General features: G+C 72.9%; 47 protein-coding genes and 1 riboswitch (1 of these 48 running past the window's edge). Of the genes, 14 read left to right on the top strand and 33 right to left on the bottom strand.

Annotated elements, in window-relative coordinates:
- A protein-coding gene (locus IXW69_RS09315) for an ABC transporter permease (protein ID WP_194786068.1) crosses the window boundary here: on the bottom strand, window positions 1-63 show its start. It extends 1,089 nt beyond the left edge of the window; only the first 63 of its 1,152 coding nucleotides appear in the window; its start codon is at window positions 61-63; the stop codon falls past the left edge of the window.
- Window positions 64-309: 246 nt separating this feature from the next.
- On the opposite strand from IXW69_RS09315, the gene IXW69_RS09310 reads away from it, so the two are divergent.
- Window positions 310-783, top strand: coding sequence for a hypothetical protein (locus IXW69_RS09310; protein WP_194786067.1), 474 nt, complete (start codon window positions 310-312; stop codon window positions 781-783).
- Between the two features lie 458 nt (window positions 784-1,241).
- Here IXW69_RS09310 and IXW69_RS09305 read toward each other — a convergent pair whose 3' ends face one another.
- The 3 genes from IXW69_RS09305 to IXW69_RS09295 all read right to left on the bottom strand — a co-directional run bounded on the left by IXW69_RS09305 (window position 1,242) and on the right by IXW69_RS09295 (window position 3,411).
- The gene (locus IXW69_RS09305; protein ID WP_194786066.1) at window positions 1,242-1,613 is read right to left on the bottom strand and encodes a VOC family protein; all 372 of its coding nucleotides are present in this window, start codon (window positions 1,611-1,613) and stop codon (window positions 1,242-1,244) included.
- Window positions 1,614-1,664: 51 nt separating this feature from the next.
- Complete coding sequence (locus IXW69_RS09300) at window positions 1,665-2,480, bottom strand: GNAT family N-acetyltransferase (protein ID WP_194786065.1); 816 nt, start codon at window positions 2,478-2,480, stop codon at window positions 1,665-1,667.
- Window positions 2,481-2,628: 148 nt separating this feature from the next.
- Window positions 2,629-3,411: an acetoin reductase gene (locus tag IXW69_RS09295; RefSeq protein ID WP_194786064.1), complete on the bottom strand. Its 783-nt coding sequence runs from the start codon at window positions 3,409-3,411 to the stop codon at window positions 2,629-2,631.
- Between the two features lie 185 nt (window positions 3,412-3,596).
- Here IXW69_RS09295 and IXW69_RS11750 point away from each other — a divergent pair, with 185 nt between their 5' ends.
- The 4 genes from IXW69_RS11750 (at window position 3,597) to IXW69_RS09285 (ending at window position 6,563) form a co-directional block, all read left to right on the top strand.
- Window positions 3,597-4,298 (top strand): excinuclease ABC subunit UvrA, encoded by a 702-nt coding sequence (locus IXW69_RS11750; protein ID WP_228525216.1) that lies wholly within the window; start codon window positions 3,597-3,599, stop codon window positions 4,296-4,298.
- A gap of 194 nt (window positions 4,299-4,492) precedes the next feature.
- A complete protein-coding gene (locus tag IXW69_RS11745; RefSeq protein WP_228525214.1) occupies window positions 4,493-4,711 on the top strand; it encodes a hypothetical protein in 219 nt (72 codons plus the stop codon).
- Window positions 4,712-4,714: 3 nt separating this feature from the next.
- Window positions 4,715-6,004 (top strand): ATP-binding cassette domain-containing protein, encoded by a 1,290-nt coding sequence (locus tag IXW69_RS11740; RefSeq protein WP_228525213.1) that lies wholly within the window; start codon window positions 4,715-4,717, stop codon window positions 6,002-6,004.
- A 49-nt stretch (window positions 6,005-6,053) separates the two neighbouring features.
- The gene (locus IXW69_RS09285; RefSeq protein ID WP_194786084.1) at window positions 6,054-6,563 is read left to right on the top strand and encodes a GNAT family N-acetyltransferase; all 510 of its coding nucleotides are present in this window, start codon (window positions 6,054-6,056) and stop codon (window positions 6,561-6,563) included.
- Between the two features lie 198 nt (window positions 6,564-6,761).
- Here the strand turns inward: IXW69_RS09285 and IXW69_RS09280 are convergent, their stop codons facing one another.
- The 4 genes from IXW69_RS09280 to IXW69_RS09265 form a co-directional block, all read right to left on the bottom strand.
- On the bottom strand, window positions 6,762-8,267 hold the full coding sequence (locus tag IXW69_RS09280; RefSeq protein WP_194786063.1) for an APC family permease: 1,506 nt from the start codon (window positions 8,265-8,267) through the stop codon (window positions 6,762-6,764).
- 191 nt (window positions 8,268-8,458) lie between these two features.
- Entirely contained in the window at window positions 8,459-9,469 is a 1,011-nt protein-coding gene (locus IXW69_RS09275; RefSeq protein WP_194786062.1) for a zinc-binding alcohol dehydrogenase family protein, read from the bottom strand.
- 134 nt (window positions 9,470-9,603) lie between these two features.
- Window positions 9,604-10,617 carry a GNAT family N-acetyltransferase gene (locus tag IXW69_RS09270; RefSeq protein ID WP_194786061.1) on the bottom strand — a complete coding sequence of 338 codons (1,014 nt, stop codon included), beginning with the start codon at window positions 10,615-10,617 and terminating at the stop codon, window positions 9,604-9,606.
- 178 nt (window positions 10,618-10,795) lie between these two features.
- A complete protein-coding gene (locus IXW69_RS09265) occupies window positions 10,796-11,923 on the bottom strand; it encodes a 6-phosphofructokinase (protein ID WP_194786060.1) in 1,128 nt (375 codons plus the stop codon).
- A gap of 240 nt (window positions 11,924-12,163) precedes the next feature.
- On the opposite strand from IXW69_RS09265, the gene IXW69_RS09260 reads away from it, so the two are divergent.
- Window positions 12,164-12,517, top strand: coding sequence for an RNA polymerase-binding protein RbpA (locus tag IXW69_RS09260; RefSeq protein ID WP_194786059.1), 354 nt, complete (start codon window positions 12,164-12,166; stop codon window positions 12,515-12,517).
- Between the two features lie 192 nt (window positions 12,518-12,709).
- Here the strand turns inward: IXW69_RS09260 and IXW69_RS09255 are convergent, their stop codons facing one another.
- From IXW69_RS09255 to IXW69_RS09220, 9 genes are all read right to left on the bottom strand, one after another.
- Window positions 12,710-13,495, bottom strand: a complete 786-nt coding sequence (locus IXW69_RS09255; RefSeq protein WP_194786058.1) for a polyprenol monophosphomannose synthase — start codon at window positions 13,493-13,495, stop codon at window positions 12,710-12,712.
- A 30-nt stretch (window positions 13,496-13,525) separates the two neighbouring features.
- Window positions 13,526-15,094, bottom strand: a complete 1,569-nt coding sequence (gene lnt, locus IXW69_RS09250) for an apolipoprotein N-acyltransferase (protein ID WP_407646561.1) — start codon at window positions 15,092-15,094, stop codon at window positions 13,526-13,528.
- A gap of 212 nt (window positions 15,095-15,306) precedes the next feature.
- Window positions 15,307-16,212, bottom strand: coding sequence for a DUF808 domain-containing protein (locus IXW69_RS09245; protein WP_194786057.1), 906 nt, complete (start codon window positions 16,210-16,212; stop codon window positions 15,307-15,309).
- 101 nt (window positions 16,213-16,313) lie between these two features.
- Window positions 16,314-19,265, bottom strand: coding sequence for a DEAD/DEAH box helicase (locus IXW69_RS09240; RefSeq protein ID WP_194786056.1), 2,952 nt, complete (start codon window positions 19,263-19,265; stop codon window positions 16,314-16,316).
- Between the two features lie 76 nt (window positions 19,266-19,341).
- Entirely contained in the window at window positions 19,342-19,473 is a 132-nt protein-coding gene (locus IXW69_RS11935; RefSeq protein WP_267240562.1) for a hypothetical protein, read from the bottom strand.
- Between the two features lie 47 nt (window positions 19,474-19,520).
- On the bottom strand, window positions 19,521-20,474 hold the full coding sequence (gene tatC / locus IXW69_RS09235) for a twin-arginine translocase subunit TatC (protein ID WP_194786055.1): 954 nt from the start codon (window positions 20,472-20,474) through the stop codon (window positions 19,521-19,523).
- 124 nt (window positions 20,475-20,598) lie between these two features.
- Complete coding sequence (tatA, locus tag IXW69_RS09230; RefSeq protein WP_228525211.1) at window positions 20,599-20,904, bottom strand: Sec-independent protein translocase subunit TatA; 306 nt, start codon at window positions 20,902-20,904, stop codon at window positions 20,599-20,601.
- A 119-nt stretch (window positions 20,905-21,023) separates the two neighbouring features.
- Window positions 21,024-22,019 carry a helix-turn-helix transcriptional regulator gene (locus IXW69_RS09225; protein WP_194786054.1) on the bottom strand — a complete coding sequence of 332 codons (996 nt, stop codon included), beginning with the start codon at window positions 22,017-22,019 and terminating at the stop codon, window positions 21,024-21,026.
- 1 nt (window position 22,020) lies between these two features.
- Window positions 22,021-22,992 (bottom strand): helix-turn-helix transcriptional regulator, encoded by a 972-nt coding sequence (locus tag IXW69_RS09220; protein WP_323745264.1) that lies wholly within the window; start codon window positions 22,990-22,992, stop codon window positions 22,021-22,023.
- Window positions 22,993-23,179: 187 nt separating this feature from the next.
- Between IXW69_RS09220 and IXW69_RS09215 the strand changes: the two genes are divergently transcribed.
- From IXW69_RS09215 to hisG, 7 genes are all read left to right on the top strand, one after another.
- Window positions 23,180-24,400 (top strand): DUF3866 family protein, encoded by a 1,221-nt coding sequence (locus tag IXW69_RS09215; RefSeq protein WP_194786052.1) that lies wholly within the window; start codon window positions 23,180-23,182, stop codon window positions 24,398-24,400.
- A 7-nt stretch (window positions 24,401-24,407) separates the two neighbouring features.
- Window positions 24,408-25,796, top strand: coding sequence for a sensor histidine kinase (locus IXW69_RS09210; RefSeq protein ID WP_194786051.1), 1,389 nt, complete (start codon window positions 24,408-24,410; stop codon window positions 25,794-25,796).
- Window positions 25,793-26,554 carry a response regulator gene (locus tag IXW69_RS09205; RefSeq protein ID WP_194786050.1) on the top strand — a complete coding sequence of 254 codons (762 nt, stop codon included), beginning with the start codon at window positions 25,793-25,795 and terminating at the stop codon, window positions 26,552-26,554. Before IXW69_RS09210 ends, IXW69_RS09205 begins: the two co-directional genes overlap by 4 nt.
- Before the next feature lie 102 nt (window positions 26,555-26,656).
- Window positions 26,657-27,430, top strand: a complete 774-nt coding sequence (locus tag IXW69_RS09200) for an ABC transporter ATP-binding protein (RefSeq protein WP_194786049.1) — start codon at window positions 26,657-26,659, stop codon at window positions 27,428-27,430.
- Entirely contained in the window at window positions 27,427-29,052 is a 1,626-nt protein-coding gene (locus IXW69_RS09195; RefSeq protein WP_194786048.1) for an ABC-2 family transporter permease, read from the top strand. The genes IXW69_RS09200 and IXW69_RS09195 overlap by 4 nt, the downstream gene beginning before the upstream one ends.
- Window positions 29,053-29,162: 110 nt before the next feature.
- Window positions 29,163-29,426 carry a phosphoribosyl-ATP diphosphatase gene (locus tag IXW69_RS09190; RefSeq protein ID WP_194786047.1) on the top strand — a complete coding sequence of 88 codons (264 nt, stop codon included), beginning with the start codon at window positions 29,163-29,165 and terminating at the stop codon, window positions 29,424-29,426.
- Window positions 29,427-29,509: 83 nt separating this feature from the next.
- Window positions 29,510-30,355 carry an ATP phosphoribosyltransferase gene (gene hisG, locus IXW69_RS09185; protein WP_194786046.1) on the top strand — a complete coding sequence of 282 codons (846 nt, stop codon included), beginning with the start codon at window positions 29,510-29,512 and terminating at the stop codon, window positions 30,353-30,355.
- Between the two features lie 116 nt (window positions 30,356-30,471).
- Here hisG and IXW69_RS09180 read toward each other — a convergent pair whose 3' ends face one another.
- From IXW69_RS09180 to IXW69_RS09130, 11 genes are all read right to left on the bottom strand, one after another.
- Window positions 30,472-30,813 (bottom strand): PRC-barrel domain-containing protein, encoded by a 342-nt coding sequence (locus tag IXW69_RS09180; RefSeq protein ID WP_194786045.1) that lies wholly within the window; start codon window positions 30,811-30,813, stop codon window positions 30,472-30,474.
- Between the two features lie 334 nt (window positions 30,814-31,147).
- Complete coding sequence (locus IXW69_RS09175; RefSeq protein WP_194786044.1) at window positions 31,148-31,963, bottom strand: DUF2382 domain-containing protein; 816 nt, start codon at window positions 31,961-31,963, stop codon at window positions 31,148-31,150.
- Between the two features lie 292 nt (window positions 31,964-32,255).
- On the bottom strand, window positions 32,256-33,290 hold the full coding sequence (locus tag IXW69_RS09170) for an ABC transporter substrate-binding protein (protein WP_194786043.1): 1,035 nt from the start codon (window positions 33,288-33,290) through the stop codon (window positions 32,256-32,258).
- 76 nt (window positions 33,291-33,366) lie between these two features.
- A complete protein-coding gene (locus tag IXW69_RS09165; RefSeq protein WP_194786042.1) occupies window positions 33,367-34,209 on the bottom strand; it encodes an ABC transporter permease in 843 nt (280 codons plus the stop codon).
- 149 nt (window positions 34,210-34,358) lie between these two features.
- Window positions 34,359-34,497: riboswitch (FMN riboswitch) on the bottom strand.
- A 214-nt stretch (window positions 34,498-34,711) separates the two neighbouring features.
- Window positions 34,712-36,181, bottom strand: coding sequence for a sodium/proline symporter PutP (gene putP / locus IXW69_RS09160; RefSeq protein ID WP_194786041.1), 1,470 nt, complete (start codon window positions 36,179-36,181; stop codon window positions 34,712-34,714).
- A 142-nt stretch (window positions 36,182-36,323) separates the two neighbouring features.
- The gene (locus IXW69_RS09155; protein ID WP_194786040.1) at window positions 36,324-37,844 is read right to left on the bottom strand and encodes an NAD-dependent succinate-semialdehyde dehydrogenase; all 1,521 of its coding nucleotides are present in this window, start codon (window positions 37,842-37,844) and stop codon (window positions 36,324-36,326) included.
- Window positions 37,845-37,947: 103 nt separating this feature from the next.
- Window positions 37,948-38,457: a holo-ACP synthase AcpS gene (acpS, locus tag IXW69_RS09150; protein ID WP_194786039.1), complete on the bottom strand. Its 510-nt coding sequence runs from the start codon at window positions 38,455-38,457 to the stop codon at window positions 37,948-37,950.
- 19 nt (window positions 38,458-38,476) lie between these two features.
- Window positions 38,477-39,025: a GNAT family N-acetyltransferase gene (locus IXW69_RS09145; RefSeq protein WP_194786038.1), complete on the bottom strand. Its 549-nt coding sequence runs from the start codon at window positions 39,023-39,025 to the stop codon at window positions 38,477-38,479.
- Between the two features lie 215 nt (window positions 39,026-39,240).
- Entirely contained in the window at window positions 39,241-48,801 is a 9,561-nt protein-coding gene (locus tag IXW69_RS09140; RefSeq protein ID WP_228525209.1) for a type I polyketide synthase, read from the bottom strand.
- Between the two features lie 52 nt (window positions 48,802-48,853).
- Entirely contained in the window at window positions 48,854-50,515 is a 1,662-nt protein-coding gene (locus IXW69_RS09135) for an acyl-CoA carboxylase subunit beta (RefSeq protein ID WP_194786037.1), read from the bottom strand.
- Window positions 50,516-50,517: 2 nt separating this feature from the next.
- Complete coding sequence (locus IXW69_RS09130) at window positions 50,518-52,410, bottom strand: acetyl/propionyl/methylcrotonyl-CoA carboxylase subunit alpha (protein WP_323745263.1); 1,893 nt, start codon at window positions 52,408-52,410, stop codon at window positions 50,518-50,520.
- A 600-nt stretch (window positions 52,411-53,010) separates the two neighbouring features.
- Here IXW69_RS09130 and IXW69_RS09125 point away from each other — a divergent pair.
- Entirely contained in the window at window positions 53,011-53,787 is a 777-nt protein-coding gene (locus IXW69_RS09125; protein ID WP_194786035.1) for a DUF364 domain-containing protein, read from the top strand.
- A gap of 123 nt (window positions 53,788-53,910) precedes the next feature.
- Here IXW69_RS09125 and IXW69_RS09120 read toward each other — a convergent pair whose 3' ends face one another.
- The 5 genes from IXW69_RS09120 to IXW69_RS09100 form a co-directional block, all read right to left on the bottom strand.
- Window positions 53,911-54,084: a hypothetical protein gene (locus IXW69_RS09120; protein WP_194786034.1), complete on the bottom strand. Its 174-nt coding sequence runs from the start codon at window positions 54,082-54,084 to the stop codon at window positions 53,911-53,913.
- A 4-nt stretch (window positions 54,085-54,088) separates the two neighbouring features.
- Window positions 54,089-54,769 carry a ribulose-phosphate 3-epimerase gene (gene rpe / locus IXW69_RS09115; RefSeq protein ID WP_194786033.1) on the bottom strand — a complete coding sequence of 227 codons (681 nt, stop codon included), beginning with the start codon at window positions 54,767-54,769 and terminating at the stop codon, window positions 54,089-54,091.
- 80 nt (window positions 54,770-54,849) lie between these two features.
- Window positions 54,850-56,565 (bottom strand): RsmB/NOP family class I SAM-dependent RNA methyltransferase, encoded by a 1,716-nt coding sequence (locus tag IXW69_RS09110; RefSeq protein WP_194786032.1) that lies wholly within the window; start codon window positions 56,563-56,565, stop codon window positions 54,850-54,852.
- Window positions 56,565-57,530 carry a methionyl-tRNA formyltransferase gene (gene fmt / locus IXW69_RS09105; protein ID WP_194786031.1) on the bottom strand — a complete coding sequence of 322 codons (966 nt, stop codon included), beginning with the start codon at window positions 57,528-57,530 and terminating at the stop codon, window positions 56,565-56,567. The genes IXW69_RS09110 and fmt overlap by 1 nt, the downstream gene beginning before the upstream one ends.
- Window positions 57,531-57,562: 32 nt before the next feature.
- The coding region (locus IXW69_RS09100) for an integrase core domain-containing protein (RefSeq protein WP_194784358.1) at window positions 57,563-57,671 on the bottom strand (109 nt) is incomplete at its 5' end.

The following is a 57,671-nucleotide window of genomic DNA, read 5'->3' as shown; positions in this document are numbered from 1 at the left end:
GACCGCGACGATGAGCGCGAACCTCGCGGGCTCATGCCGAATCTCGCGCAGGGCCAGGAACAAGCGGGCTCCTCGGGGGGGGCGGGGTGGTCGGACTCGGGTGCGTACCTCCAGGTCAGGGAGCCTATCCCAGAGCGCGATCCCGTGACCACGGGCAGTGCGGGCGCCTCGCACGCGTGGCGCGGAGAAGGACGCAGCACGTGAGTCGGCGACGGCGACCGACGGGGGGTCGCCTGCCCAGTCCAGAGGCTCAGAGTCCTCACAGGGAACACGGGGGAGCGGCGCAGGTCGGCTTCCTAGGGTCAGAGCATGTCCACGGAGCAGAGCACCTCGCAGAGCACCACCCAGCGGCGGCCCACGAGCCGTTCCAGGAGCGCGGTCGAGTACATCGACGAGAACGGGAACCCGCTGACCGGACCCGATGCTGCCCGCTCCGCCGGCGGCGCCGCCGGACCCGAGGGACAGCCGGCCTTCGTCGTCCGTTCCTTCACGATCGGCGGTGCGTCAGCCGGGGCGCCGCGCAGCAGGATCCTGGGCAGCGTGTGGCGCGTCGGCATCGCGACGGGGATCGCGGTCATGCTCATCGGTCTGGCGATGATCGCCCTGACGAGCGGCATCGCGGCGGTCGTGTGCTGGCCGCTCGGCGCGTTCACGATGGTGACGGGCGGGTCCGTGCTCTGGGCCACGGTGGCTGCACGCCGCGCGACTCAGTCGTTCCAGGAGCAGATGAGCTTCGTGGGTGCGGGTGCGACGACGACCCGCATCCAGCACGAGCAGCGCTGACGACGAGATCCCATCAGATCGAGTCCAGACGGCCGGACTCCGGCGCAGCCCGTGGTGGAAGAGCGGACCACGTAGCGAGTTTGACATAATGTACATTATCGGCGGAGGGTCTCCGAGTCCCTCTGTCCACCAGGGCGCGTCAGGGACCTCCTCGCTGAATCTCAGTGACAGCAGCAGGCCGATCACTCTCAGTGTCGCACCGAGGTTCCATCTGTGACGCGCTCTCGTGGTCAGCACGTACCGCGGCGGCCAGGACACTCGCCCGGTGGGCAGAGCCCTTGGCGCCCGATCAGGCGCTCGGCCGTCCCTGCCCTCGTCGCCAGGCGCGCGTCACTGTCGGATCCCGGACGCGGACGGCCCTCACCCCTCCTCGGGCTCAGCAGAGCCAGTCAGAAGAGCTCCGGCACGTCGTGTTCTGACATAAGACGTACGAGCTCGGGCCAAGCCGTCGCGCGAACTCAGAGCCCGTAGGTCTCCTGCGTGTGCAGGACGAAGAGGTTGCCGTCGGGGTCGCGCGGGACCGCCTCGCGGCCCCAGACCTCGTCCTTCGGCCCCGAGACGTCGACGCCTGCCGCCTTGAGCCGCTCGCACTCGGCGTCGATGTCCTCGCAGGTGACGATGATGCCCGTGGAGCCGCCCGCGGCGGCACGCGGGAAGGGCTTGTGGAGCGTGAGGCTCGGGCCCTGCTGGGTGCCGACCTCGAGCCAGCGGTAGTCCCCCATCGTCTGGTCGAGCTTGACCTCCATGCCGAGGACGTCGACGTAGAAGTCGCGTGCGCGGTCCTGGTCGGAGACGAAGACGGTGAGCGTCTGGATGCTCGTGATAGCCATGCAACGAATGTTGCGGGCACCGAGGTCCTCCATCAAGGGTCCACGACGCGTTCAATCGGCAGCGCGCCGCCACAGGAACGGCGTCGTGGTCGTGATGGCCAGGAGTCCCGCACGCTCGAGGATCGGTCGGGAGTACTCCGTGCAGTCCGACTGGAGGAGCGAGGCTCCGTGCTCGATCGCCCATCGCGCCCGGGCCGCGGTGACGGCGCGGTAGAGGCCTCTCCCCCGGTGCGCCGGATCGCAAGCACCGCCCCACAGTCCAGCGAATCCGCTACCCGGGACGAGCTCGAGGCGACCCGAGCACACGGCCTCACCACCGGGACCGCGAACCAGCCACATGGTCACGCGCTCAGGATCCGGCCGCATCGACTCCACGAGCTCGTCCGCCATCCGCCCCGGCTCCCCCGGAGAGTCCTCGAAGACCCGCCCGGCGAGCGCCTCACCCTCCCGGACGGTCGCCTCATCGCGGGCTCGCTCGACCATGTAGCCCGGTGGCAGCCCACGGTCGGCGTCGATCGCCGCCCTAGCCTCGCCCGCCATGACCGTCTCGCGCTCCCCGGCCCGCAGACCGTGCTCGTCAAGCGCGCGGGCGAGCCCGGGCAGGGCGTCGTGGCCCCGAGTCTTCCACTCGAAGCGGTCGACGCGGCGATCGGCCTGGAAGTGGGCGACGGCAGCGCCGACGATCACGTCGACGTCAGCTCCGGGCTCGAGGGGCTGATGGCTGCGGAAACCGCGGCGTCGCTTCGGGAAGGTTCCGGCCCAGAGGGCCCCGATCCGGGTGAGCTCCGGGGCGTCCCAGAGCTCGGCGTCGCCGCGCAGCCGCTCGTCGTACAGGGCGAGGAGGTCGTCGCGGGTCCGTGCCGTCACCGGCGCAGTATCCCGCGCTCGCGCGTCGGCTTCGTCCCCTCCGCGGTCGCCTGTGCGCCCCGCGGTGGGTGCCGCGGGGCGCACCGTGGGCGAACGGGTCGGTGCCGCGACATCCGGGCGAGCGGGTGCCGGCGGCGCGACGACCGCGTCAGTTGTAGAGCATCCCGCCGTCGACGAGGATGACCTGCCCGGTCACGTAGTCCGAGTTGGGGCTCGCGAGGAAGGAGACGACGCCGGCCACGTCGTCGGGCGTCTCGACGCGCCCGAGCGCGATAGTGTCGATGTTCTCCTGGAGGTTCTGGCCGAGCGGCTTGCCGTTGATCTCGTGGAGCTCGCGGTCGATCTGGTCCCACATGCTCGTGCCGACGATGCCAGGCGCGTAGGCGTTGACGGTGTGCCCCTTCGGGGCGAGCTCCTGCGCCGCCACCTGGGTGATGCCGCGGACCGCGAACTTCGAGGCGGAGTACGCGCCGAGGATCGGGAAGCCCTGGATGGCGGCGATCGAGGCGGCGTTGATGATCTTGCCCTTGATGCCCTGCTCGTCGAACTTGCGGACGGCGGCCTGGATGCCGAACACGGCCGACTTCACGTTGATGGAGAAGATCTTGTCGAGCTCCTCGCTCGTGACGTCGACGAGCGGCTTGATCTGCGCGATGCCCGCGTTGTTGACCAGGACGTTGAGCCCACCGAGTGCCTCAGCGGCCTCGTCGACCGCGCCGTCAAAGGCCGCCTTGTCGGAGACGTCGATCGTCACGAAGACGCTCTTGCGGCCGAGCGCCTCGATCTCCTTGACGACGCCCTCGCCCTTCTCCTTCTGGAAGTCGAGGTCCGCGATGGCGACGTCGAAGCCGTCGCCCGCGAGCTTGAGCGCGATCCCTCGTCCGATGCCCTGGGCTGCTCCGGTGACGAATGCGACCTTCTGCTCTGACATGTCCCACTCCTTCGTGGTTGCCCCAACGGGAGGCGTCGCCTCCGCCTTGATCGGGGCCACGCACCACGGTAGCAGCGCCGGCAACGGATCGAGCACGTCCCCATCGCGTTCTGCTCGTTCCTGGCTCGTTCTCGCCGAGGCCGAGCCGACGCCGTGCAGACAGGCGAGTCAGGCATGATCACGCGGTGACCACCACGAGCCCCGCCGACCCGGACCTCTCTCCCACGCCCGCCGCACCCGACGCGCACGACGTCATCACCGTCGTCGGCGCGCGCGAGAACAACCTGCGCGGCGTCGATGTCACCATCCCCAAGCGCCGCCTCACCAATGAGACCTACTCCAGCTTCATCCAGGGCTTCATGCCGTCGACGGCTCACCCGGACGTCGACCGCCTCGAGGGCCTCACCCCGGCGCTCCTGGTCGACCAGGAGCGCCTCGGAGCCAATACGCGCTCCACCCTGGGCACCGCCAGCGACGTCAACGGTGCTCTGCGGGTCCTCTTCTCGCACCTGTCCACCCCGCAGATCGGCTCCCCGCAGGCCCTCGCCTTCAACGTCCCCTCCGTCTCCGGGGGCGGCGCCCTCAAGACCGTCAAGAACGGCCGCACCGTCACCGAGCGCAAGCACTACACGGTTCAGGGCGGGATGTGCCCGCGCTGCGACGGCACCGGCCAGGTCTCCGACATCGACCTCACCGAGCTCTACGACGAGACTCTCTCCCTGCGCGACGGCGCCATCAAGGTCCCCGGCTACACCCCCGACGGCTGGTGGGTCCGCGTCTTCATGGAGTCCGCCTTCTTCCCCGGTGACGAGCCCATCAGCACCTTCACCCCCAAGCAGCTCGACGACTTCCTCTACAAGGAGCCGACGAAGGTCAAGATCGACTGACCTACGAGGGCCTCGTCCCCAAGATCCGCAAGTCGATCCTCTCCAGGGACGTCGAGGCCCTCCAACCCCAGACGCGCACCTTCGTCGAGCGCGCCGTCGTCTTCCAGCCCTGCCCCGAGTGCGGCGGCACCCGACTCGCCGAGCTGGCCCGCACCGCCACCATCGCCGGCGTCTCCATCGCCGACGCCTGCGCGATGCAGGTGAGCGACCTCGCGCAGTGGGTGCACCGCCTCGAGGCCGCGGCACTCGGCCGCACTGACGCGCCCGACGACGCCCGCGCCGTCCCCGGCATCGCCGCCGCCGCGCCGCTGCTCACACGCCTGCGCGCCACCCTCGACGGCTTCTGCACCATCGGCCTGGGATACCTCTCTCTGGACCGCACGGCCTCGACGCTCTCCGGGGGTCAGGCGTAGCGCATGAAGCTCGTCCGCCACCTCGCCAGCGCCCTGGCCGACGTCACCTACGTCTTCGACGAGCCCTCGATCGGCCTGCACCCGCACGACCTCGCGCGCATGAACGAGCTTCTCCTGTCCCTGCGCGACAAGGGCAACACGGTGCTCGTCGTCGAGCACAAGCCCGAGACCATCGCCATCGCGGACCACGTCGTCGGCCTCGGGCCCCGCGCCGGCAGCCACGGCGGGCAGGTCACCTACGAGGGAGACGTCGCCGGGCTGCGCGCCTCCGACACGCTCACCGGCCGCCACCTCGCCGACCGCGCCCGGCTCAAGGACACCGTCCGCACCCCCACCGGCACCATCGAGATCCGCGGCGCCTCCACCAACAACCTCGACGACGTCGACGTCGACGTCCCCCGGGGTGTCCTCACCGTCGTCACCGGCGTCGCGGGCTCCGGGAAGTCCAGCCTCATCCACGGCAGCCTCTCCCCCATGGACGGCGTCGCCACCATCGACCAGTCCCCCATCACGGGCTCGCGCCGTTCCAACCCCGCCACCTACACCGGCCTCCTCGACCCGATCCGCAAGGCCTTCGCCAAGGCCAACAACGTCAAGCCCGCCCTCTTCTCCGCGAACTCCGAGGGCGCCTGCCCCGTGTGCAACGGCGCCGGGGTCATCGACACCGAGCTCGGCTTCATGGAGACCGTCACCACGGTCTGCGAGGCCTGCGGCGGGCGCCGCTACAGCAACGACGTCCTCCAGTACCGGCTCGACGGCCCGGCCGACGACGGCGCCACCGGCCCGTCAATCGCCGACGTCCTCGACATGCCCGTCGACGACGCCCTCGAGCTCTTCACTGCCAAGGTGACCAAGGTCGCCGCCGCGACGAGGATCCTCCAGCGGCTCCACGACGTCGGCCTCGGCTACGTCCGCATCGGCCAGGCCCTCTCCACGCTCTCGGAAGGCGAGCGCCAGCGCCTCAAGCTCGCGGTGCACCTCGGCGAGGAGGACGACGTCATCGTCCTCGACGAACCCACCGTCGGCCTCCACCTCGCCGACGTCGAGGCCATGCTCAGCCTTCTCGACCACCTCGTCGAGGCCGGACGGACCGTCGTCGTCATCGAGCACCACCTCGCCGTCATGGCCCACGCCGACTGGATCATCGACATGGGTCCGGGAGCCGGCCACGACGGCGGACGCGTCGTCTTCACAGGTACGCCGGCCGCGCTGGTCGAGCAGGCGCGCTCTGGGGCTGGCGAGGGATCGCCTTCTGTCACGGGCGACTACCTGGCCCGCTACGTCGCGGAGTGAGCTGGGCTGTCGCACCCTGGCCCACCGCGGCTAGCGTGAGGGCGTGAGCATGAGCGACGCCTTCGACATCCGTCCCGCCACCCTCGAGGACTCCCCCGCGATCCGCGACATCCGCAACGCCGTCATCCGGGACTCCCTCGCGATCTGGACGAGCACCGAGCAGGACGAGGACGAGGCGCGAGCCTGGCTGGCTCCGCAGGTCGAGCGGGGCACCGCTCTCGTCGCCGTCACGAGCGCCATGCCCGAGGAGACCATCCTCGGATTCGCCGTCGCCTCTCCGTGGCACGCCTACGAGGGCTACGCCCGCACCGTCGAGGACTCCGTCTACGTCCAGGACGCCGCGCAGGGTCGCGGTCTCGGCGGACGGCTCCTCGCAGCGCTCGTCGAGGCGTCACGCACGGCCGGGGACCGGACGATGGTCGCGCAGATCGAGGCGCGCAACGCCCAGTCGGTGCACCTGCACGCGCGGGTGGGCTTCGGCGTCGTCGGTACCATCGAGGCCGCCGGCGAGAAGCACGGCGAGCTGCTCGACCTCACCCTCATGAGCCTCCGGCTCTAACACCCCCGCCGAGATCGGGACATCCTGCTCGACGGCCTAGCGTGCCACTCACTCCTGCTCGCATTCGTCGCACGCGTTCGCACCCTGTGCGCGCCATTGACCGTGCAACAAGGCGCGCACAGGATGCGAAGGCGAGCAGTAGGTGCACCCGTAGCCCGAGGGTGCGAGCGCGAGCAGCCGGTGCGACCCGGGGCAGCGTCAGCGCTCGCTGCGGATCCGCGCCCCGCGTACGTAGCCGACGAGCGAGAGCAGCACGATGAAGGCGAGGGTGCCCAGCGTGAGACCCTCGAACTGCCCGAAGGGGACGCCCCAGGTGTCGAGGAAGTCGTAGTCGACCCCGAAGAGGCGCTCGAGGCTCCCGGGGACGATCGTCACCCACGAGCCAAGAAGGACCCAAGCGGTGCAGAGGTACGCCATGCCGCGGAAGACCGAGTCGGGCCCGGGCACGCGGAACGGCCGCACGGCGTCGGGGCGGGTGCGGCGCAGCCTGGCTGCCGCCGGGATGATGAGCAGGTAGCTGAAGAGGTAGGTGCTCACCGCGACGTTGAGGACGACGTCGAAGGCCGAGCCGGCGCTTCCGGAGAGCTGCATGGCTAAGAGCATGAAGACGGTGGCGACGGTCGCGGACATGAGGTTGACGCGGATCGGCGTGCCGAGGGTCTTGTGGAAGTAGCCGAAGAAGCCGCCGAAGAAGGAGCCGTCCGCGGCGGTGATCGCCTGCATGCGGTCGGAGAGGATCATCCACGCCGCGCCCTGCCCCGTGTTGGCGAGGATGAACATGACGGTGGCCAGGCCCAGCATGAATCCGTGGGCGCCGCCCCAGACGCGGAAGACGATGCTCACTGCGGTCATGAGGCCGGACAGGCCGTCGATCTGCTCGTTGGGAACGATGAGGAGGATCGTGAGAACGGGGACGACGTAGAGGACGGCGGCGGAGGCGGCGGAGCGGAGGATGCCGAAGGCGACGTCCTTCTGGGCGTCGAGCATCTCGCCGGAGGCCGAGGAGGAGCTCTCGAAGCCGAGAAAGGCGAAGAGGAGGAGCGGGACGATCCCGAAGAATCCGGCGATGGTCGGCTTGAGGGAGGCGGCCGGCAGGCTCTGGAGGCCGTTCTGGAAGGCGTAGACGATCGCCGAGAGGATGAAGAGCGCGAGGAAGGCGACCTTGAAGACGGCGCCGACGCTCGGGATCCACTTGGCCTTCTTGAGGCTCATGATCGCGGCGAATACCGTGACGACGATGAAGCCCAGCTTGAAGGCGTAGTCGCCGACTCCGCCCTCCTCGAAGTGGACGATGCCGGTCCGCGCGGCGTCGGCGCAGAGGAACGACATGGTCCCTCCGACCCACACCGGCTGGGTGATCCACGTGAGCGCGCTCGCGACGGCGGCGGCGGGACGGCCGAAGGCGTCGCGCACCCAGAGGTAGACACCTCCCTCGCCGACGAAGGCCGCGCCGGTCTCGCCGAAGACGAGGGCGTAGGGCATGAGGAAGAGGATGAGGAGAACGAGGAGCCACGTGAAGGTCTGGCCGCCGTAGCTGCTCACCGAGCCGAGCATCTCGAGCCCGACGACGGCGGAGACCGTCATGAGGACGATGTCGAGGCGGCTCAGGGTGCGATGGAGGACCTTCTCCTGGTCCTTGGCGAGCTGGGTCGTCTCGGTCGACGAGGTCGTGCGTGCGGGGGCGTGCTGGTCCGTGTTCGGCATGCGTGGTTCCTAGGCGGGGAGTCGGTCCGGGTGACCGGGGGTCAGCCTAGGGGCGCCGTGTCACTGGCGGTGCACCGGCCCAGTGGATGGCCGGCGTCGTGACGACGACCCCGTGTTGCCTCCCACTCCCACCCGCCGAGGTCGGTCGTTCCCCGCGCCGAGGTCGGTTCAGCGGCGCGCTCCGCCCCGACTCACTCCCAGCCAGACAGGACGATCTTGCCCAGGGTGCGCCCCGACTCGATCCGCTCGTGCGCCGCGCGGAGCGTCGCCGCACTGATGGGGCTCACCCGCTCCTGGATGACCGGGCGAACGCGGCCCTCCTCGACGAGGTCGGCGAGGCGCTCGAGGATCGCGTGCTGCTCGGCCACGTCCGGCGTGCCGAAGACGGCGCGCGTGAACATGGACTCCCAGTGCCACGTGATCGCCTTCGACTTGAGCGCCTCGAGGTTCCCAGGGGCGACGTCGATGGCGACGACCTCACCGAAGGGCTTGACGATCCGCGCGAGGGTCTCGGCCATGTCCTCACTGTGGGAGGTGAAGACCCAGTCGACGCCGTCGGGGGCGAGTGCCTCGACCTGCTCGGCGAGGTCGCCGTGGTGGTCGACCACCTCCTCGGCCCCGAGCTCACGCACGAGGGCGGCACGCTCGTCGTCCGAGGCAGTCGCGATGACGCGCACCCCGGGCAGGAGGGCCTCGGCGAGCTGGAGGAGGACGACGCCGACCCCACCGGTCGCACCGATGACGAGGAGCGTGCCCTCGCTGGCCTCGGTGAGGCCGAGCCTGTCCATGACGGACTCCCAGGCCGTGAGCGTCGTCAGCGGCAGTGAGGCCGCCTCCTCCCACGAGAGCCCAGAGGGACGGCGCCCGACGATCCGCTCGTCAACGAGCTGGAGCCGGGCGTTGGAGCCGTCGCGGTTGACCTGTCCGGCGTAGGCGACCTCGTCGCCGACGCCGAAGAGCGTCACCTCGCTGCCGACGGCGGCGACGGTCCCGGCGGCGTCGAAGCCGAGGACGCGGAAGCCGCCCGAGGGCTGGGCGCGACGGGCCTTCGTGTCGATGGGGTTGACCGACACCGCCTCGACGGCGACGACGAGGTCGTGCGGTCCGGGCTCCGGGAGCTCGACCTCGCGCTCGACGAGGCTCGCGGGGTCGGAGGCGGGCAGGTTGTCGGTGTAGCCGATGGCGGTCGTCGTGCGCGTCATGGGGCCATCGTGGGCACGGCGGGCGCGACGCCGCAACAGCCTGGGCCGATCCGGCCTCCGCCGGGGAGACGTCAGCCCGTGACCTCGCTCGGGGCGCTGCTCCCGACGCGCAGGGCCCGGCGCGGCGAGCGTCCTCAGCAGACCGCCGAGTCCTGCGCCTCGACCTCGAAGCGCCAGCACACCACCGGGGTGTCGTCATCGAGGGCGGGCGGCTCCGCCCCGTGCTCGCGGAACCAGGCCCGCTCCTCGTCGCTGCGCCAGAAGCGCTCGTGCCCGGCGCGCCACTCCGCGACGCTCGCGTGGCCCTCGCCCTCGGCGACGGCGTGCTCGAGCGTGACGTCGCCGAGCCTCACGACGTGGGCCTCCGTCGTGCGGGTGACCGCCACGGGACGGCCGGCCGAGTCGACGACGACCTCGCGCAGCCCGACGTCGTCGCCGGGCGCCTCGCCCTCGAGCTCGAGCTCGGCGAGCAGGCCCGTCGTCGTCCGCTTCGCGCCCGAGAGGACCGCTGAGACGAGCCGGTCGCGCAACGGCCCGGGGAACGCGAAGAGGCTCTCCGGGAGGAGCTCCCAGCCGTCGGGGAGCCACTCGGTGCCGGCCGGGCGCTCGCGGTGGGACCGGAAGAGAACCGTCGTCTCGTCGTAGAAGTCGCGCGACTCCCCCACCCGCTCCATGCCGATGCGCTCGGCGACCGCCTGGGACGCGAGGTTGTCGGGGTGGGTGACGGCGACGACGTCGGTGACGCCGCGGGCGTGGACGGCGTCGAGGACCGCGCGCGCGGCCTCGGTGACGTAGCCGTGGCCGCAGTGCTCGGCCACCTGCCGCCACCCGATCTCGAGGACCGTGGGAGCTCCCCCGCCCGAGGGCGGGATGGGCTTGACCATGATGAGAGAGACCGGTTCGCCGCTGGCGGCGAGCCCGACGAGGCTGAAGCCCTGGACCGGGTGCTCGGCCAGCGACGTGAAGCGCTCGAGCTGCGCGGCCACCACGGCGTCGCCCGCCTCCCCCACGGGCACGGCGGCCGAGGGGATGAAGCGGGCGAGATCCGGGTTGGCGTGGAGGCGCCGGAGGAAGCGTGCGTCGTCGGAGCCGACGCCGCCGGGGCGGAGGGGGCGCAGCCTGAGGCGGTCCGTGGTCAGGGGGATCATGCCCTCAGGCTCTCACGAGCCAGGTGCCCTCGACCGGGCTCACCGGGCGGATCGCACAGGCTCAGCGTCTCTGCTCACCGAGCGCGGGGCTCTCTGGATCCGAAGGGAGATCACGATAGCAGCCCCGGCACCACTGTGGGTGCCGGGGCCGCCGCACTGACGCGGGTCGACTTGATCCTCAGTCACCCAGGGCGGTTCCGACGGCGCGGGCCGCCTGGATCCACTCGTGGTCCTCCGGGACGTACTTGACCTTGCCGGCGACCCGCTTGAGGGGCACGAGCTCGGTGCCCTGGGAGCCGCGGTCGCCGACCATGACGCCGAAGCTGCCGTCCGCGATGGCGGCCGCACCGGCCACACCCAGGCGCGTGCCGAGAAGGCGGTCCGCAGCGTTCGGGGTGCCGCCGCGCTGGACGTAGCCGAGGATCGAGACGCGGGCCTCGAGACCGGTGCGCTCCTCGAGCTGGGAGGCCAACGCGAAGGTGTTGGCCCGGTGGCTGGCCTCGAGGCGCTTGACCCCGCGCTTTGCGGCGGCCTTCGCCTCCGGGGACGAGGCGTCCTTGACGAGCGCCTCGGCGTGCTCGATCTCGAGGCGGTCAGCGACGTTGAGCGCGCCCTCGGCCACGGCGACGACGGAGAAGGTGGAGCCGTGGGAGCGGCGGCGCTCGATCTTCTCGACGATCGCGTCCACGGAGTACGGGATCTCGGGCAGGAGGATGACGTCGGCGCCGCCGGCGATGCCCGCGCCGAGGGCCAGCCAGCCGGCGCGGTGCCCCATGATCTCGGTGAGGATGATGCGGTGGTGCGAGTGCGCCGTCGAGTGGAGGCGGTCGACGGCCTCCGTGGCGATCTCGAGGGCGGTGGAGAAGCCGAAGGAGGAGTCGGTCTCGACGATGTCGTTGTCGATGGTCTTCGGGAGGTGGACGACGTTGAGGCCGGCGTCCATGAGGCGGCGCGCGTTCTTCGCGGTGCCGCCGCCGCCCAGGCAGACGAGGGCGTCGAGCTTGTCCTTCTCGTAGTTCTCGACGATGGTCGGGATCATGTCCCGCTCTTCGCCGTCGACGACCATGCGGTGGACCTTGTCCCGGCTGGTGCCGAGCAGGGTGCCGCCGGTGGTGAGGATGCCCGACAGGGCGGTCGCGTCGAGGTCGGTGTAGCGGTTCTCGGCGAGCCCCCGCATGCCGTCGCGGAAGCCGATGATCTTCCAGCCGTGCTCCTGGATCGCGGCCTTGCCGAAGCCGCGGATCGCGGCGTTGAGTCCAGGGGCGTCTCCGCCGGCGGTCAGGATCCCGATGCGCTTGGTAGCCATGCCCGCAGTATGCCGGTCCCGGCGTCATCTCACAGACTCGAGGGCGGCGGCGACCGGTGGCCGGGACGGAACCGGTACACTCGGCGGCTGGAGCGGCTCGCCCGCCCGGCGTCCGCGCGCCCGTCGTGCGGGAATTCTCCGGGACCCCTGGGCGTTGAGCCGGTCGGTGACTCGTCGCCGCGGGGCGTCCCCGGCGGTCGGCGACCACCGTGCACACACGTCCCCCGAGGAAGGCAGCACATGGCAGACCGCGCACTGCGAGGCATGACCATCGGCGCGAAGTCGATGGAGTCCGAGGACGGCGTCGAGTTCGCCGAGCGCCAGAACGTCACCTACGAGTGCCCGCTCGCCCACGTCACGGTCGTCCCCATGTCGATCGAGGCCGAGGTGCCCCAGACCTGGGAGTGCCCGGAGTGCGGCCAGGTCGCCGCCATCAAGGGCGAGGAGGAGCCGGAGCCGGAGGAGCCCAAGAAGGCTCCCCGCACGCACTGGGACATGCTCCTCGAGCGCCGCGAGATCGATGACCTCAAGGTCCTCCTCGACGAGCGCCTCGAGCTCCTGCGCTCCGGCGAGATCTACCGGCAGCGCTTCTGAGCCGACGACGGCGCGGGCCGGCCCAGCGGCCCGGCCCGCAGCGGCGCCGCGATCAGCACTCATGACGGGGACGCCGTCGCACCACTCGGTGCGGCGGCGTCCCCGTCGTCATGCGGCGTCCGGCCGGGCCGCCGGCACTCCCTCGAGCGGGTGGGGGCGCCGGCGCGGGATGCCGGTGCCCGGTGAGGCGGCTCAGTGGCCCCGGCGCTCCTCGCGGAGGTGCTTGAGGTCGGCGAGGCCCTTGCGGCCCGCCTCCGCGAGCTGGCCGCCGCGCTTGGTGAGGCCCCAGCGCGTGACGAGGGCGAGCTCCTCGGTGAAGATGCCGCCGTCGAGCTTGGACTCGCCGGCGGCGCGCTCCACGAAGGTGATGGGCATCTCGACGATGCGGCCGCCCGCCTCGTCGACGATCTTGGTCATGTTGACCTGGAAGCCGTAGCCGAGGGCCTCGACGTCGTCGAGGTCGATGCGGCGCAGGAGGTCGGCGCGGTAGACGCGGAAGCCGGCGGTGGCGTCCTTGACGCGCATGCCGAGCATCGCGGAGATGTAGAGGTTGCCGGCGCGGGACAGGGCGACGCGCTTGGCGTCCCAGCCGGGGGTTGCGCCGCCGGAGACCCAGCGGGAGCCGATGACGAGGTCCGGGTGGTCCGCCATCTCGGCGCGCTGCACGAGGAGGGCGAGGTCCTCCGCGCGGTGGGAGCCGTCGGCGTCCATCTCGATGATGAGCTCGTAGTCGTTCTCCAGCGCCCAGGAGAAGCCGGCGAGGTAGGCGGGGCCGAGGCCGTTCTTCTCGGAGCGGTGCAGGACGTGGACCTGCTCATCGGCCGCAGCGCGCTCGTCGGCGAGCTCGCCGGTGCCGTCCGGTGAGGAGTCGTCGACGACGAGGACGTGCGCGGTCGGGACGGCGGCGCGCACCCTGTCCAGGGCTCCCGGCAGGGACTCGATCTCGTTGTAGGTGGGGATGACGACGAGTGCCTTCACGGGGCTTCCTCTGCTGTGTCGGTGGGGCGGTCAGCGCCGTCGGCGCGAGCCGCGGGCTCGGAACGCGCCCACGATACCCGCGAGCACGAGGCCTCCTGCCCCCGCCTCGAGGATGATTCCAGGCCACGATCCGATCACGTCGGCGACCGTCCGGGAGGTGCGCAGGTCGACGTCGGCCACGAGGGAGGCCCGCGTGTACGGCTCCGTCTGCTGGAGCACCGTGCCCTTGGGACTGATGATCGCAGTGACGCCGACGGTGGAGACCTGGACGACGCTGCGCCCGTGGACGACGGCCTGGACGCGGCCCTGGGCGAGCTGCTGGGCGGCCTCGGAGGACCGTCCGAAGGAGGCGTTGTTCGTCGGGATGATGATGGCCTCGCCACCGCCGTCGACGCCCGAGCGAAGAGTGTCGTCGTAGGCGACCTCGAAGCAGATGCCCATCGCAAGGGTGACGTCGCGGTGCTGGGTGGCCGCGTGGACCGTGAGGGTCGTGGGCCCGGTGCCGGGGAGCATGTCGACGCCGATGCGGTCCACCTGGGTGGTGATCCGCCGGAGCCAGGACCGCAGGGGGACGTACTCGCCGAAGGGTACGGGCCGGTGCTTGCGGTAGTAGGCTCCGGCGCCCTGGCCCGGGGTCCAGACGACCTCGTCGTTCCAGCGGATGCCGTCGCCGTGGGGCACGGCGCCGACGAGGATCGGCGCCTGGACGGCCTGCGCGGCCTGCTCGACGAGGGAGGCGGCGGCCGGGTCGGTGCGGGGGTCGCGGTCGGCGGCGTTCTCGGGCCAGATGACGACGTCGAGCGTGCCGGCGCCGGTGGCGTCGGCCAGCTCCTCGGTGGCCTCGGCGTGGTTGGCGGTGACCTCGAGGGCCTTGGCGAAGGAGGAGTCGCCGTGGGCGACGTTGCCCTGGACGGCGCCGACGCGGATGGTCCCGTCCTCGGCTCCGGCGGCGATGGGCAGGGCGAGGGGGGTGAGGACGACAGCGCATGCGGCGATGACGGCGGTCGGCGCTCCGACGAGGCCGTTGCCGCGGTGCACCTGGAGCACGGCCTCGGCCAGGCAGGCGCCAGCGAGGGCGACGAGGGCGGTGACGCCGACGGATCCCCCGTAGGCGGCGAAGGACAGGACGGGGGCATCGGCCATCGCGAAGGCGAGCCGGCCGAAGGGGAACCCGCCCCAGGGCCAGGACGAGCGCAGCTCCTCGACGCCGCACCACAGGACGGCGAAGGCGAGGACCCGGGTGACCGCGGGGCGACTCCCCGTCGTGAGGGCGGGCAGCCGGCTCACGAGGGCCCAGGCGGCGCCGAGGGCCGCGAGGTAGAGGGACTCGACGACCGTGAGGGCGGCCCAGCCCAGCAGGTTGCCCATGGCGTCGGCCGTGAACCGGAGCAGGGGCGTGAACATCCCTGCCCCGAAGAGGAGCCCCAGCCCCGCTCCGGCCCATCCGCCGCGCCGGGTGAGGACGAGCTCGAGGAGGGCGACGCCGAGGACGGCGGCCCACCAGGCGTCGACGGGTGGGAAGGCGGCGGCGACGGCCAGGCCCGCGCCGACCGCGAGGAGCGCGAGCAGGAGGCGGCGGCCGCGGGACGGGGTGCTCAGCGGTGCGGAGGCCGATGCCCCAGCGGGCCGTGGCGCTCGCCCACGGCCTCCGCGCGCCCTGTTGGCCCCCGTTCGGCCCGCCCGGCCCGACTGACCGGCGCTCGTCCGGGTGCTCCGCGCGGATCGCGCCGGGGCCTTCGCGCGCTGCCCGGACCGCGACTGCCGCGAGCCGCCCCGGTCCGGGATGCGGGAGCGCGAGGTACCGGCCACGGTCAGTCGGACAGACGGTGGAACAGGGCGACGCCGCCGGCGAGGACGAGTCCGACGAGCGTGCCGATGAGGCAGGCGGTGCCTGTCCCGGCGATCCAGGACAGGACGGCGTTCTCGCTGAGCTCCTCGGCCCAGGTGATGAGGTGGTGAAGGGGCTCGAAGCCGAGCTCGGCGAGATTGGTGGCGAGGATGTGTCCACCGACCCAGACCATCGCGATGGTGCCGATGACGCCGATGACGGTGAAGATCCCGGGTGCCACACGGACGATCCCCCGGCCCAGCGCCCGGCTGCCGCCGGTACGACCGCGCTCGGCGAGGCGGAGGCCGAGGTCGTCGAGCTTGATGAGCGCGCCGACGAGCCCGTACACGGCGAAGGTCATGAGGAAGGCGATGATGACGAGGACGATGACGCGTCGCATCGAGGACTCGCCGGTGACCTCGGCGAGCGCGAGCAGCATGATCTCGGTCGACAGCACGAAGTCGGTGCGCACCGCGGCGCTAACGATGGAGGCCTCGTCCTGCGGGGCCTGCTCCTCCTGCACGTGCTCCTCGCCGCCTGTCACCCGTTCGAGGATCTTCTCACCGCCCTCGAAGCAGAGGTAGGAGCCGCCGACGACGAGGGCCACGGGCAGGAGCGCGGGCGCGACGGCCGACAGCAGGAGCGCGACCGGCAGGATGATGAACAGCTTGTTGCGCAAGGACCCGAGCGTGATCTTCTTGATGATCGGGAGCTCGCGGTCCGGGGTGATGCCCGTGACGTACTGGGGCGTCGCGGCGACGTCGTCGACGGCGGCCGCGGAGACCTTCGCCGAGGTCTTGACCGCCATGCCAGCGGTGTCGTCGAGCGTCGACATCGTCAGCTTCGCGAGCGTGGCGATGTCGTCGAGGAGGGCGAAGAAGCCGGACATGCGTTCCTGGAGGGTCGGGGCCGTGAGCGAGGACGGGACGGGTGCTGCGTGAGCGACGATAGCGGCCCGGTCCCGCGAGCGAGCGCCGGCCGCGCCGTCGCTCAGACGGCGGACCAGGCGACGACGCCGCGACTGACGCCCATGACGCCCTCGGCCGCCGTCATCGACAGCCTGGTGAGCTCCCGCGCCGAGCCCGGGTCAGCGTCCCGGGCGGGCGTCATCGTCGCGAGCTGCCCGAGGACGTCGAGGAGCTGCTTGCACCAGCGCACGAAGTCGCCGGCGGTGAGCTCAGAGGCGTCGAGGACCTCGGCGAGCTCGGCGCCCTCGCACCACGCCTCGACGGCGCCCGCCAGAGCCGGCTCGGCGCCGCGGGTCGGCTCGATCCGGGCGAGCGACTCGAGGTCGTTGATGCGCCGCGACAGGTTCAGCTCCTCGCGCAGGACGGCGCCCAAGCGCGAGCCGGGCGAGACGGGCAGGCCGATGGACTGCGCAGTGAGGCGCGGCTCGTAGACGCAGCCGGAGACGGCGCCGGCCAGCTCCTCCGGGCCCAGGCCGTCCCACGTCCCGCGGCGGAGGCACTCGGCGACGAGGAGGTCGCGCTCGGCGTAGACCCGGGCGAGGACGCGGCCGGCGTCGGTGACGCACAGCTCGCGCTCGGGGTGGCCGCGGTCGACGGGCTCGAGGTAGCCCAGCTCGAGGAGGACCTGGCAGACGGCGTCGAACTGGCGCGCGATGGTGCCGGTACGGGTCTCGATGCGCTTGGTGAGGCGCTCGACCTCGGCGGCGGCCTTGGCCCACTTGCGCCCGGTGCGCGCGTGCTCCTCTCGGTCGGGGCAGGCGTGGCAGGGATGGGCGCGCATCTCGTGGCGCAGGGCCTCGACACGCTCGGCGGCGGTGAGCTCGGTCGCGTGCGGGGCGCCGGCCCCGTCGACAGGCCTGCCGCTGCGGGTGCGTCGCCGCTGGTGGGTGCCGGAGCCATCGAGCTCGCCGGAGCGGATGGCGTCGATGAGTCGCCCGACGAGGCGGTCGCGGTCCTTGGTGCGTCGCACGTCGACCCCCGCGGCCACGCGCATCGAGCCGACCCGCATGACACCGTCGGGTGCGGTGTCCGGGGTCAGGGTGAGGACGCGCGAGTCCTCACCCAGGACGGTGAGCGCAGGCGTGCCCTGGCGGTCCTCCCCGACGGAGAGGACGACGCCGTGCTTCTGGCGCCGACCCTTGCGGTACACGACGACGTCGCCGCGGTGCAGGCCGGTCATCTCGCGGCTGGCGGTGGCGCGGCGGGCCTCGCGCTTCTCGCGGGAGAGGTCCGCCTCGGCGTCGCTGATGCGCTGGCGCAGCATGGCGTACTCGCGGAAGTCCCCCAGGTGGCAGCTCATCTGCTCCTCGAGGCCCGCGAGCGAGCGGCGCTTGCGTCGGGCCTCGGCGGCGATCTCGACGACGCCGCGGTCGGCCTGGTACTGGGCGAAGGAGGACTCGAGGACCTCGCGGGCACGCGAGCGGCTGGTGCGGCCGAGGAGGTTGACCGCCATGTTGTAGGTGGGCCGGAAGGCGGAGACGAGCGGGTAGGTGCGCCGGGAGGCGAGGGAGGAGACGAAGGCGGGCTCGACGTCGTCCGCCGCGAGGACGACGGCGTGGCCCTCGACGTCGATGCCGCGGCGTCCGGCTCGGCCCGTGAGCTGGGTGTACTCCCCCGGCGTCAGCGTCACGTGCGCGGAGCCGTTCCACTTGCGCAAGGACTCGAGCACGACGGTGCGGGCCGGCATGTTGATGCCGAGCGCCAGGGTCTCGGTCGCGTAGACGACCTTGACGAGGCCGGCGGAGAAGAGCTCCTCGACGGTCTCCTTGAAGACGGGCAGCAGGCCCGCGTGGTGGGCGGCGACGCCGCGCTCGAGGGCGTGGGCCCACGAGTGGAAGCCCAGCACCCCGAGGTCGCCCGCGGGGATCTCCGCGGTGCGGCGGTCGATGACCTCGCGGATGCGGCGCGACTCCTCCTCGGTGGTGAGGTCGACGCCGGACTCGACGGCCTGGCGGACGGCCTGCTCGCAGCCGTTGCGGGAGAAGACGAAGACGATCGCGGGCAGGAGGCTCGCCTCTTCCAGGGCGTGGATGACCGTGCCGCGCGACGGCGGGCGCAGGCGGGCGGTGCGTGCCCCGTCGGGCCCGCGCCGGGGCGCGCGTCCTCGGCCCGAGGCTCCGCGCCTCCATGGCTGCTGGTAGCCGCTCCCGCCCTGCGAGGCGCGCGAGGTCTTCGAGCCGCCCGCCTCCCCCGCCGCGGCGCGCCGGGCGTTGCGCACGGCCTTGAGCAGGTCCGGGTTGAGCGGAGGCTGCGCCGCGAGCTGCTTCTCGGAGTCGGCGTCCTCGATGGCGACGGGCACGGAGTAGAGGTCGAGGAGGCGCCGGCCCACCATCATGTGCTGGGTGAGCGGGACGGGCCGGTGCTCGGAGACGACGACGGCGGTCCGGCCGCGCACGTGCCCGAGCCAGTCACCGAACTCCTCCGCGTTGGAGACGGTCGCGGACAGGGACACCACCTGCACCTCGGGGGCGAGGTGGATGATGACCTCCTCCCAGACGGGGCCGCGGAAGCGGTCGGCGAGGTAGTGGACCTCGTCCATGACGACGAAGCCGAGGCGCTCGAGGTCGTGCGAGCCCGAGTAGAGCATGTTGCGCAGCACCTCGGTGGTCATGACGATGACGTCCGCGTGCGGGTTGACGGAGGTGTCGCCGGTGAGGAGCCCGACCTTCTCGGCGCCGTGGCGGGCGACGAGGTCGAGGTACTTCTGGTTCGACAGGGCCTTGATCGGGGTGGTGTAGAAGGTCTTGAGACCCTTGGCGAGGCCGAGGTGGACGGCGAACTCGCCGACGATCGTCTTGCCGGCGCCGGTGGGCGCGGCGACGAGGACTCCCTCGCCGCGCTCGAGGGCCTCGCAGCCGGCCACCTGGAAGTCGTCGAGGAGGAAGTCGAACTCCGTGGCGAAGCGCGCCAGCTCGGTCCGGGAGGCGGCCTGCCGACGGCGTGCGGCCGCGAAGCGTTCTGCGGGCGAGCTCATGAAGCCACCCTACGTGCGCGGGCGGCGGGCCTCCCGGCAGAGCCCGGGCGCTGCGCGCTCAGCGCAAGCAGGCGGCTCAGCGGCCCGCTCGCGCGGGCGCGAGCTCGCTCAGGAGCAGGGAGGTCGCGGCCTCGGGGGCGTGGTGCGGGATCCCGAGGTGGCGGGCGGTGGGGTTGCCGAGGACGGCGATGCGGAGCGAACGGCTCATGGGCTGCACGTGTGCGTGCGGTCGTGGGCTGGTAAGACGGTCGACGCTCAGGCCTGGGAGTCGGCGGGGGGCAGCTCGCCCGCCGCGGTGCCGGGCTGCTCGGCCGCGGGAAGCGCGGGAGCGGGAGCGGGCTGGGTCTGCTGCGGGGTCGAGGCGGGCAGCGCGGACACGCCCGTCGGCGCCGGGGTGGCGAGGGCGGCGTCGAGCTCGGCGTCGAGCTGCGCCTTCTTCTTCTCCTGGCGCTTGTCGTGACGGATGGAGATCCAGCAGGCTCCGAAGTACAGGCCGCAGATGGGCAGGGCCATGAGGATCATGGACCAGGGGTCGGGCAGGGGGTTCGCCACCGCCATGAACGCGAAGATGAAGACGACGGCCCAGCGCCAGCCCTTGAGCATCGTCTTGCCCTTGAGGAGACCGAGCTGGTTGAGGGCGACGAGGAGCTCGGGCAGGAGGAAGGCGATGCCGAAGACGAGCAGCAGCCTCATGACGAAGGAGAAGTAGTACGAGTACTGCAGGATGGCCGACGTCGAGTGCGGCATGAAGTTCAGCAGGATGAGGATGGCGTGCGGGAGGATCGCCATGCCGAGGGCGACGCCCGTGCCGAAGAGCAGCAGGCTGGCGACGCCGTAGCCCCAGACGTAGCGCTTCTCCTTCTTCGTCATGCCAGGGGCCATGTAGGCCCACAGCTCGTAGAGCCAGACGGGGGCCGTGCCGAGGAAGCCGAGCCACATGGACACGCGCAGGCGCAGGTCGAAGGCGCCGGTGATGACGTCGAAGTTGAACTTGACGGTGTAGCCGGCGTCGCGCACCGCGTTGAGCGGAGACTGCAGGATGTCGATGACCCTGGAGGAGAAGAAGTAGCCGACCACGGACCCGATGAGGATCGCCGCGGCGGCGATGAGGAGGCGGTTGCGCAGCTCGCGGAGGTGGTCGCTGATCGACATGACCCCTTCGGGGTTCGTCTTGCGGTCCACCTTCGAGACCTTGGGCACGTGCGGCATGCCGTCTCCTTCTTCCCGGGTGCTCGTCTGTGCTCACGACGGCACGGGCGCGCCCTGGCGCACCCGTGCTGCTTCGTGGAGCTGGTCCTGGTGACCGGGTCTCCGACCGGACACCAGGGTCGGGTCAGTTGGCGGGCGTCGTCGGGTCCGTCGGGTACTGCTGCTGCGGCTGCTGGTTCTGGACCGGGGCGGTCTGGCCCTGCTGCGTGGGCTGCGTGTAGTAGGTGCCCTGCTGAGGCTGCTGGATCTGCTGCGGCTGGACGGCGGTGGCGCCGGTGGCCGGCTGCTCGTCGTCGCGCAGCTCCTTGACCTCCTTCTTGAAGACCTTCATCGACTGGCCGAGGCTGCCCGCGATCTCGGGGAGCTTGTTGGCGCCGAAGATGAGGAGGATGAGGATGAGCAGCACGATCCAGTGCCAGGGCTTCACCATGAGGATGTCCTACTTCCGTGTAGACGTTGGTTCGGTTCGGAACGCCTTGAGTCTAGCGGCAGGTCAGGAGGGGGCCAGACCAGTGGCTCACGTGTTCACCCCTCGGCGTATGGCACGCCTCACTCGTGCGTCGCCGTCGGCTCCTCGGCGGGACCTCGGTCCGCGGCGTCCCCGTAGGCGCGCAGGGAGGCGTCGGCCCGGCGGGCGATCTCGGAGGCGAGGTCGGCGGGCTCGACGGCGAGGAGGTGCCGCCCGGCGGACAGCGCGAGGCCGACGAGCCAGGTGCGGTCGCGGCCCGTGACGCGCACGCGGGTGGTGCCGTCGGGGCGCTGCTCGAGGACCTCGCAGGGCACCTGCTCGGCGAGCCACCGGCCGCCCGGGGCGAGGAGGAGCTCGGCGGTCTCCGGACCGGCGGCCTCCTCGGACTCGGCGCCCGAGCCGCGCCTGACCCGGTGGGCGGTGGCCCGCTCACCGGTGAGGGCCGCGGAGCGGACACGGTCGAGGCGGAAGCTCCTCTCGCCCTTCGCGCTGAGGCACCAGGCGCGCAGCCACAGGTGGGAGCCGTCGCTCGTGAGGCGGATCGGGTCGACGTCGCGCTCGGAGGGCGTGTCCGTCGCCGAGACGTAGGAGAGGTGGAGGCGCCGGCGGTCGGCGAGGGCCTCGCGCACGACGGCGAGGACGCCCTCGTCCACGGGCACGGCGGCGGTCTCCTCAGCGGGCGCTCCCCCGAGGAGGCTCGTGAGGACCTCCTCGCAGGAGACGAGCGCGGCCGCGGCGTCGGCGTCGGTGCCGAGGAGACCGCGGAGAACGCGCAGTGAGAGGAGCAGGGAGGAGCCCTCCTCGCGGGAGAGCCTCACCGGCCGCTCGAGGCCCAGTGGGAGCGTGAGGCTGAGCCGGCCGGCGTCGAAGGCGTCAGCGGAGAAGTCGACGAGGTCGCCGGGCATCCCGCCGGGAAGGCCGGAGACCCACAAGGTGGAGACGTCGGCCTCGATGGTCTCGGGAGGGACGCCGAAGTGGGCGGCGGCCTCGGTCAGGGTGGCGCCGTCGTGCTCGGCGACCCAGGCGGGCAGGGCGAGGAGGCGGACGAGGCGGTCGGTGGAGCTGGGGCGGGCCACGTCAGTCCTCCTCCGTGGTGAGAGCGGCAGCGCCGCGCAGGTGCGCGAGGACGTCCTCGCGCAGCGCCGCGGGCTCCAGGACGACGACTGCGTCGGCGAGCGACGCCAGCGAGCCGGCGAAGCCGAAGGGGTCCAAGTAGGGGACCTCGAGCACGTCCCAGTCACCCGGCGGGACGGGGACGGTCGACGTCGGGCGCATCGCGGGCCGCCGTGCGCGCTGGCGCAGGCCGAGGCCCCGTCCGGGCGCGAGGGCGAGGACGGCGACGTGCTCGGCGACCCGTGGGCGGGCGGGCGGCTCGAAGGCGCCGGCCTCGCCGACGGGCTCGACGCTCCCCGTGATGCGGGCGAGGCGGAAGGTGCGGAGCTCTCCCCGGTCGACGTCGAGGGCGTCGAGGTACCAGGCCCCCTCGGCGAGGCGCAGGGCGTGCGGCTCGACCGTGCGGCGCCGCGCCGTCGCGCTCGAGGCGCTCGTGTAGGAGAACACGACCCGGCGCCGGTCGTGGACGGCGGCGACGAGGACGTCGGGGATCTCCTGGCCGGGCAGGTCGACGGACAGGTCGGGAAGGACCCCTGGCTCGGCGTCGTTGTCGGTGACGGCGCGGAGCTTGGTGAGGGCGTGCCGGGCCGTGGTGGGCAGGGTGCCGTCGCGCCACGCGGAGGCCGCGAGGTCGAGGGCCGCGGCCTGGGCGCCCGTCAGGGTCACCTCAGGGAGGGCGTAGTCCTCCTCGTCGACCCGGTAGCGGGTGCCGGTCGGGGTCTCGAGCGCGACGACGGGCACGCCGAGGCGGCGGAGCGTCTCCTTGTCGCGCTCGAACATGCGGCGGGCGGAGTCGGAGGCCGGTCCGGGACCGACGTCGTAGCCGTGGACGCCGGTGAGGATCTCGTCGAGGTCGAGGCCCGTGACGGTGTTGCGGAGGGCCAGGAGCAGGTTGACCTGGCGTTCCTCGGCGGGCACGGCGGACGGGGACTTCACGTCGCACAGCGTAGGGGGTCGGGGTCGTGGACGCGCTGAGCGATCGAACACGTGTTCGTCACGAGTGGGTGGCGCAGCACCTCGGCGGACACCGCGGCACCGCGTCACCGGGACGCCGGGACGCCCCTCGGCCCGCAGACGTCGAGGCCGTGTGACCGGTCGGTCACGGCACCGATAGGGTGGCCCCATGATGTGGCGCGACGGCGAGGTGCTCTCCCTGCGGCGGAGCTGGGGGCCCGAGGGGCGCCGCTGCGCCGAGCTCGCCGTCCGCGTCACGGCCGCCCCCGACGGTGCGGACTCGATCCTGCCGGGCGAGGAGCGCCGAGCCGTCGCCTACGAGCAGGGCACCGGGCTGCCCGATCCGGGTGAGCGGGTCCGGCTCGAGGTCTCCGCACTGGACCGCGCGCTCGGGACGGGCGGGCACGCCATGGTGAGCGCCCGCCTCGACGTCCTGCCGACGGACCCGCCGCGTGAGGGGCACCTCGTCAAGGCCCGCTACATGCCGGACCAGGTCATGATCACGGGCGTCGACGAGCAGGGCACGGAGCACCACGAGCTCCTCAGCGCCCCCGTCGGCGAGCTCGGGCTCGACGGCGTCCCCGTCGTCATCGCGGACCTGCACTCCTCCCTTCCCGCGATCCTGGCGGGACTGCGCTCCCCCACCGTCCGCACCGGCACGTGCGCAACGACCGTCGCGCCCACCTCCTCCGCTCCGCGGGTCGTCTACGTCATGACCGACGGCGGCGCCCTCCCGATGACGTACTCCCGCACCGTCGCCTCGCTCACCGAGTCCGGGTGGCTCGACGGGACCGTGACCGCCGGCCAGGCCTGGGGCGGTGACTTCGAGGCCGTCAGCCTCCACAACGCCCTGCTCGCCGCGGTCCACGTGCTGCGGGCTGAGGCCGTCGTCGTCATCCAGGGCCCCGGGAACCTCGGCACGGACACGCCGTGGGGCTTCTCCGGGGTCGCCTGCGGCGACGCCGTCAACGCCGTCGCGACGCTCGGCGGCCGGGCGATCGCCTGCCTCCGGGTGAGCGACGCCGACCCGCGTGAGCGGCACCGCGGGGTCTCGCACCACTCGCTGACCGCCTACGGCCTGGTCTCACGGGCGGGCGCCGACGTCGTCGTCCCGGACCTTCCCGGTGCCTTCGGTGACCGCGTACGTACCGACGCCGCGGCGCTCGGCGGATCGCGCCCCGGCGCCGAGCCCCACCGCCTCGTCGACGTCGCCACGGAGGGCCTGCGCGAGGCTCTCCTCGCGATGCAGGAGGCCACCGGCGTCCGGCTCTCCACCATGGGACGCGGCCTGGACGAGGACGAGGCCGCCTTCCTCGCCGCGGCCGCGGCCGGGCGGCACGCCGCGGACCTCCTCACCCAGCCGCCTGCTGCCGAGATCGAGGCACGGTGAGCCCGGAGTGAGACCGACCCGGGGTCGGGGCACCGTCACCGCCCGCGACGTCGAGGCTCGCCTCTACGCCACGGACTGGCGCCGCCAGTGCGTCCTCCTCGGACCAGCGGGCGCGCGATGGTCGGTCCCCCTGGTGGACGTGCTCCTCGCAGTCCTCGTCCTCGGCGTCGCGCTCGTCGAGGCGAGCCTCATCAGCCGCTTCGGCCCCGCCTGGCCCTACGTCGCCGACGTCACGCTCACCACGGTCATCGGCCTCGCCCAGGTCCTGCGCCGGCGCGTCGCACGTCTCTCAATGAGCGTCACCGCGCTCGGACTCGTCGGGTACGGGCTCGTCGTGGCGACCTCGCCCGTCACGCTGGGCTTCTCACCCGTGGCCCTCGTCGCGCTGCTCGCCGTCCACGCCGTCATCCGGTGGGACGGAGACCGCCGGTGGTCGACGGCAGCCGTCACCCTCGCGGTCCTGGGCAGCCTGGTCAACCCGGTCGTCCTGCACCGCCTCTCCCCCGCCTCCGCCGACCGGCCCGGAGCCTCGGCCGTTGACGGCTCCGGCGGCTCGCTCGTCACGATCGTGCTCGCCGACGCCGTCTGCCTCCTCGCTGTCGCGCTCACCGCCCTCGACGCGTCAGCGCGGCGCCGCCGTCTCGAGGACAGGTACCGCGAGATCGACACCGCGCGCGAGGGCGCCCGGCAGACCGCCGCCGCCGAGGAGCGGCTCCGTCTGGCACGTGAGCTCCACGACCTGCTCGGGCACTCCCTCACCGCCATCAAGGTCCAGGCCTCGACGGGGCTCGAGCTCTCGGGCGAGGCCAATGAGGCCCGGGCGCTGCGCCTCATCGAGTCCACCGCGGAGTCCTCGCTGCGCGAGGTCCGAGAGCTCGTCCGCCTGCTGCGCGGCGTCGGCGACGTCGAGCCGACAGCGAGTCTGAGCGCCCTCTCAGGCGAGGTGGAGCGCTCCCGCTCCGCGGGCCTGGCGCTCGCTGCCGAGCTTCCGAACGAGGCCGCCCTCGCACGAGCGGACGCCGAGTGGACGCGCACGCAGCGCCTCGCCGTCCTGCGCGCCGTGCAGGAGGCCCTCACGAATGCCCTGCGTCACGGGGACGGGAGCGCGCGCCTGCGCGTCGCCGTCGAGCACGGCCGCTGCACCGTGGTGGTCACCAACCCGCTCCCTGCGGGAGGTCCCCGGCCGTCAACGGGCTCGCGCACCGGGCTCGAGGGCCTGCGCGAGCGCATGCGCCTCGTCGGCGGCTCGCTCGAGGCCCGTGAGCGGGAGGAGGGCACCACCGAGTTCGCCCTGACCGCGTCGGTTCCCGTGAGCACCTCCCCCGCCCGCCCAGGGCCCACGAGGCCCGTCCCCGAGGCTCCGCTTCCGTCCAGCCCTGACGAGGACGTTCCATGACCCAGACATCCCGCCCCGCTGACGCGCAGCACCCGGTGCGCGTCCTCCTCGTCGACGACCAGGAGCTGCTCCGAGGCGCCTTCCAGATGCTTCTCGACGCCCAGGACGACCTCACCGTCGTCGCGACCGCGGCCGACGGAGCCGCCGCGCTCGAGGTGCTGCGGGCCCTGCCCGGAGCCCTCGACCTCGTGCTCCTCGACATCCGCATGCCCGTCCTCGACGGCCTTGGCGTGCTCCACGCGGTGCGGGCCGACCCCGCGCTGTCCGACGTACCCGTCCTCGTCCTCACGACCTTCGACGAGGAGGAGCTCATCCTCGGGGCCCTGCGCTCCGGCGCGCGAGGCTTCCTCCTCAAGGACGCCAGCCCCGCCGTCCTCCTCCAGGCGGCGAGGACCGTGGCCGCGGGAGGATCGTGGCTCGACCCGGCCGTCACCGGCACGGTGCTCGCGCACCTGGGCGACGACGCCGACACCGTCGCAGGGCCCGCCACGGTGCCGGCGACCGAGCGCGAGGTCACCGCGGACGCGGACCGGGCCCCGGCGCGCACCTCGGCGCTCCTCGAACCCCTCACGGGCCGCGAGCGCGACGTGCTCGACCTCGTGTGCGAGGGCCTGTCGAACGCCGAGATCGGCGCGAGGCTCTTCCTCGCGGAGTCGACCGTGAAGACCCACGTCAAGGCGGTCCTGGGCAAGACCGGCTGCCGCAACCGCGTCGAGCTCATCGTCCACGCCTACCGGGCGGGCCTCGTCACCGTCTGACGCGCAGTCTCCCCCTCAGGGGGGAGGCCGCAGGCGAGGCCGCCCGCGAGCGCGATCCCCACGGGGGATCCGCCGCCGTCGCCGCCCGAGGACGCTGGGGCCATGACGACAGCACCAGCCCCCACGGTCCCCGCCGGTCTCCGGCTCCGGGGCGTCACCTGCTCCTACGGCCGGCAGCAGGTCCTCACGGGCCTCGACCTCACCGCCCGTCCGGGCCGCGTCTACGCGCTGCTCGGGCCCAACGGCGCCGGCAAGTCGACGACGCTCTCCGTCACCCTCGGCCTGCTGCGCGCCGACTCGGGCACCGTCGAGGTGCTCGGGCACCCCTGGTCGCGTGAGGCGCTGCGCCACGTGGGCGCCTCGATCAACGGCCCCGCGCTCTTCCCCCAGCTCTCCGCGCGCCGGAACCTCCTCGTCCACTGCCGCCTCACCGGCACGGACCCGGCGGCCATCAGTCCGGTGCTCGACGCCGTCGGCCTGGCGGGCACCGGCCGCAAGCGGGCCAAGGGCTTCTCCACCGGGATGCGGATGCGACTCGCGCTGGCGATGGCCCTCCTCACCGACCCGGCGGTGCTCATCCTCGACGAGCCGCAGAACGGCCTGGATCCTCAGGGCATCATCGAGCTGCGCGACCTGCTGCGCTCCCTCGCCCACGCCGGCCGCACCGTCATCGTCTCCAGCCATCAGCTCGGCGAGATGGCCCGCATGGCCGACGACGTCGGCGTCCTCGTGGGTGGACGCCTCGTCTACGAGGGGCCCCTGGACGGGCTCGCCGACCGTACCAGCTCGACGAGCCTCGAGGATGCCTACCTCTCGCTGGTCACCGGCGCCGCGACCACGACCGCCGCCTCGAGCGCGACGGAGGCCCTGCGATGAGCCTCGACGCGGTCTCCGTTTCGTTGACCACGGGCACCGACCACGGCGCGTCCCGTCGCTGCGCACCTCGTCCCCTCGGGAGCGGGCGGGTCTCGGTCCTGCGCGCCGAGCTCCTCCGCCACCACCGCACCTTCACCTGGGGCGCGAGTCTCGTGGGGCTCGCCGCGACGCTCTTCTGCGTGCGCATCGCCGCGTCAGCCACGGCGAACGGCCTCGCTTCGGCGGAAGGCCGCTGGGACGGCAACGTCCTCGGCTGGCTGTCCTTCTACCCCTTCTTCGTCCTCCTGCCCCTCGGCGCGCTCATGGGGGCGCTCGCTCGCACCCGCGAGGCGCGCTGGCGCGAGGGCGGCACCGCCTGGCGCGACGTGAGCTCCCGGCGGGTCGTGCTCGCCCGGGTCTGCGTGCTCGCCCTCGGCTCGCTGCTGTGCCAGGTGCTCGTCATCGCCCCGGTGCTCGTCCAGTCCCTCCTGACCGGTGAGGGCTGGGGGCCGGTGGGCACCTGGTCCACGCTCCTGGCCATGTGGACCGTGGGCCAGACCGCTGCGGCGGTGTGGGGCCTGCTCGTCGCGGGTCTCCTCGGCGTCGCCTCCGTCGGTCTCGCACCCGCGGCCGCCCTCGTGCTGGGCGTGGCGGGCGCCGTCCAGGCCGAGTCCTCCGGCTGGCTCGTGCGCCCGTGGACCTGGTTGGTGCGCGGGCAGCTGCCTCTGCTAGGGGTTCACGGCAACTCCGTCAACCTCGATCCTGGCGACCCGGCGTGGGGCTACGCCTCGTGGCCGTCAATGGCGCTGACCGCGGCCGTGGGCGCCGTCGGGCTCCTGCTCCTGCTGGGGGCCGGACGGACCGCTCTCCGCCGACCGCGTCGTCCACGGTCGTCGGCCGCGACCCTCGCGGGCGCCACCGAGGTCGAGCCGCCGAGGCCGGCCGTCCACGAGATGGTTCGCCCCTGGGACTCACCCGTCGCGGGCGCGAGCCGGCGGCCCGCCGTGGTGGGGGCGCTCTTTCCCACCCTCCCGTGGCCGACGTGGGCGGCCCTGGCCGTCCTCCTCCTCGCCCTGCTCCTCGTCGTCCGGGTCGTCTACTCCCCGTCGACGGCGCTGTCGATCCTCACGCTCGTGGGCCTGCCCGTCGCGGCGACGACCGTCGGGACGATGACGTGGCGGTCGGTCGCCGAGCCGTGGCGCCTGCTCCTCACCAGGCAGGGCCCGGGTCGGCTCGTGACGGCGCTGAGCGCCACGCCCTCCGCGGTGCTGGGCCTCGTGCTCGTCATCATCGGCGCCTCCGCCGCCGTCGGCGGGACCGGCAGCACCGTGTACGCACTCATCACGGTCCCTTTCGTCACGGCGATGCTCGTCGCCGTGTCCATGGCGGTGACGCAGTGGCTAGGGCTGGGCGCCTCGATCGCGGTCGGCGTGCTCGGCCTCCTCGACTCACTCGTCATCGACGGCAACGAGGTCCTCACCGCGTCACTGTGGCGGTGGGCCCCGTGGGGCTGGTCCGCCGTCGCCGGGCAGTACCCCGGGACCTGGTTGGAGATCGTCCTGCTCAGCGTCCTCATCACGGTCGTCGCGCTGCTCGTCATGCGGGTGGGCTCGCGTCGGGCGGCCCGGGCCGGCGCGGAGTGAGAGTCAGTGAGAGTCTCAGAGTCCGTGCGAGCGGGCCGGGCCGGGCTGCGTGAGGGACCACCAAGCGGGAAGCTGGTCGGCTGGGCGCCTGCGCCCGCTAGCCTGGGCGCATGAAGACCTTCGAGGACCTGTTCGCCGAGCTCAGCACCAAGGCCGCGGAGCGTCCCGCCGGCTCCGGCACCGTCGAGGAGCTCGACAAGGGCGTCCACTTCATCGGCAAGAAGCTCGTCGAGGAGGCGTCCGAGTCCTGGATGGCCTGCGAGTACGAGACGGACGCCGAGGCCTGTGAGGAGATCAGCCAGCTCCTGTACCACGCCCAGGTCATGATGATCGCCAAGGGCTACACGCTCGAGGACGTCTACAAGTACCTGTGAGCGCACCGCTCCCCCGCGTCCCGCGCCATCGCTGAGACACCAGCACCGCCAGCCCCACCCGCATCGACAGGACCACCACGCCCATGCTGCGCATCGCCGTCCCGAACAAGGGCTCACTGTCCGAGCCCGCCACCACCATGCTCAAGGAGGCCGGCTACCGCACGCGCCGCACCGGCCGCGAGCTCGTCCTGGTCGACGAGGCCAACGACGTCGAGCTCTTCTTCCTACGGCCCCGCGACATCGCCGTCTACGTCGGCCAGGGAACCGTCCACGCCGGGATCACCGGCCGCGACCTCCTCCTGGACTCCGGCGTCGACGCCGTCGAGCACCTGCCGCTCGGCTTCGCCCGCTCCACCTTCCGCTTCGCCGCCCCGGCCGGGACCATGAGCACGCTGGCCGACGTCGAGGGCCGGCGCGTCGCCACGTCCTACGACGTCCTGGTCCGCTGCTACCTGGAATCGCAGGGCGTCCAGGCCCAGACGGTCCACCTCGACGGCGCCGTCGAGTCCTCAGTCCAGCTCGGCATCGCGGACCTCATCGCCGACGTCGTCGAGACGGGCACGACGCTGCGCGCCGCGGGGCTGGAGACCTTCGGTGAGCCGATCCTCGCCAGCGAGGCGGTCCTCATCACCACCGAGCAGTACCGCGACGAGCCGGCCCTCGCTACCCTCGTCCGTCGGCTCGAGGGCGTCATGCGCGCGCGCTCCTACGTGCTCGTCGACTACGACATCCCGATGAACGACCTCGACCTCGCCACAGCCATCACGCCCGGCCTCGAGTCGCCGACGGTCTCGCCGCTGCAGAACCCGGACTGGGTGGCCGTGCGCGCCATGGTGCCGCGCAAGGACGTCAACCGCGTCATGGACGAGCTCTACGAGGTGGGCGCCCGCGCAATCCTCGTGAGGGGGCTGGGCGCCTGTCCCCTCTGAGGGCGTGGCGCTCCGGGAGACCACGACGGCGGGTCGGGAACCAGGTGGTTCCCGACCCGCCGTCGTCCGTGAGCGCTCGCGCCGAGACTCCGAGGCGGCGCCGACGGTGGGACCGCTCAGAGGCGGTCATCGCGGGGAGGCAGTCCGTAGTGCTCCCGCGTTCGCGCCTCGAGGTCGGCCGTGAGGTAGGCGTCCAGGTGCGCCTCGGGCGCGTCCTTGATCGCGTCGGCCCCGACGGCGAGCCTCAGCTCGCGGCCGTCCGCACGGGAGCCCTCCAGAGGGACGAGGACGTCCTTCTTGCCGAGCAGTCCCGTGGAGAGCGTGATCCACGAGGGCTCTCCCGTGCGGTCATCGAGGAAGAGTCTGCCCACGTCGCCCATACGCTCACCGTCGACGGCGACGACGGCAGAGGCGAGGATCCGCTCGACGGCGTCGTCGGGGACGGGAATGGTGCTCATGGGACCGCTCCTGCAGGTCGTGGTGCTCGGGGACCGCGTCAGCGGCGAGGGGAAGGCGGCCTCCGTGGGCCCCGGTGTCGCACGTGACGATAGGCCCCACGGCCCACGTGCGCCAGGGGCTCGGCACCGCGGTCACGTCAGGGCGCCTCAGGGGGCGCTGTTCCGAGCCCGGTGGCCGAGCGCGGTGGCCGTGCCCGCGCGGGCGCCCACCACCGACTCAGCCCTCGGACGCTCCGGGCACGCGGCGAGGGGCGGGACCCGCGGGTCCCGCCCCTCGCCGGGGACTGGTCACGGAGCCTCCCGGGCTCCGTCTCAGCTCTCGCTCAGTGCGCGATCAGCGCTGCTGGCCCTTGCGGAGGGTGTCGTCACCCTCGACCTCGACCTGCTCCTTGGCGACCTCGGCCTGGACGGTCTCGGTGTCCTGGACGGTCTCCTTGCCGACGGAGACGCGCTCGGTGGCGACGGTCTCCTTCGAGACGACCGGGACCTCCTCGTGGAGGGTGATGGTCTCGCCGTCGGTGACGTCCTCGCCGATGACGTGGTCGCCGGAGACGCGCTCGTTGATGGGCTCGCGCTCGACGTGGAGCTCCTCGCGCTGGACGGGGACCTCGACGGACTGGGTCTCGGTCACGACGTACTTGCGGAGACGGACCTTGCCGGCCTCGCGCTGCTCGGTGCCGACGTTGAGGCGCTCCTCGTGGGCGACGACGGAGCCGTCGGCGGCAGCGCCGTCGGTGCGGGCGGCGCGGTTCTTGTCGGCGTACTCCGCGGAGCGGCCCTCGTCGACGTGGTCGGCAGCAGCGGAGCGGTCGGCGTAGCCGGTCGTGGCCGGAGCGGTGCCGCCGAGGTTGTAGTAGCGGTAGAGCTCGTCCTCCTGGACGGTGGAGAGGTGCTCGTCAACGTCCACGTTCGGGGCGTCCTTGACGAAGCCCTTCTCGTAGGGGACGCGGATCTCGTCGCCGGCGATCGAGGCGTTGTGCAGGGGGACGAAGGTCTCCTTGGTGCCGAACAGGCCGGTGGAGACGGTGACCCAGCTGGGCTCGCCGGACTGGTCGTCCAGGAAGAGCTGGCCCACGCCGCCGATCTTGTCGCCGTCCTGGTCGAAGACCGTGGAGTTGAGGATGCTGTCGAAGCGCTCGTTCGTGGTCATGTGGTTCCTCCTATAGAAACCGAGTCGCCGGAGCAAGACGCAACGGCTATCGATCTGTGTCGTTCGATCGAGAAAAACCATATCCGCAGGTGGCCCACCGTGCCACCCGAGTTGAATAACGATGACGTGATCCTGCCGTGAGCGAACTGAGGGGTAGTTGGCCTCAAGATGTGCTTCGGAGCACAAGCCCGACATATCAGCGGAAACTATGGCTCACTGTGTGTACCACGCTCCGTGCGAGGACATGATGTTTCTCGAATTCGTGAACTGCGCGAGCAACCCGAGACACCCTTCAGGCGCTCAGGAGCGGGTCGCAGAGGTCGTCCGCAGTGAGCGCCGTGCCCCCGAGCAGCTCCTGACCGCCCAGGAAGGACAGCATGGACGTGAAGGCGCTCGGGTCCAGTGAGCCGACCACCGTCGAGCTCTCGGGCCGGATGAGCCTCCCGGTGGCCACGGCGACCTCACGGGCGTTCGCGGCCTGGGTCGAGTCCGCGAGGTCCGTGACGTACTTCTTCGTCGCGGTGACGGCGCCGTCGGGGTCGTCGACGAACTGGGCCATGCCGGCGGCGGAGGCGGTGACGGCGTCTGACAGCTCATCGCGGTGGTCGGCGAGGTACGCGCTCGTCGTGACGAGCGAGACGCCGACCAGCGGGACCTCGTCGGCGGCGGCGATCGTGCGGACCGGGATGCCGTTCTGGGCGATCTGGACGGCGTCGTTGTTGGAGTAGCCGACGATGGCGTCGACCTTCCCCCCGACGAGGGCGGCCTGCTGGGTGTAGCCGATCTCCTGGATGGTGACGTCGTCCTCGGAGAGCCCGGCGGTCCTGAGCGCGACCTTGAGCGTGTACCAGGTCTCGCCCGTGCGACCCGGGGTGCCGATCGTGCGCCCCTTGAGATCGGCGAGGCTCGTGATGCCCGAGGTCTCCGGGACGATGACGCAACCGGGGTAGGCCTGGTAGCAGCCGCCGACGACGACGAGACCGCTCCCGTTGGAGGCGGCCACGGCGGCCTCGTCGGCACCGGCGACGACGAGCTGCTCCGTGCCGGCCAGCAGCGCGTCGAACTGGCCCTCCTGGGCGCCGTGGTGCCGGAGGCTGACGTCGGAGGCGTAGCGGCCGTCGGCGAGCGCCATGTAGAAGGGGGCGAACTGGATGTTCGGCGTGTAGGTCAGGCCGATGACGAGGCCGGAGGAGGACGCGCTCGCCGAGGCGCTGGCGGCCGACCTGGCGGCGGTGCCCGAGGAGCAGGCGGCGAGCAGGCCGAGTGCCCCCGTGGCGAGGCCTCCCGCGAGAAGGGTGCGACGGGAGACGGTGCGGGTGGTGGTCATGGGGGGGCCTTTCGGTAGGGGTGGGTCAGCGGTCGTGGCCGGTTGGTGCGGAGCAGGTGGTGACTGAGGTGGCGGTTCAGGTGGCGCGGCGGCCGCGCATGGCGTCAACGACCCGGCTGCGTCGCTCGAGCTCGTGGAGGCACCAGTGGATCGTCGTGGCCATGAGGCACAGCAGGACGATCGTGGCGAACAGGCCTGCGGTGTCGACGGCGTCGCGCTGGTGGGACAGCACCATCCCGAGTCCCTCGCCTCCCATCGTCATCTCGCCGACGACGGCGCCGGTGACGGACAGGGTGAAGCCGGTGCGCAGGCCCGAGAGGATCGCGGGCAGCGCCATCGGCAGCTCCATGTGCCGCACGAGGGCGAGCCCGGAGGCGCCGTCGAGGCGGGCGGCGTCGAGGACGTCGGTGTCCAGGCCCCGCAGCCCGAGCAGGACGGTCACGGTGATGGGGAAGAAGACCATGAAGGCGCACAGGATGACGACCGGCAGGGTGCCGTAGCCGATCCACAGGACGAGCAGCGGTGCCGTCGCGATCGCGGGAACGGCCTGAGAGGCCGCGACGTAGGGCAGCACGGTGCGGGAGAAGAGGCGCCAGCGGTACAGGGCCCAGGCCAGCGGGAGCGCGAGGGCGGCGGCCAGGAGGCAGCCGAGGACCGCCTCGCGCAGCGTCACCCACGCGTAGGCGAGGAGACCTCCCTGGGTGACGCCGAGGACGAGGCGCCGAGCGACGGCGACCGGGCCGGGCAGGAAGACGGCGGGGACCGCGCCGGAGGAGGTGACAGCCCACCAGGCGGCGAGGACGAGCGCCCCGAGGGCGAGGGCCGGGCCGGCCCCGGTGCCCCGCGCGTCGGGGCCATGGTGGGTGCGGACGGCCGCGCTGGCCGGCGCGTCGGTCGCGTGCTGCGTCGAGCGTGTCACTCGTGGTTCTCCCGGTTGGTCCCCGGGACGCTCGCCCCGGGCGGCTCCGGGGTGACGGGCGGGCCGCCAACGGCGGAGGCTCGCGCCCGAACGGCACGCGCTGCGCGCTCGGGACCGGTGGGCCCCGACCGACGCGAGCGTCGGGTGCCTCGTGCTTCCTCCCATCCGGACTCTCACCGTCGGTGCTGGATTTCCACCAGCTCAGCCGATCACGCCCCCCGACGGAGGGCGCTCTCGGGTCGCGGACTGTCACCGCCGGCTCGGACTTTCACCGACCCCGGAGCACGTGTGCTGGTCGCACAGTAGTCCCCCGGCCGCCGTCCTGCCAGCTCGTGGCCGTCGTCGCGGTGAACGGTACCGCGCGGCGGCGCGCCCTCGGGCCGGGACCGGCCGCCTCCGACGTCCTGTCCGCTCCCCTGCACGACGCCGCCCGCGGACCGCAATGGTCCGCGGGCGGCATCGGCACGCCTGACGGGTCAGGTCGCGAGGCTCGAGGTGGTGCTCAGCGCGTGGCCTCGACGGCGGCGTCGAACTCGGCCTCGACCTCCGGCGGGACGGTCCCGCGCAGGGACACGAGCCAGGCGACGAGGAGGTTGGCGGCGAAGCCCGGGACGATCTCGTAGAGGTCGAAGATCCCGCCGGACAGGTGACCCCAGACGAAGACGACGACGGCGCCGGTGATCATGCCCCAGAAGGCGCCGTTCGCCGTGAGCCGCTTCCAGTAGAGGGAGAGCAGGACCGTCGGGCCGAAGGAGGCACCGAAGCCCGCCCAGGCGAAGGCCACGAGGTTGAGGATCGTGTCGCTCTGCTCCCACGCGAGGAGCGCGGCGATGACGGCGATGGCCAAGACGCTCATCCGCGAGTAGAGGACGAGACGTCCGCCCGAGACCTTCTGGTGGGTGACGGCGCCGTAGAGGTCCTCGACGAGGGCGGAGGAGGTGACGAGCAGCTGGCTCGAGATCGTGGACATGATGGCCGCGAGGATCGCGGCGAGCATGAAGCCGGCGACGAGCGGGTGGAAGAAGAGCTGGCCGAGGCTGATGAAGACGCTCTCCGGGTCCGCCAGGCCGCTGCCGCGCTTGTACTGGGCGACGCCGATGATGGCGGTGCAGCAGGCGCCGACGACGGCGAAGAGCATCCAGCCGATGCCGATGCGGCGGCCCATCCTGGCCTCGCCGACGGTCCGGATCGCCATGAAGCGCACGATGATGTGCGGCTGGCCGAAGTAGCCCAGGCCCCAGGCGAGCGAGGAGATGATGCCGATGACCGTCGTCGTCGATCCGATGAGGGCCCAGTAGTGCGGGTCGACGTCGCTGACGGCGGAGATGACGTTGCTGGGCCCGCCGAGCCTGATGACGCCGACGACGGGGACCATGACGAGCGCGAGAACCATCATGAGGCCCTGGACGAAGTCGGTGTAGGAGACGGCGAGGAAGCCGCCGACGAGCGTGTAGACGACGGTGATGGCGGCGACCATCACCATGCCGAGGTGGTAGTCCATGCCGAAGGAGGACTGGAAGAAGACGCCGCCGGCGACCATGCCGCTGGAGACGTAGAAGGTGAAGTAGACGAGGATGATGAGGCCGGACGACCAGCGCAGGAGGTGCTTGTCGTCGTGGAGCCGGTTGTCGAGGAAGCTCGGGATCGTGATGGAGTTGCGGGCCACCTCCGTGTAGGAGCGCAGTCGCGGTGCGACCACCTTCCAGTTGACCCAGGCTCCGACGGTGAGGCCGACGGCGATCCAGCCCTCGACGAGCCCGCCGACGTAGAGCCCGCCGGGCAGTCCCATGAGGAGCCATCCGGACATGTCGGAGGCGCCTGCGGAGAGGGCGGCGACCCAGGGGTTGAGGCCGCGGTCGGCGAGCATGTAGTCGTCGAGGTTGTTGTTGCGTCCGTAGGCCCAGGCGCCGATGGCGAGCATGCCCACGAAGTAGACGATCATCGCGATCGCCTGGAAGGTCGAGTCAGACACGGGGACTCCTGTCAGGACCGGATGGGGATCCCCGGACCATACCCCGAAGCGATGACGGGCGTGTGACCTTGGGCACGCTTCGTCGTCTTGTGCCGTGCGCAGGACACGCGGTGCTCAGTTGAGCACACCCATGGCACCGCCCTCAGCCGAGCTCGGGTGCGGGCAGTCCGACGTAGACGGTCTCGAGGTACTCCTCGATGCCCTCCTTGCCGCCCTCGCGTCCGAGGCCGGACTGCTTGACGCCGCCGAAGGGCGCGGAGACGTTGGAGGTGGTCGCCGTGTTGACGCTGAGCATGCCGACCTCGAGCGCCTCGGTGAGGCGCAGGACCCGCTCCATGTCCCGGGTGTGGACGTAGCCCTGCAGGCCCATGGCGTCGTCGTTGGCCAGGGCGATGGCCTCGGACTCGTCCGTGAAGCCGATGATCGGTGCCACCGGGCCGAAGATCTCGTTGCGGATGATGTCGGCGTCGGCGGGCAGGTCCGTGAGGACGGTCGGCGGGTAGAAGAATCCCGGTCCCTCCGGGCGCTCCCCGCCGGTGAGGACGGTGGCGCCGGCGTCGACCGCGCCCTGGACGGCCTCGGCGACCGCGTCGCGCTGCTGCGCGGAGACGAGGGGCCCGACGTCGACGCCGTCCTCGAGCCCGTTGCCGATCCTCTGGGCGGCCATCGCCTCGGCGAGGCGGCGCGCGAACTCCTCGCGGACGCCCTCCTGGACGAGGAAGTGGTCGGCCGCGTTGCACGCCTCGCCCATGTTCCGCATCTTCGTGGCGAGCGCGGCGTCGACGGCGGCGTCGAGGTCGGCGTCGTCGAAGACGATGAAGGGGGCGTTGCCGCCCAGCTCCATCGAGGTGCGCAGGACGCCGTCCGCGGCCTCCTTGAGCAGGGCGCGGCCGACGGCTGTGGAGCCGGTGAAGGAGAGCTTGCGCAGGCGGTCGTCGGAGAGGAGCGGACCGGTGACGGCACGCGCCGACGAGGACGGGACGACGGCGATGACGCCGTCGGGCACACCGGCCTCGGTGAGGATGCGACCCAGCAGGAGGCTCGTCAGCGGCGTGACCTGGCTCGGGCGCAGGATCGCCGTGCACCCGGCGGCCAGGGCTGGCGCGAGCTTGCGGGTGCCCATGGCGAGGGGGAAGTTCCACGGGGTGACGAAGAGGCAGGGCCCCACGGGGCGGCGCACGACCATCGCCTGGAGGTGCCCCTCGGGGACGCGGAACCAGTCGCCCCGGATCCGCACGGCCTCCTCGGAGAACCAACGGAGGAACTCCCCGCCGTAGGTGACCTCGCCGTCGGACTGGGCGAGCGGCTTGCCCATCTCGAGGGTCATGAGGAGGGCGAGGTCCTCGCGGTAGGTCGTGTTGACGAGGTCGAAGGCGCGTCGCAGCACCTCGGCCCGCTCGCGGGGCGGGGTGGCGCGCCAAGCGGCGGCCGCCGCGCAGACCGAGTCCATGGCGGCGCTTGCGTCGGCCTCGTCGCCGTCCGCGACGGTCGTGAGCACCTCGCCTGTGGCGGGGTTGAGGACCTCGAAGCGCGTGCCGGAGGCCGCCTCGCGGAACTGACCGTCGATGAGGATCCCGGTTGGGACCGAGTCGAGGAGCTCGTGGACGCGCGCGTCGTTCACGGCACGAGGGGCGGTGGGCTGGGTGGGCTTGCTGCTGGTCATCGTGCTCTCCTTCGAACGGGCTCGCTGCCATCGTAGGCGCGTGACGACGCCGGAGCGCGGGCGCGCCGTGCACGCGGCAGCGCGGACCGTACGGCCTCGGTCCTCAGCGCGCTCCCAGGGCCAGGACGACGGCGACGGCGTAGTCGCCGTCGTGGCTGAGGGAGACGGGCCAGCGGTCACTCGCGGAGGCTCCCCGGCCGATCGCTCCCTCGACGGCGCTGGCGACCGCGCCAGCGAGGCGGATGCTCGGACGGCCCCAGCGGTCGGTGACGAGCTCGATCTCACGCCAGTCGACGGCCTCCGGGGCCATCGACGGCGGCACCGCTCCCCCGGTGACGGTGTTGGCGGCCGCGGACCACGCCTTGATGACGGCCTCCTTCGCGGCCCAGCGCCCGGCAAGGTGCTCGGCCTGCAGGGAGCCGGTCTCGTCGGCGCGGCGACGCGCGTCGCGCAGCTCGCGCGCGGTGAAGGCCCGCTCGGCGAAGACCGTTCCGGGGATCGTCAGCTGGTGGGCGAGCCCGGGCACGTGGACGAGGTCGACGCCGGTACCGAGCACGGTCGTGCCCGGGGCCGGCTCGGGCACGGCGGGCGGGCGGGGCGCTGAGTCGCTCATGCGCCGATTGTCCCGCGCGTCACCGGGCCACGGCAGCACGGCGGGTCATCGTCACCTCGGGGATGACCCCGGCGAACTCGGACTCGAGCCCGCGAACCTCGCGGAAGCCGAAGCGGCGGTAGAAGCGCCGGGCGTCCTCGTTGAAGGCGGCGACGCCGAGGCTCACGGGTCGCGTCAGGTCCATGTGCGCCAGGACGGCGTCCATGAGGGCGCTTCCCACGCCCCTGCCCCGGGCTCGGCTCGCGACGTAGAGGACGCGGAGCTCCTGCGGGCCCTTCTCGGGCGCGAGGGCGATCGCGAGCCCGACCACCACGGGTCCCGCACCGTCGTCGAGCTCGGCGACGAGCTGGACGATCCGCGGACAGTGCTGTCCCTCGGCGACCTCGGCCGCGAACTCGGCGATCCCTGCCTCGCTCAGACGCGGCCGCCACACCTCCTCGAGCCAGGCGGTGCTCACCCCGTCGGGGCGGACGTAGGCGTCACGCCAGCCCTCGTACTGGGCACGACGAGCGGCGCCGGCGTCCTCGGGACGCATCGGCCGGACGACGGTGACGGATCGATCCTCCATGGAGGACTCCTTCTGGTGGTGGGACGAGGGAGAAGCGAGGCATAGGAGGGGAGGCGCGGCGTCGCCCGTCGGTCCGGCACCGTCAGAGCGGTGCGGGACCGACGAGCTCCGTCGGGACGCGGGACCGTGCCGGAGGGGACCAGGAAGCCGGCACGGCCCCGGGCTCAGGATCGACCGATCTCGGCGCGGAGATCAGCCGACCTCGGCGGGGAGGCTCAGGCGGTCTCGCCCGTGTGGAAGACGCCGTCGGTGCCCAGGCGCGCCTCCGGGTCGAGCAGCATAGCGGCCTCGACCTCGTGGGGGACGCGGTGCTTGGACTCCTCACCGAGGCGGCGGCCCTCGACCTGCTCGAAGAGCGGGGCGCGGCCGATCATCCCGGCGCGACGGTGGCGCGTGCCCTCCGCGAGGCGGCGGTTGGCGCTGGCCAGCCAGGCGTCGACGGCCTCCTGACCGCCCTCGGCCCGCAGCGCGGACTCGAAGGCGCCGGGGTGGACGACGGCGATGAGACCGGAGACGTGCCCGAAGCCGAGGCTCGTGAGCAGTCCGGCCCTCACCACGCCGCCGCGGGCGGGGACGCGGATGGGCGTGCGCGGCCACACCCAGAAGGCGTCCTTCTCCAGCGGCCGGTCGACGACGTCGAGGCTCGCGTTGCCCGGCGCGACGCCGGTGGCGAGGATCTCGGTGAGGCCGGCGACCTGGAAGAGCGCGGCACCGCCCTTGGCGTGGCCCGTGATGGACTTCTGGGACACGGCGATGAGGGGGTTGCCCTCGGTGCGGCCCAGGGCCCGGGCGATCCGGGTGTGGAGCTCGGACTCGTTGGGGTCGTTGGCGTTCGTCGACGTGTCGTGCTTGGACACGACGGCGACGTCGTCGGCGGTGACCCCGAGGCGGCCCAGCGCCTTGGCGAGGCGCGAGGACGTGCCGCCGCGGGCGGCGCCGAGGGCCCCGAGGCCGGGTGCCGGGATCGAGGTGTGCGCGCCGTCGGCGTAGGAGGACACGAAGCCCACGACGCCGGCGACCGGCAGGCCCAGGCGCGCGGCCACGGAGGCGCGGGCCAGGATGACGGTGCCGCCGCCCTCGGCCTCGACGAAGCCGCCGCGCCGGCGGTCGTTGGCGCGGGAGAAGTGGCGGGCGGAGATGCCCTTGGCGTACATGGCGGCCGCCTCGGCGGTGGCGTTCATGTTGCCGAAGCCGACGACGGACTCGATCGAGATGTCGTCGATGGCGCCGGCGACGACGACGTCCGCCTTGCCGAGCGCGATCTTGTCCCAGCCCTCCTCGATGGAGACGGCGGCGGTGGCGCAGGCCGAGACCGGCTGGACCATCGAGCCGTAGCCGCCGACGTAGGACTGCATGACGTGCGCGGCGACGACGTTGGGCAGGGCCTCCTGCAGGATGTCGCTGGGGCGCTCCTCGCCCAGGAAGCGGCCGACGAACATCTTGCGCATGGACTCCATGCCGCCGAAGCCGGTGCCCTGGGTGGAGGCGACGTCGCTGGGGTGGACGGCCTGGAGCAGCTCGGCGGGGCTGAAGCCCGCGGAGAGGAAGGCGTCCACGGCGGTCACGAGGTTCCACGAGGCGATGGTGTCCATGCCCTCGCTCATGGCCTTCGGGATGCCCCAGCGCTGCGGATCGAAGTCCGTGGGGAACTGGCCGCCGACGGTGCGCGACAGGGCGGCGCGGCGCGGCACGCGGGCGAGCGAGCCGGCCAGGCGAGTCACCGTCCACTCGCCCGTCTCCTCGTCGGGGACGATCCGGGTGTGCTCCGGGTCGGAGTCGGCGACCTTGAGGGCGGAGGCCTCGTCCGGCACGGTGAGGGTGATGTCGCGGTCAAGGTAGACCGTGACCTCCTCGGGGGCGATCGGCGCGATGACGCCGTCGTCGGTGAACTCGCGGATGCCGGAGCGGGCCACGACCTCGTCACGGTAGCGGTCGTAGATGGCGTCCTCGGGCACGAGCTCGCCCTCGGCGTCGTACCAGCCGGCCTTCGGGGAGTCCTGCCAGGTGAGCAGGCCCATGCCCCAGGCGAGCTCGAGGACGCCGGCGGCGGTGAGCTCGACGTCGTCACCGCCGCTCATGCCGAGCTCGGCCTCGCGGCGCGTGCGGCCGGAGCCCCACGTGGAGACCTCGCCGGTGGAGACGATGACGACCATGTCGTCGAGGTCCGTGTCGACCTCGCCCCACTCGGGGGCAATGGGCTGCGTGGGCGTGTGGGCCGTCGGCAGGGCCGGGATCGTGGCGGCCGGTGCCTGCTCGGCGGCGGGCGCCTGGGCGGTGCGGCCGGCGGCGTCCTGGCGGAGGGCCACGAGGTCGACCCCGTCGCCCAGTCCCCCGGTGAGGTCCGCCTCGACCGGGGCGTCGGCGGCCTGAGCGCGCTTCTCGGCGGTGCACAGCTCAACGAGCTGGTCGGCGATCTCCTGGGTGGACCAGGTCCGCACGCCGGCGGCCTCGACGGCCTCGACGAGCGGGTCGTTGCCGCCCATGAGGCCGGTCCCCCGGACCCAGCCGATGCGCGGGTGGGCGAGGGTGACGCGGCCGGACCAGGCGGGCTCGGAGCGCCACCGGTTGACGACGGCGTCGAGCGCGGACTTGACCTCGCCGTAGGCTCCGTCGCCGCCGAAGGTGCCGCGGTTCGGGGAGCCGGGCAGGAGGACGTGCAGGCGGTGGTCGACGTGCGTGTCGGTGCCGATCGCGGACAGGGAGGCGATGGAGCGCTCGACGCTCCACAGCAGGAGGCGGGTCTGGGACTCGGCCTCCGGGCCGGCGTCGGCGAGGGTGCCGACGACGCGCGGAGCGGCGAAGGGGAAGAGCAGCGTCGGGACGAGGGCCGCCTTGACGAGCTTCGAGGAGCCGCCGGAGGTGACGACCTGGTCGTGGCCGATCCAGTCGGTCAGCGCGTCGACGTCGCGGTAGGAGGCGAGGTTCGCCGGCACGATCCACAGGCGGGCGCCGGCGGAGGCGTGCTCGCGGTAGAGGCGCTTGGCGAAGTCGAGGCGCTCGTGGGTCAGGCGCGAGCTCGTGGCGACGACGGTGGCGCCGCCGGCGAGGAGGTCGCCGGCGACGGCCGCGGCGATGGAGCGGGGCGCGAAGCCAGTGACGACGGCGACGTCGTCCGCCCAGCGCACGGAGTCGGTTCCGGCGACGGGGGCGCGGCGGGCGGCCTCGGCGATGGCGGAGGCGATCCCGGCGCGCTCGGCGGCGTCGGGGAGGTCCGAGCCGTCGAGGGAGTGGGCCCACCAGGCGGCCTGGTCGGCGACGGCGGTGCCGAGGCCGGTGAAGCGCTCGGGGGCAAGCGACTGGCGGGCGGCCTCGAGGTCAGTCTCGCCGGAGCCGAGGCGGGCGAGGTCCTCGCGGGCGGTGGCCCAGCGGTCGTCGATGAGGACGGCGCGGTCGGCGTCGAAGGCCGGGGTGACGGAGGCGAGCCAGCCGGTGCCGAGCTCGGCGTCGACGGCCTCGACGAGGACCCGGGTGGCAGCCTGCTCGCTCTCGGCCTCGGGGTCGAAGGAGGCCGGCTCGTCGAGGCCGAGGGCGCTGAGGATCGTGCGGGCCGTCGTGGCGAGGACGCCGTCCTCGCCGGTGACGGTCGCGGCGAAGGCGTCCAGCGCGGCCGAGTCCACGACGGCGCCGCCGGCGCCGCCACCGGCGCTGGGCTTGGCCACGGACACGCCGTGGTCGGCGGCGACGGCCTGGACTGCCTTGTCGATGAGGGCGTCGACGGCGGCCGCGGAGCCGAGCGGGGCGGAGGAGCCGAGGGAGGCGAGGTCCTCGCCGCGCATCGAGGCGCCCTCGCGGGTGCCGAGCATGATCGCGGCGGTGACGTGGGAGACCCAGCCCTCGCCGAGGCCCCAGGTGCCCGTGACGCGCTCGCTGATGCGGTTCGCGCGCACGCCGGAAGGGCCGAGGATCCGGCCGAGGCCGGTGCGGATGGCGTCGGTGAGGACGGGGCCGAAGGGCTTGTAGCCCGGGGCGCCCTTGGCGACGGTGGCGGCGAGGGCCGTCATGTCGGCGTCGGCGGCGCCGTCGATGCTGGCGAGCTCGAGCTCGGTGCCCATGTCCATGAGGAGCTGGTTGCGGCGCGAGGAGACGCCGTTCGTGAGCGTCTCGGTCGTGTCGGTGGCGCCGATCTGGTTGGGCAGGATGCGGGCGGCGTGAGCGAGGAGGACCGTGAGGGCGTCGGTGGCGCCGAAGGGGAGATCCTCGACGGGGCCGAAGGCCGCGGGTGCCGCCGAAGCGGCCGGGGTCGACGCGGCGGGTACGGACTCGGCCGGGGCGGCGGGAGCAGCCTCAGCCTGGGCCGAGGACTCGGCAGCGGGCGCGTCGCCCTGGGCGGGGAGCTCGAAGTCCTCCGCGGCGGCGTCGAGGTCGACGGCCGGGTCGGTGTCCGTGGCCAGGACGCGGGCCTCGTCGCGCCGGGCGTTGTGCACGGTGACGTGGCGGCCGGCGTTGGACGGGAGGAGCAGCGTCTTGGATGCGAGGTTGGCGAGCGTCGGGGAGGCGGCGAGGCCGACCTCGACGACGTGCTCGATGCCGAGGCCGCCCTCGGCGGGGCTGCGGAGGAGGACGTCCTGGGTCTCGATCCAGCGGACCGGGGAGGCGAACTGCCAGGCGAGGAGCTCGACGAGGAGGGTACGGGCGAGCTCGCGGGGGCGGGCCGCCTGGGCGTCCCAGTCGGCGAGGAGCTTCTCGACCTGCTCAGAGGGCACGACCTCGAGAATCGACTGGGCGAAGTCGCGGGTCAGCTCGAAGGGACGGGCGACGAGGTTCGGCACGTAGCGGCCGATGAGGCGCTCGTGGTCGAGGTCCTCGGGGATGAGGGCCAGGAGGCGCTCGCGGAACTCGGGCACGCCGGGGCGCAGGACCTCGGAGTGGAAGGGCACGTCGATGCCGGGGACGAGCATGAAGGGGTTCTTGCCGCCGCGGGCCTCGGCCTTGGCGCGGGAGTCGGCGGCGAGGGCGTCGAGGCCCCTGATCGTCCCGGCGACGGCGTACTGGACGCCGGCGAGGTTGTAGTTGACGATCTGGAGGAACTCGCCGGTGGCCTCGGCGACGGAGGCGACGTAGTCCTCGACCTGGTCGGGGCGGATGCCGGCCTGGTTGGGGCGCAGGGCGCCCATGCGGTAGTTCGAGGCGCCGTTCTCGTCGCGCTCGACGAGGGTGTGCATGGTGGAGCCGCGCTGGAAGACGATGGAGATCGTCGTCTCGACGGGCATGACGTGTCCGTAGGCGGACAGGGCCGTGTACTCGCCGAGGCTGTGGCCGGCGAAGGCGGCGTTCTCGACGAGTGCCCCGGCCTCGGCGAGGCGCGCGGTGGTCGCCATGGCGACCGTCGCGAGGGCGACCTGCGTGAACTGGGTGAGGTTGAGCAGGCCCTCGGGGTGGCGGTAAGTGACGCCGCGGGCGGTCATCTCGGTCGGGTTGTCGCGGACGAGGTTGATGACGGAGAAGCCGAGCTCGGCGCGGGTGTGGGCGTCGGCCCGTTCCCAGACCTGACGGGCGGCCCTGGAGCTGTTCATCTCGTCCAGGCCCATGCCCTGGGCCTGGATGCCCTGGCCGGGGTAGACGTAGGCGGTGGGCTCGGGAACGGTGACGGCGGTGCCTCGGGAGACGACCTCGTCGCCGATGCGGCAGACGACCTCGAGGACGTAGCCGCCGCCTCGCACCAGGCCGGTGCGCTCGACGCTGATCTCGACGCGGTCCTCGAGCTCGACGGTGCCGAGCATGACGTATGTCCAGCCGGCGAGGACGTGCTTGCCGCCCTCGGGGTCGGAGGAGGCGGCGACCTGCTCGGCGGTGGCGGAGAGCCACATGCCGTGGACGAGCGGGGCCTGCATGCCGGCGACCTTCGCGGCGTGGTAGCTCGTGTGGATGGGGTTGAAGTCGCCGGTGACGCGGGCGAAGGCCGTCATGTCGCTCGGGGCGGTGACGGTGACGCGGCGCAGGAGGCGGCGGGCAGCCGGGGCGGTCTCGCGGCCGGTGCCGCCGGCAAGGTCGGGGCTGGAGGGGGCGGCGTTGCCGTGGGCGCGGCCGCGGATGGCGAAGCGCTCGCGCATGAGGGCGACCAGCTCGCCGGTCGACTCCTCGCGCAGCTCGAGACGGACGTCGACGACGCGGCCGGCGCTGGACTCCTCGAGGGCCTCGACCCAGCCGTCGACGGTGATCCGCTCGTCCGGGCAGGCGTCGGCGGCGAGCTCGGCGAGCGAGCGGTGCAGGTCAATGGTGTGGTCGAGGTGGACGGCGCCGAGGAGGCCCTCGATGAGGGGCATGCCGTCCTCGACGACGCTTCCGAGCGCCGCGTAGACGACGGGCCAGCACGGGCCGAGGAGCGCGTCGGGGACGAGCGGCGCCGCGGAGAGGTCGGCCGGGAGGGCGTCCGCCGTGACGGCGGCGTGGTCGGCGCCGAGGGTGTCGGCGAGGGTGAAGGTCGCGTGGACGGTGCCGAAGGGCTGGGTGACGACCTCGCCCTTGGCGTTGGTGGCGCCGTCGACGGCGGGGACGACCTCGGGCAGGTGCTCGACGAGGTCGCCGGTGACGGAGACGGCCCCGACGCCCGCGGTGGCGCGCAGGAGGTCGTTCATCGTCTCGGAGATGCGACCCGGGTCGACGAGCGGGGCGGCGCCGTCCCAGGCGCGGGCGAGACGCAGCGGGACGACGAGGCGGCGCACGGCGTGGATGGCGTCGCCGCCGGGGGTAGCGTCCCAGTGGGTGTCGAGGGCGATGTCGAGGTCGTAGGCTTCCTCGGCGACGTCGGGGCGGGCGACGACGGTGTAGGCGTCGTCGTCGAGGACCCGGGCTGGGTTGACCGTGAGGTGACCGTTCCACAGGACGTGGGGCGTGGTGCGGACGAGCTCGAGGGCGTCGGCGACGGTGCGGCCGGAGGGACCGGCCTGGGTACCGAGGCGGCCGGCGGCCTCGTGCTCGGGGGTGCCGGCGGCCTGGAGGGCCTCGACGGCGGCGGTCTCGTAGCGGCCGAGGAGGGCGCCGATCGGCTCGTTGATGGTGGTGATGCCGGCGACGGAGACCGGGCCGGGGATGATGCGGACCTGGTCGGCGCTGTAGCGCGGGTCCTGGGACTGCCACAGGGAGTCGGTGCCCCACCAGCGCAGGATGTCGGCGTCGAGGACGGGGACGAAGGGCACGGGCTTGGGGTGCTTGCGGCACAGCTCGGGGAACCAGGCGGCGTCGACGGGCTCGACGCGGGTGGTGGCGGCGGCCGGGTAGCGCTCGGCGAGGGCGGCGAGGGCGGCGTCGGGGTCGATGACGTCCTCGTAGTCGGCGAAGAGGGTCTCGATCTCGCCGTGGTCTGTCTGGGACAGGCGGGCCTCGACGCGGTGGAGGACGTCGAGGAAGCGGTCGTACCAGCCCTCGTCGTTCCAGTCGGCCTCGGTGGCGGCGCGGCCCTCGTGGGGGGCGACGCAGAGCTCGGCGAAGCGGGTGGCCCACTGCAGGTAGGTCATCTCGTCGACGTCGCCGAAGTAGGGCTTGGCGGTGCGCGAGAGGGCGTCGACCATCTCGTCGCGGCGCTCGGCCATGGCTGCGTCGTCGCCGGCGAGCTCCTGGATGAGGCGGGAGGCCCTCGCGGAGGAGTTGTCGATCTCGTAGAGGTCGGCGCGCAGGTGGGACAGGCCGGAGGTCATGCCGCCGGCGGAGGCGCCGGAGGCGACCCAGCCGCCGTCAGAGGCGGTTCCCGCAGCGTCGCCACTGATCCCGGGGGTGTCGACGAGAAGCTGCTTGACGTCGTCGTTGGTGCGGGCCTCCTTGGCGGTCATGGCGGCGGTGCCGATCATGACGCCGTCGACCGGCATGGGGGCGGTGCCGTAGGCGAGGGCCCAGCTGCCGGTGAGGTAGTCGGCGGCCCGCTCGGGGGTGCCGATGCCGCCGCCGACGGTGAGGACGACGTTCTCGTGGGCGCGGATGGCGTCGTAGGTGGCCAGGAGCATGGTGTCCAGGTCCTCCCACGAGTGGTGCCCGCCGGCGTGGCCGTCCTCGATCTGCATGATGATCGGGGTGTCCGGGACGGCCTCGGCGATGGTGAGGACCTGACGGATCTGGTCGACGGTGCCGGGCTTGAGGGCCACGTAGGGGAAGCCCTCGCCGTGGAGCCGCTCGAGGAGCTCGACGGCCTCGTCGAGCTCGGGGATGCCGGCGGAGATGACGACGCCGTCGACGGGGGCGCCGGCGCCGCGGGCCTTGGACAGGAGGCGCTGGGTGCCCAGGTGGAGGTTCCACAGGTAGCGGTCCATGAACATGGCGTTGAAGGCGGCCGTGCGACCGGGCTCGAGCTGGGCCTCGAGGCCGGCGAGGTTGTCGGCGAGGACCTTGGCGGTGGTCTGGCCGCCGCCGGCGAGCTCGGCCCAGTAGCCGGCGTTGGCGGCCGCGGCGACGATGGCCGGGTCGACCGTCGTCGGGGTCATGCCGGGCAGGAGGACGGCCGAGCGGCCGGTGAGGCGGGTGAAGGCGGTGTCGAGGGTGACACGGTCGTCCGGCAGGCGCGTGAGGCGCGGCGCGAAGCGGGAGCGGTCGACGGTGGGGGCCGGGGCGGAGCCGGCGCGGTCGAGCTCGTCGATGGCGCGGGCGGTGCCGGCGGCGACGACGGTCGTGCCGGTGCCGGCGACGATCGCCTCGGTAAGACGGGCGAGGACGGCGCCGGGGCCGAGGTCGAGGACGAGGCGCGCGGCGGCGGCGCCGTCGTGAGCGGTGATGGCCTCGGTAACGAGGGCCGGCCAGTCGACGGGGCTCGTGAGGACGGCGGCGGCGAGCCCGTGGGCGCGCTCGGTGTCGAGGCCGCAGGCGTCGGCCCAGGCGACGACGTCGTCGACGGCGGGGGCGAGCAGCGGGGTGTGGAAGGGCACGGAGGTCGCGAGGAACTCGGTGACGGGGGTGAGAACGGCGCCGCCGCGGCGGCGCTCCTTGCGGTCCTTCTCGCTGCGGCGGGCGGCGGCCTCGAGGGCGGCGACGACGAGCTGCAGGTCGGCGGGGCGGCCGGAGAGGATGTGGGCCTGGCGGCCGTTGGTGACGCCGACGGTGACGCCGGCGGCCTGCGGGACGCGGGCGAGCACGCCGTCGAGGACGGGGCGCGGGACGCCGCGCACGGAGAGCATGGGGGTGGCCTCCCCCGCCGTGCCGAGGCCGAGGCGGTGGGTGGTGCGAGCGGCGGCGGCGCCGATGAGGCGGGCGAGGGCGTGCACCTCGACGACGCCGTCCCAGGCGGCGGAGTCGTCGTCGGCGGAGAGCGCCTCGAGGAGGGCGACGCCGAGGACGCCCTGGGAGTGGCCGATCGCCTCGGCGGGGGCGGCGGAGCCGGTCACGGCGATGCCGGCGCCCAAGAGAGAGGCGAGGGCGGCGTGCTGGGCAAGGAGGATGCCCGGCACGGAGACGTCGGCGGTGTCGGCCTGGTTGGCGGCGGCGCCCTTGGGGGCGGGGGCGACCGGGGCGGCGGCGGCGTCGAGGGCGCGCAGGCCGCGCGGGGTGACGGTGAGCAGCTCGGTGGCGACGGGGGCGAGGCGCTGGGAGACGGCCTCGTCCACGCGGACGAGCTCGTCGGCGAGGTCACGGTCGAGCGAGACGAGCTCGTCGAGGGTGGACCGCCACGGGGTGGCCTGGCCGCCGAAGGCGAGGACGTAGGGCTCGCCCGCCTCGAGGCGCTCGGAGACCGACCGGTTGTCGGTGCCGGCGGCGTGGGCGACGGCCGGGGCGGCGTCGTTGAGGCTGTCGGTGAGGGTGGTCTCGGCCTGGTCGGCCATGGCGTTCTGGGCGGCGGCAGATGCGGACTCGCTCATGTGCTTCGTTCTCCTGGGGTTCTTCAGCGTCGGTGGTCGGTGGGGCTGCCGCTCACAGCGGGCCGTTGTCGTGCTTCTTGGCGGTGGTGCTTCGGGCGTCGTGCTTCGCGGACAGGGCCGCGAGGGAGTCGACGATGACGGTGCGGGTGTCCTCGGGGGCGATGACGGCGTCGACCTCCCCGATGGCGACGGCCTTGTCGGGGTTGATGACGGCTGCCGTGTACTCGTCGACGAGGCGCTCCTGCTCGGTGGCGGCGGCCTCGTCGCCCTGCTCCTTGCGGACGGCCTTGAGGTCGCGGCGGTGGATGATGCCGACGGCGCCCTGGGCGCCGAGGACGGCGATCTCCGCGCCGGGCCAGCAGAAGTTGAGGTCGGCGCCGATGGCCTTGGAGCCCATGACGATGTAGGCACCGCCGTAGGCCTTGCGCAGGACGATCGTGACGAGGGGGACGGTGGCGGTGGCGTAGGCGTTGATGACCTTGGCGCCGCGGCGGATGATGCCGGCGTGCTCCTGCTCGGCGCCGGGGCGGTAGCCGGGGACGTCGACGAAGGTGACGACGGGTAGCCCGAAGGCGTCGCAGAAGCGGACGAAGCGGGCGAGCTTCTCGGAGGCGTCGACGTCGAGGGTGCCGGCGTCGACCATGGGCTGGTTGGCGACGACGCCCACCGGGCGTCCCTCGAAGCAGGCGAAGCCGACGACGACGTTGCCGGCGAAGTCCTCCTGGACCTGGACGAGCTCGCCGTGGTCGACCAGGGCCGAGACGACCTCGACCACGTCGTAGGGCTGGCGGGTGGAGGCCGGCACGAGCGAGCCGACGGCACGAGCGGCCGCCTCATCGTCGGCGCGGTCGACGTCCTCGTACTCGTAGCGCGGGGCCTCGAGGTCGGAGGAGGACGGCAGGTAGGCCAGGACGGTGCGGACCTGGGCCAGAGCGTCGGACTCGTCCTCCGCGACGTAGTGGACGACGCCGGAGACCGAGCCGTGGATGTCGGCGCCGCCGAGCTCCTCGGCGCTGATCTGCTCGCCGGTGGAGGCGCGCACGACGTCGGGGCCGGTGACGAACATGTGGGAGGCCTCGCGGGTGGCGACGATGTAGTCGGTGAGCGCGGGGCTGTAGACGGCACCGCCGGCGCAGGGGCCGAGGATGACGCTGATCTGCGGCACGAGGCCGGAGGCGGCGCAGGTGCGGTTGAAGATGCGGCCGTACTGGCGCAGCGCGCCGACGCCCTCCTGGATCTTGGCGCCGCCGGAGTCGATGAGGCCGATGATCGGGATGCGCAGGCGCAGGGCGTCGTCCAGGAGACGGACGATCTTGTCGCCCTCGACGGAGCCGAGCGCGCCGCCGGAGACGGAGAAGTCCTGCGAGTAGACGGCCACCTGGCGGCCGTCGACCTGGCCGAAGCCGGTGACGACGCCGGAGGGGCGGGCCTTGTCCCCCGCGCCGGAGCCGGTGTAGCGGCCGATCTCGAGGAAGGAGCCGGGGTCGACGAGCTCGTCGATGCGCTCGCGGGCGGTCTGCTTGCCCTTGGCGTGCTGGCGCTGGGCGGCGCGCTCCTCGGCCTCGGCGTCGACGCGGGCCATGCGCTCGCGGAAGGCGCAGGTGGCGGCGGAGTCAGCGAGGGTGGCGGTCTCGGGGGCGGCCGGGGTGGTGGCGCCCGCGGGCGTGCCAGACGTGGGAGCGCTGGGTCCCGTCTTGGGGAAGGTGGCGGTCATGCTCAGGCCTCCTGCTCGGTGGTGGCGGACGCGTCGGCGGCCTGCTCCGGGGCGGCCGCCTGGCTGGGGCGCATGCGCACGAGGACCTCGCCGGCGGAGACGGTGCGTCCGGCCCCGACGGGGATCTCGGCGACGACGGCGTCGGCGGGGGCGTGGACGTAGTTCTCCATCTTCATGGACTCCAGGACGACGAGGAGGTCACCCTCGGCGACGCGCTGGCCCGGCTCGACGCAGATCCGGGTGACGATCGCCTGCATGGGGGCGGCGATGACGCTCGGGTCCTCGGAGCCGGCCGTCTCGGTGCCGCGGGCTCCGCGGGAGGCGCCGCGTCCGCGCAGCGGCTGGTGCATGCGGCGTTCGCCGGTGCCTCCGGAGTAGGAGGCTCCCAGGCGCGGGCCGCGTCCTCCGAGGATGCCGTCGGGGACGGTGACGGAGACGCGCTGGCCGTTGAGCTCGATGACGTAGGTGGAGCGGGTGCGGGGGCTCGACGTCGCCTCGGCGGGGGCCTCGGGCGCGGCGGCGCCGTCGGCGGTCGCGCCGGGGTCGGCGAGGCGGTCGAGGACGCTCGTCTCGATCCAGCGGGTGGTGACTCCGAGGAGGCCGTGCTCGTCGGGGCCGGTGAGCTCGGGGCGGGTGAGGACGTGCTCGTGGAGGGCGGTGCACACGGTGACGCCCTCGACGATCGTCTCGGACAGAGCGCGGCGGGCGCGGCGGATCGCCTGGTCGCGGGTGTCGCCGGTGATGACGATCTTGGCGAGCATGGGGTCGAACATCGGGGTGACGACGTCGCCCTCGACGACGCCGGACTCGATGCGGACGCCCGGGCCGGCGGGCCAGCGCAGGCGGGTGATGGCGCCGGTGGAGGGGGCGAGGCCGCGGGCGGGGTCCTCGCAGGTGATGCGCAGCTCGATGGAGTGGCCGCGAGGCTCGGGGATCCCGCCGAGGTGACCGCCGGCGGCGATGCGGAGCTGGACCTCGACGAGGTCGATGCCGGTGACCTCCTCGGAGACGCAGTGCTCGACCTGGAGGCGGGGGTTGACCTCGAGGAACCAGAGGTCGCCGTCGGGGGTGAGGAGGAACTCGCAGGTGGCGACGCCGACGTAGTCGACGGTCTCGAGGAGGCGGCGGGAGGACTCGACGAGGCGCTCGTCCAGGCCCTCCGGCAGGAAGGGGGCGGGGGCCTCCTCGAGGAGCTTCTGGTTGCGGCGCTGCAGGGAGCAGTCGCGGGTGGAGACGACGGCGAAGGCGCCGTGCGAGTCGCGGGCGCACTGGGTCTCGATGTGGCGCGCGGCCGTCACGAACTTCTCGAGGATGAGGGTGCCGCCGCCGGCTGCGGCGGACTCGAAGGCGGGGGTGGTGCGGGCCTCATCGTCCGAGTGCAGGACGGTGATACCTCGTCCGCCGCCGCCGTCGGTGCGCTTGAGGGCGACGGGGTAGCCGTGCTGGGCGGCGAAGGCAATGACGGTCTCGGGGTCGGTGACGGAGTCAGTGACGCCGGGAACGGGGGCGACGCCGGCGCGCTCGGCGGTGGCGCGGGCGCTCATCTTGTCGCCGAGGGCCTTCATGGCCGAGGGGCTGGGGCCGACCCACGCGATGCCGGCGTCGGTGACGGCCTGGGCGAACTCGTCGTGCTCGGAGAGGAAGCCGTAACCGGGGTGGACGGCGTCGGCACCGTGCTCGACGGCCATCGCGAGGACGGCCTCGGCGTCGGTGTAGGAGGAGCCCTCGGGGAGGGCGTAGGCCTCGTCGGCGAGCTCGGCGGCCGGGCTGAGGAGGTCCTCGGGCGTGTACGGGAGGATCGACGTGCCTCCCAGGTCCCTCACTGTGCGCACGACGCGCAGCGCGATCTCACCTCTGTTGGCGATGAGGATGCGGTTCAGGGTCCTGGTGGTCACCGATGTGCTCCTACGGGTCGGGCGCCGTCCCGCGCGACCGGTGGACTCCCACAAGAGCGGGTGCCGGGGCCGGGGCGCTGCGGATACGTCGCCGTGTGCGGAGGCCGAGGCAGGGGCATCGACCATGTGCGAGCCAGATCCGCCTATGTCTACAAGCAGAAGGACGAATACCGACCGTGGGTCCACTGTACGAGGAGGTCGAGCCGGCAACCCATTATGGAATCCTCACAAAGCCGCGTGGTCACGTTGTTGTCACGACGTCGACGAGGACTGACCCGCAGGAATCCGGGGTCGTCGCGGTCGAACCACGAACCGAGGCGCAACGTTTGTGCATTTCGTGCAAACCAGACGGTCGAGCCGGTACGCCGTTTTCGCACGAGTCACATGTTCCCCACGCACCCCTCCCTCCACGCCTCCTCCCGCCGAGATCGGGACATCTTGACGCTGAGATCGGGACATCCGCGCCCCGAGATCGGGAGTTCGTGCCAAGGACGGTCGATCTCCGAGCCGAGGTCGGCCGGTCCACACAGCCACGCCGTTCCAGCCACGCAGCGGCGTCCGCCGGACGTACCGTGAGGATCCCTGCCCGGAAGGACTTGCATGACTCCCCCGCCTCGCGTCCCGTGGTCCCTCTACGACGAGCTCATCGACGCCGTCCCCTCGGGGCCCCGCGTGCGCCGCGCTGAGGTGCTCGGGTCCTGGGCGCTCATCGAGACCGAGGACGGCGCCGTCGGGGTGACGAGCCAGTACGGCGGCGAGTCGCGGCCGCGCGAGCACGACGGCGACCTCGTCGGGATGCCACTGCGAGACGCGGCGGCGCTCCTGCGTTCCTGGAACCTCGTGGAGGCGGCGCTCGGCGGCGCGGCACTGTGCGCCCTGACGAACACTGCTGAGCGCGCGGGCACCGCCGGCATCGACGACCTCACTCTTCAGGGGGCGGGCACGGCTTTCGGGTGCCGGCTGACTGACCTGGCCGGGAAGCGGGTCGCCGTGGTCGGACACTTCCGCGGGATCGAGGCGCTCCTCGACGGCGGCTGCGAGCTGAGGGTCCTCGAGCGATCACCGTGGGAGGGCGACTACCCGGACACCGCCGCCGAGTACCTGCTGCCCGAGTCCGACGTCGTCCTCATGACGGCGGCGACGCTCGCGAACAAGACGATGCCGCGGCTGCTGGAGCTCTCCGCCGGGGCCCGCACCGTCGTCCTCGGCCCGTCGACGCCGCTGTCCCCTGTGCTCCTGGCCCACGGCGTCAGCTGCCTGTCCGGAACGGTCATGGAGGGCCCCGCGGGGATCATCGCCTCCCTTGAGCGAGGCGGGCGGGGGAAGTTCCGGTCGGGGAGGCACGTCAACCTGGTGCCGGCGCTGTCACGGCCCTGACGAGCACCTGGTGACGGGGAGGACCCCGTCATGTGCCGCGCGTTCACGACCGCATCGTGTCCCGGCAGCGCCATGGGCACCGCGCGGCTCGACCACAGCGCGACGCCCCTGAGGGGCTGAGAGTCAGCGGCCGGCCAGGGTCCTGTCGACGACCTCCTCGGCCGTCTCCTCCGGCCCGATGCGGCGCTCCGTGACCGAGGTCAGCGGGTTCCAGCCGTGGTACCAGCGACGCAGCGAGTCCTCGCCGAACACGGTCGACCTCCCTGAGCCGGAGTTCCCCCGCAGGACGACGAGCACGGGCTCAGGCCAGATGGAGGTGCGAGGCGGCGCGCTCGCGCAGGTCGGTGATGGCGCTGAGGGCGTCGTCGGCCTTGTAGACGGCGCTCCCGGCGACGAAGACGTTGGCGCCGGCCTCGGCGGCCCGCTCGATGGTCCGGGCGGTGACGCCGCCGTCGATCTGGATGCGCAGCTCGAGGCCCTGCTCGCTCACGAGGCGCCGGGCGGCGGCGATCTTGGGGAGCGTGGCCTCGATGAAGGACTGGCCGCCGAAGCCGGGCTCGACGGTCATGAGGAGGAGCAGGTCCACCTCGCCGAGCACGTGCTCGACGGCGGCGAGCGGCGTCGTCGGGCGCAGGGCGATCCCGGCTCCGGCGCCGAGGCGGTGGAGCTCCTTGGCGAGGCGGAAGGGCGCGGCGGTGGCCTCGACGTGGCTCGTGACGATCGCGGCGCCGGCCTCGGCGTAGGCGGGGGCCCAGCGGTCGGCGTCCTCGATCATGAGGTGGGCGTCCACGGGGAGCTGGCTGTTGGCGAGGACGGTCTCGAGGAAGGACGGGCCGCCGAACTGGTTGGGGACGAAGTGGTTGTCCATGATGTCGACGTGGAGGCCGTCGGCGGACGAGATGCGGTCGAGCTCGTCGGCGAGGTGGGCCTGGTCGGCGTTGAGGATCGACGGGTGGATGGCGGCGGTCGAGGTGGTGGTCACGGTGCTCTCCTGGTGCAGGTGGTGTCGGAGCTGGACGGTTCGCGCGGACGGCCCGGCGGCGCCGGTTGATCGGCCGGGACTCAGTGGAGCCGCCGGATGAGGGCGCAGTACATGGCGTCGGTGCCCTCGGTGTGGGGCCAGAGCTGGAGGGTCTCCCGCTCGGCGCCGGCGGGCGGGACGGGCGCGACCCGGGTAGCGACGTCGCCGGCGTGGAGGAGCTCGACGCTCTCGCGCTCCTTGTCGAGGGCCTTCATGACGTCGCGGACGACGAGCTCGGTCTCGAGGACGTGCGGTGAGCAGGTCACGTACGCGACCACTCCCCCGCGTCGCACGGCGGACAGGGCGGAGGTGAGGAGTGCGCGCTGGAGCTCGGCGAGCTCGGTGACGTCCTTGGGGTCACGGCGCCAGCGGGCCTCGGGCCGGCGTCGCAGCGATCCGAGCCCGGAGCAGGGGGCGTCGACGAGGACGCGGTCGTAGGACTTGGGCTCGCGCTCCCCGTACTCGCGGCCGTCGCCGCAGCGGACCTCGACGACGCCGTCGGGGACGGCCCGGACAGCCGCCTCGATGAGGCGGGCGCGGTGGGGCGTCACCTCGTTGGCGGTGAGGTGGGCTCCGCGCTGTGCGGCGCGGGCAGCAAGGAGGGCGGCCTTGCCGCCTGGGCCGGCGCAGAGGTCGAGCCAGCGGTCGTCGCGGCCCTCGAGGGGCGCGTCGGCGAGCATGAGGGCGACGAGCTGGCTGCCCTCGTCCTCGACGCCGGCGCGCGAGGTGCGCACGGCCTCGATCCGGCCGGGGTCGGAGCCGGGCAGGACGAGCGCGTAGGGGCTCGTCTCGCCGGGCCGGGGCTCAGCGTGGGCGGCCTCGGCGGCCTCCTTGGCGAGGTGCTCGGGGCTGATGAGCCCGGGCCGGGCGCAGAGCACGACCTCGGGGTCGGCGTTGTCCGCGGCGAGGAGCGCCTCAAGCTCGGCGGCGTCGCGGCCGTTCGCGATGAGGCTCTGGCGCAGGGCCTTGACGATCCAGCGGGGGTGGGACTGGCTGCGGGCGAGGGCCTCGAGCTCGTCGGGGGCGTCGGCGGTGATCTCGGCGAGCCAGGCGTTGAGGTCACGGTCGGCGACCTTGCGCAGGACGGCGTTGACGAGGCCGGAGGCGCCGCGGCCGGCGGCGTAGGAGGCGAGGTCGACGGTGGCGGAGACGGCACCGTGGGTGGCGACCCGCATGCCGAGGAGCTGGTGGGCGCCCAGGCGCAGGCAGTCGAGGACGACGGGGTCGAGGCGGTCCAGGGGCCGGTCCACGCAGCGCGCGAGGATGGCGTCGTAGCGGCCCTGGAGGCGCAGCGTCCCGTAGGTCAGCGCCGTGGCGAAGCCGGAGTCGCGGCGGCCCAGGCGGGCCTCGTCGAGGAGGGGTGGGAGGACGAGGTTGGCGAAGGCTCCGTCCTCGCGAACCTTGGTGAGCACCTCGAGGGCGACGAGGCGGGCCTCGTCGACGCGGGCGTCCGTGCGGCGGGGACGCTGGTCACGGTCCGTCCGACGGCGGTCGCCCGGCCGGCCACCGCGCTGCTCCCGACGGCGGTCACGGGGCTGGCCGCCGTGCTGCTCGCGCCGCGAGCCCCCGGGCTCCTCGACACCGTCGCCCTGGTCCCGACGGGCGCGGTTGTTGCGGCCCTCCTCGTTCCCGCGGCCGCGCTCGCGACCCTGGCCGCGGCGCTGGGCCCCCGCCTGGGAGCGGCGCTGCCCGCCGGGGCGGCTACCGCTGCGTCCAGAGGAGCCGGAGCCTCCACGTCCCCCGTTGTAGCCGGCCATCAGGCCTCCTCCCCCGCGGTCGTCGCGGACGTGTCGGTGCCGAGTCGCGCCCCGGGCTCGGGGTGGGCTCCGCGGGCCCAGGCGTCGGCGGGCATCCATGACTTGCCGGCGGGAGCGACCTCACCGAGGCGCACGGCGCCGTCGCCGGTGCCGACGAGGACCTCGTGCTTGGACGCGCGGATCTCGCCGGGGGCGAGGTCGGTGACGCCGTCGACGGGAGTGACGGGGCCGAGGCGGAAGCGGCTCTCGCCGTAGACGGTGCGGGCGCCCGGTGCGGGTGTCACGCCGCGGACGAGGCGGTCGATGACGGCCGTGGGTGCCGTCCAGCTGACCTCGCCGTCGGCGGTGGCGAGCACGGGAGCGAGGGTGACGCCCTCCTCGGGCTGGGCCTGCGCGGTCGCGCTGCCCGTCTCGATCCGGCTCAGGACGTCGAGGACGAGGGGGCCACCGGCCTGCGCGAGGCGGTCGAGGAGGTCGCCGGAGGTGTCCTTGGCACGGATCGGCTCCTCGAGCCGGGCGAGGACGGGGCCGGTGTCGAGGCCCGCCTCGAGCTCGAAGACACAGGCTCCGGTGACGTCGTCGCCGGCGATGACGGCGCGCTGGACGGGGGCGGCGCCGCGCCATCGCGGCAGGAGGGAGAAGTGGAGGTTGAGCCAGCGGTGCTCGGGGACGTCGAGGAGCTCGGGCGGCACGAGCCGCCCGTAGGCGACGACGACGGCGACGTCGGCGTCCAGAGAGCGGACCCAGTCCTGGGTCTCGGGGTCGCGCAGGGTGCTGGGGGTGCGGACGTCGAGCCCGGCCTCGCGGGCGACGGCGGCGACGGGCGAGGGGCGGAGGGTGCGGCCGCGGCCCTTGCGCGCGTCGGCGCGCGTGAGGACGCCGACGACCTCGTGCTCGGGCGAGTCGAGGAGGGCGTGCAGGACTGGCAGGGCCACCTCGGGGGTGCCGACGAAGAGGACGCGCATGCGCCCAGTCTAGGTGTTGGTGGCAGACAGGTTCATGACAGTCGGCTGGTTGGAGGTAGACCGTTGAGCGCGGTGTGTCCGCGTTCAGTGTTGTAGTGCTCGATCCAGGGGGCAAGGGCGTCGCGGCGCTCCTGGTTGGAG

This window comes from Actinomyces haliotis (genome assembly GCF_015355765.1).
Lineage (GTDB): Bacteria > Actinomycetota > Actinomycetes > Actinomycetales > Actinomycetaceae > Actinomyces > Actinomyces haliotis.
Note: the sequence above shows the minus strand (reverse complement) of the source record. Positions and strands in the feature narration are given on the sequence as shown.

Excerpts from the sequence above, each read along its gene's own strand:
- IXW69_RS09135 (WP_194786037.1), bottom strand. The coding sequence starts at position 50,515 with ATGACCGCCACCTTCCCCAAGACGGGACCCAGCGCTCCCACGTCTGGC.
- IXW69_RS09180 (WP_194786045.1), bottom strand. The coding sequence starts at position 30,813 with ATGAGCACCATTCCCGTCCCCGACGACGCCGTCGAGCGGATCCTCGCC.
- IXW69_RS11740 (WP_228525213.1), top strand. The coding sequence starts at position 4,715 with ATGAAGCTCGTCCGCCACCTCGCCAGCGCCCTGGCCGACGTCACCTAC.
- IXW69_RS09110 (WP_194786032.1), bottom strand. The coding sequence starts at position 56,565 with ATGGCCGGCTACAACGGGGGACGTGGAGGCTCCGGCTCCTCTGGACGC.
- IXW69_RS11745 (WP_228525214.1), top strand. The coding sequence starts at position 4,493 with ATGCAGGTGAGCGACCTCGCGCAGTGGGTGCACCGCCTCGAGGCCGCG.
- IXW69_RS09295 (WP_194786064.1), bottom strand. The coding sequence starts at position 3,411 with ATGTCAGAGCAGAAGGTCGCATTCGTCACCGGAGCAGCCCAGGGCATC.
- IXW69_RS09245 (WP_194786057.1), bottom strand. The coding sequence starts at position 16,212 with ATGTCCGGCTTCTTCGCCCTCCTCGACGACATCGCCACGCTCGCGAAG.
- IXW69_RS09155 (WP_194786040.1), bottom strand. The coding sequence starts at position 37,844 with ATGACCAGCAGCAAGCCCACCCAGCCCACCGCCCCTCGTGCCGTGAAC.
- tatC (WP_194786055.1), bottom strand. The coding sequence starts at position 20,474 with ATGCCGCACGTGCCCAAGGTCTCGAAGGTGGACCGCAAGACGAACCCC.
- IXW69_RS09145 (WP_194786038.1), bottom strand. The coding sequence starts at position 39,025 with ATGGAGGATCGATCCGTCACCGTCGTCCGGCCGATGCGTCCCGAGGAC.
- IXW69_RS09305 (WP_194786066.1), bottom strand. The coding sequence starts at position 1,613 with ATGGCTATCACGAGCATCCAGACGCTCACCGTCTTCGTCTCCGACCAG.
- IXW69_RS09260 (WP_194786059.1), top strand. The coding sequence starts at position 12,164 with ATGGCAGACCGCGCACTGCGAGGCATGACCATCGGCGCGAAGTCGATG.
- IXW69_RS09205 (WP_194786050.1), top strand. The coding sequence starts at position 25,793 with ATGACCCAGACATCCCGCCCCGCTGACGCGCAGCACCCGGTGCGCGTC.
- acpS (WP_194786039.1), bottom strand. The coding sequence starts at position 38,457 with ATGAGCGACTCAGCGCCCCGCCCGCCCGCCGTGCCCGAGCCGGCCCCG.
- IXW69_RS09280 (WP_194786063.1), bottom strand. The coding sequence starts at position 8,267 with ATGCCGAACACGGACCAGCACGCCCCCGCACGCACGACCTCGTCGACC.
- IXW69_RS09175 (WP_194786044.1), bottom strand. The coding sequence starts at position 31,963 with ATGACCACGAACGAGCGCTTCGACAGCATCCTCAACTCCACGGTCTTC.
- IXW69_RS09310 (WP_194786067.1), top strand. The coding sequence starts at position 310 with ATGTCCACGGAGCAGAGCACCTCGCAGAGCACCACCCAGCGGCGGCCC.
- IXW69_RS09195 (WP_194786048.1), top strand. The coding sequence starts at position 27,427 with ATGAGCCTCGACGCGGTCTCCGTTTCGTTGACCACGGGCACCGACCAC.
- fmt (WP_194786031.1), bottom strand. The coding sequence starts at position 57,530 with ATGCGCGTCCTCTTCGTCGGCACCCCCGAGGTGGCCCTGCCAGTCCTG.
- IXW69_RS11935 (WP_267240562.1), bottom strand. The coding sequence starts at position 19,473 with ATGAGCCGTTCGCTCCGCATCGCCGTCCTCGGCAACCCCACCGCCCGC.
- IXW69_RS09170 (WP_194786043.1), bottom strand. The coding sequence starts at position 33,290 with ATGACCACCACCCGCACCGTCTCCCGTCGCACCCTTCTCGCGGGAGGC.
- tatA (WP_228525211.1), bottom strand. The coding sequence starts at position 20,904 with ATGGTGAAGCCCTGGCACTGGATCGTGCTGCTCATCCTCATCCTCCTC.
- IXW69_RS09265 (WP_194786060.1), bottom strand. The coding sequence starts at position 11,923 with ATGGCTACCAAGCGCATCGGGATCCTGACCGCCGGCGGAGACGCCCCT.
- IXW69_RS09285 (WP_194786084.1), top strand. The coding sequence starts at position 6,054 with ATGAGCGACGCCTTCGACATCCGTCCCGCCACCCTCGAGGACTCCCCC.
- IXW69_RS09215 (WP_194786052.1), top strand. The coding sequence starts at position 23,180 with ATGATGTGGCGCGACGGCGAGGTGCTCTCCCTGCGGCGGAGCTGGGGG.
- IXW69_RS09140 (WP_228525209.1), bottom strand. The coding sequence starts at position 48,801 with ATGAGCGAGTCCGCATCTGCCGCCGCCCAGAACGCCATGGCCGACCAG.
- IXW69_RS09275 (WP_194786062.1), bottom strand. The coding sequence starts at position 9,469 with ATGACGCGCACGACGACCGCCATCGGCTACACCGACAACCTGCCCGCC.
- IXW69_RS09125 (WP_194786035.1), top strand. The coding sequence starts at position 53,011 with ATGACTCCCCCGCCTCGCGTCCCGTGGTCCCTCTACGACGAGCTCATC.
- IXW69_RS09240 (WP_194786056.1), bottom strand. The coding sequence starts at position 19,265 with ATGAGCTCGCCCGCAGAACGCTTCGCGGCCGCACGCCGTCGGCAGGCC.
- IXW69_RS09270 (WP_194786061.1), bottom strand. The coding sequence starts at position 10,617 with ATGATCCCCCTGACCACGGACCGCCTCAGGCTGCGCCCCCTCCGCCCC.
- hisG (WP_194786046.1), top strand. The coding sequence starts at position 29,510 with ATGCTGCGCATCGCCGTCCCGAACAAGGGCTCACTGTCCGAGCCCGCC.
- IXW69_RS09200 (WP_194786049.1), top strand. The coding sequence starts at position 26,657 with ATGACGACAGCACCAGCCCCCACGGTCCCCGCCGGTCTCCGGCTCCGG.
- IXW69_RS09190 (WP_194786047.1), top strand. The coding sequence starts at position 29,163 with ATGAAGACCTTCGAGGACCTGTTCGCCGAGCTCAGCACCAAGGCCGCG.